At 70.2% G+C, this 57,671-nt stretch carries 44 protein-coding genes (1 of these 44 running past the window's edge); 31 read left to right on the top strand and 13 right to left on the bottom strand.

The annotated features are described in order from the left end of the window. The 10 genes from P2L57_RS34890 to P2L57_RS34935 form a co-directional block, all read left to right on the top strand. The coding region (locus P2L57_RS34890; RefSeq protein WP_275821630.1) for an ATP-binding protein at positions 1-2,002 on the top strand (2,002 nt) is incomplete at its 5' end. Positions 2,003-2,038: 36 nt separating this feature from the next. Further along, positions 2,039-3,592, top strand: coding sequence for a PucR family transcriptional regulator (locus tag P2L57_RS34895; RefSeq protein ID WP_275821631.1), 1,554 nt, complete (start codon positions 2,039-2,041; stop codon positions 3,590-3,592). A 140-nt stretch (positions 3,593-3,732) separates the two neighbouring features. Further along, positions 3,733-5,190, top strand: coding sequence for an aldehyde dehydrogenase family protein (locus tag P2L57_RS34900; protein ID WP_275821633.1), 1,458 nt, complete (start codon positions 3,733-3,735; stop codon positions 5,188-5,190). Between the two features lie 255 nt (positions 5,191-5,445). Beyond that, positions 5,446-7,383: an acyl-CoA dehydrogenase family protein gene (locus P2L57_RS34905; protein ID WP_275821635.1), complete on the top strand. Its 1,938-nt coding sequence runs from the start codon at positions 5,446-5,448 to the stop codon at positions 7,381-7,383. 61 nt (positions 7,384-7,444) lie between these two features. After that, on the top strand, positions 7,445-8,710 hold the full coding sequence (gene dxr, locus P2L57_RS34910; protein WP_275821637.1) for a 1-deoxy-D-xylulose-5-phosphate reductoisomerase: 1,266 nt from the start codon (positions 7,445-7,447) through the stop codon (positions 8,708-8,710). Continuing rightward, the gene (locus P2L57_RS34915; RefSeq protein WP_275821639.1) at positions 8,707-10,017 is read left to right on the top strand and encodes a M50 family metallopeptidase; all 1,311 of its coding nucleotides are present in this window, start codon (positions 8,707-8,709) and stop codon (positions 10,015-10,017) included. Before dxr ends, P2L57_RS34915 begins: the two co-directional genes overlap by 4 nt. A 186-nt stretch (positions 10,018-10,203) precedes the next feature. After that, positions 10,204-11,358, top strand: a complete 1,155-nt coding sequence (ispG, locus tag P2L57_RS34920; protein ID WP_275821641.1) for a flavodoxin-dependent (E)-4-hydroxy-3-methylbut-2-enyl-diphosphate synthase — start codon at positions 10,204-10,206, stop codon at positions 11,356-11,358. Positions 11,359-11,530: 172 nt separating this feature from the next. Continuing rightward, a complete protein-coding gene (locus P2L57_RS34925) occupies positions 11,531-12,376 on the top strand; it encodes a GNAT family N-acetyltransferase (protein ID WP_275821643.1) in 846 nt (281 codons plus the stop codon). A 29-nt stretch (positions 12,377-12,405) separates the two neighbouring features. Next, positions 12,406-12,939, top strand: coding sequence for a GNAT family N-acetyltransferase (locus tag P2L57_RS34930; RefSeq protein WP_275821645.1), 534 nt, complete (start codon positions 12,406-12,408; stop codon positions 12,937-12,939). Between the two features lie 119 nt (positions 12,940-13,058). After that, the gene (locus P2L57_RS34935) at positions 13,059-14,732 is read left to right on the top strand and encodes a proline--tRNA ligase (RefSeq protein WP_275821647.1); all 1,674 of its coding nucleotides are present in this window, start codon (positions 13,059-13,061) and stop codon (positions 14,730-14,732) included. Between the two features lie 7 nt (positions 14,733-14,739). Here the strand turns inward: P2L57_RS34935 and P2L57_RS34940 are convergent, their stop codons facing one another. The 3 genes from P2L57_RS34940 to P2L57_RS34950 are packed head-to-tail and all read right to left on the bottom strand — an operon-like array spanning position 14,740 to position 16,738. Then, the gene (locus P2L57_RS34940; RefSeq protein ID WP_275821649.1) at positions 14,740-15,666 is read right to left on the bottom strand and encodes an aminoglycoside phosphotransferase family protein; all 927 of its coding nucleotides are present in this window, start codon (positions 15,664-15,666) and stop codon (positions 14,740-14,742) included. A gap of 47 nt (positions 15,667-15,713) precedes the next feature. Next, the gene (locus P2L57_RS34945; protein ID WP_275821651.1) at positions 15,714-16,196 is read right to left on the bottom strand and encodes a DUF4439 domain-containing protein; all 483 of its coding nucleotides are present in this window, start codon (positions 16,194-16,196) and stop codon (positions 15,714-15,716) included. Positions 16,197-16,234: 38 nt separating this feature from the next. Beyond that, entirely contained in the window at positions 16,235-16,738 is a 504-nt protein-coding gene (locus P2L57_RS34950) for a hypothetical protein (RefSeq protein ID WP_275821653.1), read from the bottom strand. A gap of 222 nt (positions 16,739-16,960) precedes the next feature. Between P2L57_RS34950 and rimP the strand changes: the two genes are divergently transcribed. From rimP to P2L57_RS34995, 9 genes are all read left to right on the top strand, one after another. Further along, entirely contained in the window at positions 16,961-17,524 is a 564-nt protein-coding gene (gene rimP / locus P2L57_RS34955; protein WP_275821655.1) for a ribosome maturation factor RimP, read from the top strand. A 2-nt stretch (positions 17,525-17,526) separates the two neighbouring features. Continuing rightward, complete coding sequence (gene nusA, locus P2L57_RS34960; RefSeq protein WP_275821657.1) at positions 17,527-18,531, top strand: transcription termination factor NusA; 1,005 nt, start codon at positions 17,527-17,529, stop codon at positions 18,529-18,531. A gap of 85 nt (positions 18,532-18,616) precedes the next feature. Continuing rightward, complete coding sequence (locus P2L57_RS34965) at positions 18,617-18,904, top strand: YlxR family protein (RefSeq protein WP_275821659.1); 288 nt, start codon at positions 18,617-18,619, stop codon at positions 18,902-18,904. 163 nt (positions 18,905-19,067) lie between these two features. After that, entirely contained in the window at positions 19,068-22,133 is a 3,066-nt protein-coding gene (gene infB / locus P2L57_RS34970) for a translation initiation factor IF-2 (RefSeq protein WP_275821661.1), read from the top strand. A 179-nt stretch (positions 22,134-22,312) separates the two neighbouring features. Further along, complete coding sequence (locus P2L57_RS34975; protein ID WP_275821663.1) at positions 22,313-22,606, top strand: DUF503 domain-containing protein; 294 nt, start codon at positions 22,313-22,315, stop codon at positions 22,604-22,606. Positions 22,607-22,651: 45 nt separating this feature from the next. Beyond that, positions 22,652-23,098 (top strand): 30S ribosome-binding factor RbfA, encoded by a 447-nt coding sequence (gene rbfA, locus P2L57_RS34980; RefSeq protein WP_275821665.1) that lies wholly within the window; start codon positions 22,652-22,654, stop codon positions 23,096-23,098. Continuing rightward, positions 23,095-24,006 carry a tRNA pseudouridine(55) synthase TruB gene (gene truB, locus P2L57_RS34985; protein ID WP_275821667.1) on the top strand — a complete coding sequence of 304 codons (912 nt, stop codon included), beginning with the start codon at positions 23,095-23,097 and terminating at the stop codon, positions 24,004-24,006. The genes rbfA and truB overlap by 4 nt, the downstream gene beginning before the upstream one ends. A 406-nt stretch (positions 24,007-24,412) precedes the next feature. After that, a complete protein-coding gene (locus P2L57_RS34990; protein ID WP_275821669.1) occupies positions 24,413-27,871 on the top strand; it encodes a S1 family serine peptidase in 3,459 nt (1,152 codons plus the stop codon). A gap of 177 nt (positions 27,872-28,048) precedes the next feature. After that, complete coding sequence (locus P2L57_RS34995; protein ID WP_275821671.1) at positions 28,049-28,990, top strand: bifunctional riboflavin kinase/FAD synthetase; 942 nt, start codon at positions 28,049-28,051, stop codon at positions 28,988-28,990. 66 nt (positions 28,991-29,056) lie between these two features. Here the strand turns inward: P2L57_RS34995 and P2L57_RS35000 are convergent, their stop codons facing one another. The 3 genes from P2L57_RS35000 to eccE all read right to left on the bottom strand — a co-directional run bounded on the left by P2L57_RS35000 (position 29,057) and on the right by eccE (position 34,246). After that, positions 29,057-31,825, bottom strand: coding sequence for an SCO5717 family growth-regulating ATPase (locus P2L57_RS35000; RefSeq protein ID WP_275821673.1), 2,769 nt, complete (start codon positions 31,823-31,825; stop codon positions 29,057-29,059). A gap of 295 nt (positions 31,826-32,120) precedes the next feature. Then, positions 32,121-32,900, bottom strand: coding sequence for a hypothetical protein (locus P2L57_RS35005; protein WP_275821675.1), 780 nt, complete (start codon positions 32,898-32,900; stop codon positions 32,121-32,123). Continuing rightward, positions 32,900-34,246 (bottom strand): type VII secretion protein EccE, encoded by a 1,347-nt coding sequence (gene eccE, locus P2L57_RS35010; RefSeq protein WP_275821677.1) that lies wholly within the window; start codon positions 34,244-34,246, stop codon positions 32,900-32,902. The genes P2L57_RS35005 and eccE overlap by 1 nt, the downstream gene beginning before the upstream one ends. Before the next feature lie 275 nt (positions 34,247-34,521). On the opposite strand from eccE, the gene eccB reads away from it, so the two are divergent. Further along, a complete protein-coding gene (gene eccB, locus P2L57_RS35015) occupies positions 34,522-36,105 on the top strand; it encodes a type VII secretion protein EccB (protein WP_275821679.1) in 1,584 nt (527 codons plus the stop codon). Continuing rightward, positions 36,105-37,331, top strand: a complete 1,227-nt coding sequence (gene mycP / locus P2L57_RS35020) for a type VII secretion-associated serine protease mycosin (protein ID WP_303657033.1) — start codon at positions 36,105-36,107, stop codon at positions 37,329-37,331. The genes eccB and mycP overlap by 1 nt, the downstream gene beginning before the upstream one ends. 27 nt (positions 37,332-37,358) lie before the next feature. Here mycP and P2L57_RS35025 read toward each other — a convergent pair whose 3' ends face one another. Both P2L57_RS35025 and P2L57_RS35030 read right to left on the bottom strand, forming a co-directional pair. Beyond that, a complete protein-coding gene (locus P2L57_RS35025) occupies positions 37,359-38,495 on the bottom strand; it encodes a DUF8017 domain-containing protein (protein ID WP_275821683.1) in 1,137 nt (378 codons plus the stop codon). A 66-nt stretch (positions 38,496-38,561) separates the two neighbouring features. Beyond that, the gene (locus P2L57_RS35030; RefSeq protein WP_372516057.1) at positions 38,562-40,181 is read right to left on the bottom strand and encodes a beta-N-acetylhexosaminidase; all 1,620 of its coding nucleotides are present in this window, start codon (positions 40,179-40,181) and stop codon (positions 38,562-38,564) included. Positions 40,182-40,762: 581 nt separating this feature from the next. Here P2L57_RS35030 and P2L57_RS41280 point away from each other — a divergent pair. The 7 genes from P2L57_RS41280 (at position 40,763) to P2L57_RS35060 (ending at position 46,116) form a co-directional block, all read left to right on the top strand. Next, complete coding sequence (locus tag P2L57_RS41280; protein WP_504987676.1) at positions 40,763-41,011, top strand: DUF8017 domain-containing protein; 249 nt, start codon at positions 40,763-40,765, stop codon at positions 41,009-41,011. A gap of 369 nt (positions 41,012-41,380) precedes the next feature. Further along, positions 41,381-41,842, top strand: a complete 462-nt coding sequence (locus P2L57_RS35035) for a PQQ-binding-like beta-propeller repeat protein (RefSeq protein WP_275821685.1) — start codon at positions 41,381-41,383, stop codon at positions 41,840-41,842. A 306-nt stretch (positions 41,843-42,148) separates the two neighbouring features. After that, positions 42,149-42,577: a DUF2563 family protein gene (locus P2L57_RS35040; protein ID WP_275821687.1), complete on the top strand. Its 429-nt coding sequence runs from the start codon at positions 42,149-42,151 to the stop codon at positions 42,575-42,577. Positions 42,578-42,591: 14 nt separating this feature from the next. Beyond that, entirely contained in the window at positions 42,592-44,019 is a 1,428-nt protein-coding gene (locus P2L57_RS35045; protein WP_275821689.1) for a WXG100 family type VII secretion target, read from the top strand. Positions 44,020-44,222: 203 nt separating this feature from the next. Continuing rightward, complete coding sequence (locus P2L57_RS35050) at positions 44,223-45,254, top strand: S8 family serine peptidase (protein ID WP_275821717.1); 1,032 nt, start codon at positions 44,223-44,225, stop codon at positions 45,252-45,254. A gap of 154 nt (positions 45,255-45,408) precedes the next feature. Continuing rightward, entirely contained in the window at positions 45,409-45,741 is a 333-nt protein-coding gene (locus P2L57_RS35055; protein WP_275821691.1) for a WXG100 family type VII secretion target, read from the top strand. A 78-nt stretch (positions 45,742-45,819) separates the two neighbouring features. Then, positions 45,820-46,116, top strand: coding sequence for a WXG100 family type VII secretion target (locus tag P2L57_RS35060; RefSeq protein WP_275821693.1), 297 nt, complete (start codon positions 45,820-45,822; stop codon positions 46,114-46,116). 78 nt (positions 46,117-46,194) lie between these two features. Here P2L57_RS35060 and P2L57_RS35065 read toward each other — a convergent pair whose 3' ends face one another. From P2L57_RS35065 to eccCa, 5 genes are all read right to left on the bottom strand, one after another. Continuing rightward, entirely contained in the window at positions 46,195-47,337 is a 1,143-nt protein-coding gene (locus tag P2L57_RS35065; protein ID WP_275821695.1) for a hypothetical protein, read from the bottom strand. 19 nt (positions 47,338-47,356) lie between these two features. Then, a complete protein-coding gene (locus P2L57_RS35070; RefSeq protein ID WP_275821697.1) occupies positions 47,357-48,634 on the bottom strand; it encodes a DUF6571 family protein in 1,278 nt (425 codons plus the stop codon). Further along, positions 48,585-49,601, bottom strand: a complete 1,017-nt coding sequence (locus P2L57_RS35075; RefSeq protein WP_275821699.1) for a hypothetical protein — start codon at positions 49,599-49,601, stop codon at positions 48,585-48,587. Before P2L57_RS35075 ends, P2L57_RS35070 begins: the two co-directional genes overlap by 50 nt. Positions 49,602-49,609: 8 nt before the next feature. Next, positions 49,610-49,999 carry a hypothetical protein gene (locus tag P2L57_RS35080; RefSeq protein WP_275821701.1) on the bottom strand — a complete coding sequence of 130 codons (390 nt, stop codon included), beginning with the start codon at positions 49,997-49,999 and terminating at the stop codon, positions 49,610-49,612. 89 nt (positions 50,000-50,088) lie between these two features. After that, positions 50,089-54,042 (bottom strand): type VII secretion protein EccCa, encoded by a 3,954-nt coding sequence (eccCa, locus tag P2L57_RS35085; protein WP_275821718.1) that lies wholly within the window; start codon positions 54,040-54,042, stop codon positions 50,089-50,091. Between the two features lie 167 nt (positions 54,043-54,209). Between eccCa and eccD the strand changes: the two genes are divergently transcribed. The 3 genes from eccD to P2L57_RS35100 form a co-directional block, all read left to right on the top strand. After that, positions 54,210-55,652: a type VII secretion integral membrane protein EccD gene (gene eccD, locus P2L57_RS35090; RefSeq protein WP_275821703.1), complete on the top strand. Its 1,443-nt coding sequence runs from the start codon at positions 54,210-54,212 to the stop codon at positions 55,650-55,652. A 120-nt stretch (positions 55,653-55,772) separates the two neighbouring features. Then, complete coding sequence (gene rpsO / locus P2L57_RS35095) at positions 55,773-56,060, top strand: 30S ribosomal protein S15 (protein ID WP_275821705.1); 288 nt, start codon at positions 55,773-55,775, stop codon at positions 56,058-56,060. Positions 56,061-56,451: 391 nt separating this feature from the next. After that, on the top strand, positions 56,452-57,671 hold the 5' portion of the coding sequence (locus P2L57_RS35100) for a polyribonucleotide nucleotidyltransferase (protein ID WP_275821707.1). The gene runs 1,003 nt beyond the window's last position; only the first 1,220 of its 2,223 coding nucleotides appear in the window; the start codon lies at positions 56,452-56,454; its stop codon lies beyond the right edge, outside the window.

Raw genomic sequence — 57,671 nt, forward strand, 5'->3', positions numbered from 1 at the left:
GCCCACCCGCCCCTTCGAGGCCTGGCTGCGCACCCCGCGGCACGCCGACGCGCCGGGCATCTACGCGTTCGGGCACGTGCCGCGCCCGCCGGAGGAACCGGACCGGGTGCCAAACCGGAAGCTGATCGGGGGGGCGGTGCTTTCGGCGTTGTGCGGGATGTTGGTGTGGTCGCTGTGCGCGGACGGCTATATCTCGTTCTGGTTCTGGCCGTATCTGTGGATCACGCCCGAGGCCTGGCGTGTTGCCCGCCCTGGCGACCAACTTGTGGCGTTCAGCGTTACGTCACGCCTCTACTACGTCTTCTGCGCCGCCATCCTGATCGCCGTCTGCGGCCGCTTCGGCAACTGGATGGAAGTCCTCCGCCGCTTCGTCCTCACCCCCCTCGCCCGGCCGCGCCCCGAGGAGGCCGCCGCGCCGCCCGCGCCCGAGGCGGATCCGGTCGGGTGGCCGGAGTTGCGGGACGCCGGGCAGCCCGCGGTCGCCGAGCGGCTTGCCGCCGAGGCGCGGGAGGGGCGGCTGAACGACGTCGACTACATCCGGCTGCACCGCGCCTGGCGGTCCGTGCAGGCCGACTCCTCGCGGCTGCACGCCTACACCGACGCGGTGCTGCGGCACGGGGCCGCCGCGTGCGTACACCCTTCGGGTGCGCGCGATCTGCCCACCCGGGCCGCGCGGCACGACCTGTACACCGCGCAGGTACGCATCGGCGCGGCCGTCGACGCGCAGCGCAATCCGTACCGCTACCGCGGCGCGGGGATCGCACTCGACCCCGCGCTGCTGGGCACCTCGCTGCTGGCCGTCGGGCCGCCCGGGTCGGGCAAGACCCGGCGGGTGGTGCGGCCGGTCGTCGAGTCGCTGTGCCTGCAGGCGCTGGCCGGGACCGCGGCGGTGGTGGCGGTCGGCGCGGCGGGCGCCGACCTCGGGCCGGTGGACGCCTTCGACGTGGTGATCGCGATCGGCGACCCGGCGTCCGCATACGACCTGGACCTGTACGGCGGTACCGCTGACCCCGACGAGGCGGCGGGCATGCTCGCGGCCGCGATGCTGGACGGCTTCGAGGGCCCGGAGGCCGATCCGCGCCGCGCGGCGACCGCGCTCGGCCAGCTCCTCGGCCCGTACCGCGCCGCCCACGGCCGCTTCCCGGCCGTCCCCGAGCTGCGCGAGCTGCTGGACGGCAACGCGGCCGCGCTGGCCGCGCTCCGCGAGGCGCTGGACGATGCGGGCGAGCACGCCTGGGCGCGGGGACTCGCCGCCAGGGAACGGCAGTCGGGCCGCCCCGGCGACATCGGCGCGCTGCTCGCCGACCGGATCGCGCTGCTCGACCGGCCCGCCTTCGCCGGGTTCTTCGATGTCACCGGCCGCACCCGCCCGTTCTCGCTGAACTCGCTGGAGCACCCGCTGCGGGTCCGTATCGACCTTCCGGAACGCGGTCACGCCGAGGCGTCCCGGATGCTCACCCGGCTGCTGCTCGCGCAGTTCATCGCGGCCGCCACCGCCCGTACCGACCGTTCGCTGTTCGCCTGTCTGGTTCTGGACGACGCGGCGCACACCGTGACCGCCGAAGCGGTGCGCGGCCTGCAGCGGCTGCGGTCGGCGCATGCGGGTGCGGTGCTGGCGCTGCGCGGCCTGGACGATGTGCCCGAGGCGCTGCGCGCCGCGCTGCTCGGGGCGGCCGGGTGCAAGGTCGCGCTGTCCGGGATGAACACCTGGGACGGCAAGCGGTTCGCCGAGGCGTGGGGCACCACCTGGGTCGAGGAGAGCGATGTGACCCGCACCCCCGACTACTCCGGCGGCATCCTCAAGCGGACGGTGCGTGGCATTCGGCGCCTGTTCACCGGCGAGGCCGCGACCACCGAATCCGTCACCGTGCGCCGGGTCGAACGGGAGCGCTGGTCCGCCTCCGATCTGGCCAACCAGGTACCGCCCGGCCATGCGGTCGCCTCGCTGACCTCGGTCGCCGGGGAGAGCTCGCCGCCGGTGCTGGTCAATCTGTGGGGGTGAGCCATCGCACGGAGGTGAGGCAGAATCAGTAGCGCCATGCCACCCACCCTCGCCTCCCTGCTGCGCACCTCCGCGCTCAAGCTCACCGTCCTGGCCGGAGGCGACCGGCTGGACGCCGCCGTGCGCTGGGTGCACACCAGCGAACTGGACGATCCCACCCCGTATCTGGAGGGCGGCGAACTGCTGCTCACCACCGGGCTGAAGCTCGGCACCGATGCCGACGCGCTGCGGGAGTACGTCTACCGGCTGGCGGACGCCGGGGTGGTGGGCCTTGGCTTCGGAGTCGGGCTCGGCCATGACTCCGTACCGGAACCGCTGGTCAGCGCCGCCGAAGAGCGTGGGCTGCCGCTGCTGCGGGTGCCCCGCCCGACCCCGTTCATCGCGATCAGCAAGGCGGTCTCGGCCGCGATCGCGGCCGACCAGTACAAGGCGGTCACCGCCGGCCTTGAGGCGCAGCGCGAGCTGACCCGGGCCGCGCTCGCCCCGGACGGCACCGGCGCACTGCTGTCCCGGCTCGCCGCGCACCTCGACGGCTGGGCGGCGCTGTACGACGCGTCCGGTGCGGTGGTCGCCGCCTCGCCGGACTGGGCCGGGCGCCGGGCCGCACGGTTGGGCGGCGAGATCGAACGGCTGCGGGCCCGGCCCGCTCCGGCCAGCGCCGCGGTCGCGGGACCGGGCGGGGCGGACGACCGGGTGGAGATCCAGTCGCTGGGCACCGGCCGCCACCCGCGCGGTTTCCTGGCCGTGGGCACCGCCGAGCGGCTCGACACCTCGGCCCGCTATGTGGTCCATGCCGCGGTCGCCCTGCTCACCTTGTCCCTGGAGCAGTCCCGTACCTTGCAGGACGCCGAGCGGCGGTTCGGCGCGGCGCTGTTGCGGATGCTGCTGGCCGGCGAGACCGGCCATGCCCGTACCGTCGCGGGCCGCCGCTACGGCACGTTGCTGGAGCGGCCGGTACGCGTGCTGATCGCGGAGGCCGCGCGCCGCCCGGACAAGGGGGAGCACGGTGACCCGGCGGTCGCCCTGGCGCTGCTGGCCGAGCAGGCGGAGGCGGCGGGCGCCCGCTCGGCCGAACCGCTGCTCGCCTCGCTGGACGGGCCGCGGCTGACCGTGCTGGCCGCCGACGGGGGCGGGGTGCTGGCGGCCTGCGCCGAACACGTCGAGGCCGCCGAGGTGCTGGCCGCCGGGCTGTCGGCGGCGGCGCCGGCCGATGAGGTACCCGCCGCGGGCAGCCAGGCGGAGCGGGCGCTGGCCGTGGCGCACCGCCGGTCCCGGGCGCTGGTGGAGCATGACGAGGTCGGTGCCGGATCGATTCTTCCGCTGCTCGGCGATGACGCGGTCAAGGCGTTCGCCGAGGGTCTGCTGCGGCCGCTGCGCGACCATGACGCCACCTCGCGCGGCGATCTGGTCAAGTCGCTGCGCGCCTGGCTGTCCCGGCACGGGCAGTGGGACGCCGCGGCGGCCGACCTCGGGGTGCACCGGCACACCCTGCGCTACCGGATGCGGCGGGTCGAGGAGATCCTCGGGCGGTCGCTCGACGACCCCGACGTCCGCATGGAGCTGTGGCTGGCGCTGAAGTCCGAGGGATGACGGCCGCCGCCTGACGATTCGGCGCATCGCCGCGGGGACGTAGTACGCGGTGGACAAACGCCATCCGGGCCCGGCCCGCCTACCGTGGTCCCACTGACGTACCTGATGCACCACCACCACGGGAAAGGCGGGGATCCGCTGTGACTTCCACCCGCGATGCCGTCCACGCGTTCTGGATCGCCGGGCGCCGGGCCACCGGCGAGGACGCCTTCGATGTCACCCATCCCTGGGACGGCGCCGTCGTCGGCACGGTGAGTGTCCCCACCGATGCCCAGGTGGAAGAGGCGGTCGCGGCCGCCGAGTCGGTGGCGGCCGAGTTCGCGGCCACCCCCGCCCACGTACGGAGCGCGGCCCTCGACCATGTGGCCAAGCGGCTCGCCGAGCGCACCGAGGAGATAGCGCGGCTGATCACCGCGGAGAACGGCAAGCCGATCAAGTGGGCGCGCGGTGAGGTCGGCCGGGCGATCTCGGTGTTCCGCTGGGCCGCCGAGGAGGCCCGCCGCTTCAACAGCGGTGACGCCCAGCGTCTGGACACCGACCCGGGCGGCGTCGGACGGCTGGCCCTGACCCGCCGCTTCCCGCGCGGTACGGTCCTGGGCATCGCGCCGTTCAACTTCCCGCTGAACCTGGTGGCGCACAAGGTCGCCCCGGCCATCGCGGTCGGCGCCCCGATCATCCTCAAGCCCGCCCCCGCCACCCCGCTGTCCGCCCTGGTGCTGGGCGAGATCCTGGCCGAGACCGGGCTGCCCGCCGGTTCGTGGAGCGTGCTGCCGGTCGCCAACGACCGGATGCCCGCGCTGGTCCAGGACGAGCGGCTGCCGGTGATCTCCTTCACCGGTTCGGACACGGTCGGCTTCCAGATCCAGCAGTCGGTGCCGCACAAGCACGTCACCCTCGAACTCGGTGGCAACGCGGCGGCCGTGGTGCTCGCCGACTACTCCTCCGACGCCGACCTGGAGTGGGCGGCCACCCGGATCGCCACCTTCGCCAACTACCAGGCGGGCCAGTCCTGCATCTCGGTGCAGCGGGTGATCGCCGACGCCTCGGTGTACGACCGGCTGGTGGAGAAGGTCGTCGCCAAGGTCGAGGCCCAGGTCACCGGCGACCCGTCGGACGACGCCACCGACGTCGGTCCGCTGGTCAGCGAGGACGCCGCCAAGCGGGTGGAGTCCTGGGTCGCGGACGCGATCGGCAAGGGCGCCAAGCTGGTCACCGGCGGTGTGCGCGAGGGCGCCTCGTACGCCCCGACCGTGCTCGCGGACCTGCCCGCCGACGCGATCCTGGCCACCGCCGAGGTCTTCGGGCCGGTGCTCAGCCTGCACAAGGTGGACGGCACCGACGAGGCGTTCGCCGCCGTCAACGACTCGAAGTTCGGCCTCCAGGCGGGTGTGTTCACCCATGACGTCCAGACGGCCTTCCGCGCCCACCGTGAGCTGGAGGTCGGCGGCGTGATCATCGGCGACGCGCCCTCGTACCGCGCCGACCAGATGCCGTACGGCGGCGTCAAGGCCTCCGGCACCGGGCGCGAGGGTGTCGCCTACGCGATGGCCGACTACACCTACGAGCGTGTCCTGGTCCTCACCGGCCTGGACCTGTAAGCCACTTCCCCGAGGAGGAGGGCGCTCTGTGCGGGAGCGCCCTCCTCCCCCCTTTTATGGGTTCGTTGTTCTCGCCTCGAACAGGGGCCAGGGGTCTCTTTGGAGTGCGCACCGGGATGGTCTGTTTCCGGGCGTCGTCCGGGTTGTGCACGGGGGCTGGTGCTGTTCCTATTAATTGGGTAGATACGCATCAGTAGCAACCGGCCGGTAACCGGCCGTGACCGCTGTCACCGACCCGCGGCGAGGTGAGCCCTCATGACCGCACCATCCGCCCCACGCCAAGTCTCCGAGCGTGAAGCCCGGCAGGTCGCCGAAGCGGCCCGGGAGCAGGACTGGCGCAAGCCCAGCTTCGCCAAGGAGTTGTTCCTCGGCCGGTTCCGGCTCGACCTCATCCACCCGCACCCCACCGGGTCGGCGGATGACATCGAGCGGGGGGAGGAGTTCCTGGCCAAGCTCAAGGACTTCCTGGAGACCAAAGTCGACGGCGCCCGCATCGAGCGCGAGGCGCAGATTCCCGACGAGGTCATCGACGGGCTCAAGCAACTCGGCGCCCTCGGCATGAAGATCGACGTCGCCTACGGCGGCCTCGGGCTGAGCCAGGTCTACTACAACAAGGCCCTCGCGCTGACCGGCACCGCGAGCCCGGCCATAGGGGCGCTGCTCTCCGCGCACCAGTCGATCGGCGTACCGCAGCCGTTGAAGCTCTTCGGTACGAAGGAGCAGAAGGAGACCTTCCTGCCGCGCTGCGCCCGGACCGACATCTCCGCGTTCCTGCTGACCGAACCGGACGTCGGCTCCGACCCGGCCCGGTTGGCCACCGCCGCCGTGCCGGACGGGGACGACTACGTCCTCGACGGCGTGAAGCTGTGGACCACCAACGGCGTGGTCGCCGACCTGCTCGTGGTGATGGCCCGGGTACCGAAGTCGGACGGGCACAAGGGCGGCATCACGGCCTTCGTGGTGGAGGCGGACAGCCCCGGTGTCACCGTGGAGAACCGCAACGCCTTCATGGGCCTGCGCGGCATCGAGAACGGTGTCACCCGCCTCCACCAGGTGCGGGTGCCCGCGGCCAACCGCATCGGTCCTGAGGGCGCGGGTCTGAAGATCGCGTTGACCACGCTCAACACCGGACGGCTCTCGCTGCCCGCCGCCTGCGCGGGCGCCGGGAAGTGGTGCCTGAAGATCGCCCGGGAGTGGTCGGCCGCCCGGGTGCAGTGGGGCAAGTCGATCGCCGAGCACGAGGCGGTCGGTTCGAAGATGGCCTTCATCGCGGCCACCAGCTTCGCGCTCGAAGCCGTCCTCGACCTGTCCAGCCAGATGGCGGACGAGGACCGCAACGACATCCGGATCGAGGCCGCACTCGCCAAGCTCTACGGCAGTGAGATGGCCTGGCTGATGGCCGATGAGCTGGTCCAGATCCGCGGCGGCCGCGGCTACGAGACCGCCGCCTCCCTCGCCGCCCGCGGCGAACGGGCCGTTCCCGCCGAGCAGATGCTGCGTGATCTGCGGATCAACCGGATCTTCGAGGGTTCCACCGAGATCATGCATCTGCTCATCGCCCGCGAGGCGGTCGACGCCCATCTGTCGGTGGCGGGCGACCTCATCGACCCCGAGAAGAGCCTGTCGCAGAAGGCGAAGGCAGGGGCGAAGGCGGGTGGCTTCTACGCCCGCTGGCTGCCCAAGCTCATGACCGGTGCGGGTCAACTACCGGTCTCCTACGGGGAGTTCCACCCCTCGGGCCATTCTGATCTGGCGGTCCACCTGCGCTATGTCGAGCGCACGGCGCGCCGTCTGGCCCGGTCCACCTTCTACGCGATGTCGCGCTGGCAGGGCCGGATGGAGACCAAGCAGGGCTTCCTCGGGCGCGTTGTCGACATCGGTGCGGAACTGTTCGCCATGAGCGCGGCGTGTGTACGGGCCGAGATGCTCAGGGCGCGCGACGAGCACGGCAAGGAGGCCTATCAACTCGCCGACGCCTTCTGCCGCCAGGCCCGGATCCGTATCGAAGAACACTTCGACCGGTTGTGGACCAACACCGACACCGTCGACCGCCGGCTGGTCAAGGCGATCATGAGCGGTGCCTACACCTGGCTGGAGGAGGGCATCGTCGACCCGTCGGGCGACGCCCCCTGGATCGCGGACGCCACCCCGGGCCCGTCCGTGCGGGACAACGTCCACCGGCCCATCCGCTGACCGCACACCGGTGGCCGCATCCCCTGTCAGAACCGTCACGGGATGCGGCCACAATGGGGGCATGACCGAGAGCCCCGCACCCCTCGCCGACCCGCATCTGCTCTACCGGCCGGATACCGGCAGCCCCGGCGCCCCGCGTGATGTCGTCATCCTCGGGTCGACCGGATCGATCGGCACCCAGGCGATCGACGTGGTGCTGCGCAACCCGGAACGCTTCCGGGTGGTCGCCCTGTCCGCCGCGGGCGGCCGGGTCCGGCTGCTCGCCGAGCAGGCGCACTCCCTGCGGGTACGCGCCGTGGCGGTGGCCGACGAGAAGGCGGTGCCCGCACTGCGCGAGGCGCTGTCCGCGTACTACCCGGCGGGCGAGGCCCAGCCGGAGATCCTCGCCGGTCCGGACGCGGCCTCCGACCTCGCGCGCATGGAATGCCACTCGGTACTGAACGGCATCACCGGATCCATCGGCCTCGCCCCGACGCTGGCCGCCCTGGAGGCGGGCCGGGTGCTGATCCTCGCCAACAAGGAGTCGCTGATCGTCGGCGGGCCGCTGGTGACGGCGCTCGCCAAGCCCGGACAGATCGTGCCGGTGGACTCCGAGCACTCGGCGCTGTTCCAGGCGCTGATGGGCGGTACCCGCGGCGAGGTGCGCAAGCTGGTCGTCACCGCGTCCGGCGGTCCCTTCCGCGGCCGGGCCAGGGCCGAGCTGGCCGATGTGACCCCGCGGGACGCGCTGGCGCACCCCACCTGGGACATGGGCCCGGTCGTCACCATCAACTCGGCGACCCTGGTCAACAAGGGCCTGGAGGTCATCGAGGCACATCTGCTGTACGACATTCCGTTCGACCGGATTGAGGTCGTGGTCCATCCGCAGTCGTATATCCACTCGATGGTGGAATTCATCGACGGCTCCACACTGGCCCAGGCGAGTCCGCCCGACATGCGGATGCCCATCGCGCTGGGGCTGGGCTGGCCGGAGCGGGTACCGGACGCCGCGCCCGCGTTCGACTGGTCCAAGGCGATGAACTGGGAGTTCTCGCCACTGGACGACGAGGCCTTTCCCGCCGTGGCTTTGGCCCGGCAGGTGGGTAGCCTCGGGGGCACCGCACCCGCGGTGTTCAACGCGGCCAACGAGGAGTGCGTTGACGCCTTCCTCGCCGGTCGGCTGCCGTTCACCGGGATCGTGGACACCGTCGCCGAGATCGTCGAGGAACATGGCACGCCCGTCCCGGGAACTTCCCTTACCGTGGCGGACGTCCTCGGAGCGGAGGCGTGGGCACGGGCCCGCGCCCGTGAACTGGCAGCGAAGGCGACAGCGGAGGCCCGCGTATGACCACACTGATGACGGTCCTCGGCATAGTCGTCTTCGCGGTCGGCCTGCTGATCTCCATCGCCTGGCACGAGCTCGGCCATCTGTCCACGGCCAAGCTCTTCGGCATCCGGGTGCCGCAGTACATGGTGGGGTTCGGCCCGACGATCTTCTCCCGCAAGAAGGGCGAGACCGAGTACGGGATCAAGGCGGTCCCGCTGGGCGGCTACATCCGCATGATCGGGATGTTCCCGCCCGGTGAGGACGGGAAGATCGTGGCCCGGTCCAGCTCGCCGTGGCGCGGCATGATCGAGGACGCGCGCTCGGCGGCCTTCGAGGAACTGCAGCCCGGCGACGAGACCCGGCTGTTCTACACGCGCAAGCCGTGGAAGCGCGTGATCGTCATGTTCGCCGGTCCGTTCATGAACCTGATCCTCGCCGTCGCGCTGTTCCTCGGTGTCCTGATGGGCTTCGGCATCAACTCGCAGACCACGACGGTCAGTACGGTGTCGGACTGTGTGATCTCCCAGTCCGCCGCCAGCAAGGGCAAGGCCACCTGCGCGGCCGCCGACCCGGCTTCCCCGGCGAAGAAGGCGGGGCTGAAGGCGGGTGACCGGATCACCGCCTTCAACGGCCGCCCGGTCGACAACTGGTCCATCTTGCAGGCCGACATCCGCCAGACCACCGGTCCGGCCGACATCACGGTGCTGCGCGGCGGGCAGAGCGTGCAGCTGCACGCCGACCTGATCAAGAACCAGGTCGCCAAGACCGACGGGCACGGCGGATACGTCGACGGCCAGTACGTGACCGCCGGGTTCCTCGGCTTCACCCCGGCCCAGGGCATCGTCAAACAGTCGTTCGGCGAGTCCGTGAACCGGATGGGCGACATGGTGACCACCGCCACCAAGTCGCTGGTGGACCTGCCGCAGCGGATCCCCGGCCTGTGGCGGGCCGCCTTCGAGGGCGCGCCGCGCCAGCCCGACTCGCCCATGGGGGTGGTCGGCGCGGCACGGGTCGGCGGCGACGTGTTCTCGCTGAACATTCCGCCGGAGCAGCGGATCGCGACCATGCTGATGCTGGTCGCGGGCTTCAACCTGTCGCTGTTCCTGTTCAACATGCTGCCGCTGCTGCCGCTGGACGGCGGCCACATCGCGGGCGCGCTGTGGGAGGCGCTGAAGCGGAATCTGGCCAGGGCCTTCCGGCGCCCGGACCCCGGTCCGTTCGACGTCGCGAAGATGATGCCGGTGGCGTATGTGGTGGCCGGTCTCTTCCTGTCATTCACCGTGCTGGTTCTGATCGCAGATGTGGTCAATCCGGTCAAGATCACCTGATATCGATCAAACACTGCCTAAGGGTGAACCGGTCGGGCGCCATGGGTGTCCGGCCGGTGCCATGTTCGCGCGAGGCCCTGGCGGATGTGCCCGGCGTCTATGCCGTGCCGTAACCTCGGTAGCCGAAGCCCGCCCACACCGGGACTCACCACGCCCGCACTTCCGAACCCTGGGGATGCACAGCACATGGCCGCGATTTCACTCGGTATGCCGTCGGTTCCGTCTTTGCTCGCCGAACGGCGCAAGAGCCGCCAGATCCAGGTGGGGTCGGTGGCGGTGGGTGGCGACGCACCGGTGTCGGTGCAGTCGATGACGACGACCGTGACGGCGGACATCGGTGCGACGTTGCAGCAGATCGCCGAGTTGACGGCGGCGGGTTGTCAGATCGTGCGGGTGGCCTGTCCGTCGCAGGATGACGCGGACGCGTTGCCGGTGATCGCGAAGAAGTCGCAGATTCCGGTGATCGCGGATATTCATTTCCAGCCGAAGTATGTGTTCGCGGCGATTGATGCCGGGTGTGCCGCGGTGCGGGTGAATCCGGGGAACATCCGGCAGTTCGATGACAAGGTCAAGGAGATCGCGAAGGCGGCGTCGGGTGCGGGGGTGCCGATCCGTATCGGGGTGAACGCGGGGTCGTTGGATCGGCGGTTGCTGGAGAGGTACGGCAGGGCGACTCCGGAGGCGTTGGTGGAGTCGGCGTTGTGGGAGTGCTCGTTGTTCGAGGAGCACGGGTTCCGGGACATCAAGATCTCGGTGAAGCACAACGATCCGGTGGTGATGGTCAACGCGTACCGGTTGCTGGCGGCCAGGTGTGACTATCCGTTGCATCTGGGTGTGACGGAGGCGGGTCCGGCGTTCCAGGGGACGATCAAGTCGGCGGTGGCGTTTGGTGCGTTGCTGGCGGAGGGGATCGGGGACACGATCCGGGTGTCGTTGTCGGCGCCTCCGGCGGAGGAGGTCAAGGTCGGCATTCAGATTCTGGAGTCGTTGAATCTGCGGCAGCGGCGGTTGGAGATCGTGTCGTGTCCGTCGTGTGGTCGGGCGCAGGTGGATGTGTACAAGTTGGCGGACCAGGTCACGGCGGGTCTTGAGGGCATGGAGGTGCCGTTGCGGGTCGCGGTGATGGGGTGTGTGGTCAATGGTCCGGGTGAGGCGCGTGAGGCGGATCTCGGGGTGGCCTCGGGTAATGGCAAGGGGCAGATCTTTGTGAAGGGTGAGGTGATCAAGACGGTTCCGGAGTCGAAGATCGTCGAGACCCTGATCGAGGAGGCGATGAAGATCGCCGAGCAGATGGAGGCCGACGGCGTAGCCTCCGGCGAGCCCGCCGTCACCGTCTCCTGACCGCGACGCCGACCTGCGCGCACGCCGCTCGGGCCGACCCCGGCCGCGTCCTCGGTGACGCGGCCGACCGCGCTCCCACGGGAGTGCCCGCACGCGCGCGCACCATCGGAACCGCACGGTACAGTGCGGAGATCAGCAGCCCACTGCGGGCCCGTACTGGCGAGGCGCCCACGTGTTGACGACGACCACCACCAAGGTCCTGGAACCCGCCGAGCTCGATGCCGCGCTGGCCGTTCTGGACCGGGAACCGGTCGCCAACGCCTTCGTCGCCGCCCGCGTCCGTATCGCCGGGCTTGACCCGTGGCGGCTCGGCGGCGAGATGTGGGGCTGGTACAGCGGCGGACGGCTGGAATCGCTCTGCTACGCCGGGGCCAACCTGGTGCCGATCTGCGCGGGCCCGGAAGCGGTGCGCGCCTTCGCCGAACGGGCCCGGCGCAGCGGCCGCCGCTGCTCGTCCATCGTCGGCCCGGCCGAGTCCACCGCCGAACTGTGGTCACTGCTGGAACCCAGCTGGGGACCGGCGCGTGAGGTCCGTGCCCACCAGCCGCTGATGGTCACCCGCTCGCTGCCCGTGGACGTGCCCCCCGACCCCCTGGTGCGGCGCGTCCGCCGCGACGAGCTGGACATGATCATGCCCGCCTGCGTCGACATGTTCACCGAGGAGGTCGGCGTCTCCCCGCTGGCGGGCGACGGCGGGCTGCTCTACCAGGCCCGGGTCGCCGAACTCGTCACCTCCGGGCGGTCGTTCGCCCGCATCGAGGACGGCCGGGTGGTGTTCAAGGCGGAGATCGGCGCGGTCACCCAGCACGCCTGCCAGATCCAGGGCGTCTGGGTGGCGCCGGAGTACCGCGGCCGCGGCCTGTCCGAAACCGGTATGTCGGCGGTGCTGCACTGCGCGCTGCGCGATGTCGCCCCCGTCGCCAGCCTCTACGTCAACGACTTCAACACCGCGGCCCGGGCCTCCTACCGCCGCGTCGGCTTCACCGAGGTCGGCTCCTTCATGAGCGTGTTGTTTTGAGCACGCGCCGGAGCCACTACGCTCCGGTCATGGACGACGTCGCGGTGGGGCCGCTTGATCTGGTGAGCAGGGTTGACGACGCGCTCGCGGTGCAGGCACTGGCCTTCGGGCTCACCGACGACGAGATCACGGTCCGCCGCCAGATCGTGCTGCGCCATCTCACTCTGCCCGGGGTGCGGGCGCTCGGCGCGACCACGTCCGCCGACCGCCTGGTGGGCTTCGTCTACGGGATGCCCAACGACCGCGCGCACTGGTGGTCCACGGTCGTGGAACCGTATCTGCGCCGCAACGGCCACGACGACTGGCTCGACGACTCGTTCGTCATCGTGGAACTGCACGTCCTGCCCGCCTACCAGGGCATCGGCATCGGCCGCCGGCTCATCACGGACATCACCGACCCGGTCCCGCAGCCGCGCAGCATACTGTCGGCGCTGGACCTGGACAGCCCGGCCCGACGCTTCTACCGCGGCCTCGGCTACCAGGATCTGGCGCACCCGGTGCACTTCCCCAGCGCCAGGACCCCGTACACGGTGATGGGCGCGCCGCTGCCGCTGCGCCGGTAATCGGGTACGGCGCCACCGGTGCCGCCCAGTATTGTCGGGCGGGGGCTGACTGCCCCGGGGAGACGCCGCGTCGCGGCATACTGAAATCGCCTGTACGGAGAGCCGCCATGGTCATGCGCATGTCCCGAATGCTCCTCAAGACACTGCGCGACGCCCCGGCCGACGCCGAGACCGCCAGCCACAAGCTTCTGGTGCGCGCCGGATATGTGCGCCGCACCTCGGCGGGAGTGTGGACCTGGCTGCCGCTCGGCAAGCGGGTGCTGGACAACGTCTCCCGGGTGGTGCGCGAGGAGATGGACGCCATCGGCGGCCAGGAGGTGCTGCTCCCGGCGCTGCTGCCGCGCGAGCCCTACGAGACCACCGGCCGCGCGGACGAGTACGGCGACCTGCTGTTCCAGCTCAAGGACCGCAAGGGCGCGGAGTACGTGCTCGGCCCCACCCACGAGGAGATCTTCACTCAGGTGGTGAAGGACCAGGCCACGTCCTACAAGGACCTGCCGGTGATCCTCTACCAGATCCAGACCAAGTACCGGGACGAGGCCAGGCCGCGCTCCGGCGTGCTGCGCGGCCGTGAGTTCCAGATGAAGGACGCCTACTCCTTCGACACCGACGACGAGGGCCTCGCCGAGTCCTACCGGCTGCACCGTGAGGCCTACATCCGGATCTTCGAACGGCTCGGCTTCGACTACCGGATCGTCTCCGCCGTCTCCGGCGCCATGGGCGGTTCGGCGTCCGAGGAGTTCCTCGCCCCGGCGGTCGCGGGTGAGGACACCTTCGTGGACTGCCCGAAGTGCGACTACGCGGCCAACACCGAAGCGGTCACCGCCGTCGTACCGCCCGTCGCCGCGGTCGAGCACCCACCGGTCGAGGAACTGGACACGCCCGACACCCCGACCATCGAGACGCTCGCCGCACACCTGGGCGTGCCCGCCTCCGCGACGCTGAAGAACCTGCTGGTCAAGGTCGACGGTGAGATCACAGCGATCGGCGTGCCCGGCGACCGCGAGGTGGACCTCGGCAAGCTCGCCGAGCATCTGGCGCCCGCCGCCGTGGAGTTGGTGACGGCGGAGGACTTCGAGGGACGGCCCGAACTCGTCCGCGGCTACATCGGACCGCAGGACCGCACCTTCCCGTACCTCGCCGACCCGCGGGTCGCGCCGGGCACCGCGTGGATCACCGGCGCCAACAAGCCGGGGCGGCACGCCCGCAACGTCGTGTGCGGCCGGGACTTCCAGGTCGACCGCTATCTGGACGTGGTCGTCGTCGAGCCGGGCGACCCGTGCCCGAAGTGCGGTACGGGCCTGGAGATCGGGCGGGCCATCGAGATCGGCCACATCTTCCAGCTCGGCCGCAAGTACACCGACGCCTTCACGCTGGACGTGCTCGGCAAGGAGGGCAAGCCGGTCCGGGTCACCATGGGCAGCTACGGCATCGGCGTCTCGCGCGCGGTGGCGGCGCTCGCCGAGCAGACCGCGGACGAGCAGGGGCTGTGCTGGCCGCGCGAGGTGGCACCGGCCGATGTGCACATCGTCGCCGCGGGCAAGACCACGCAGACCGAGCTGGCCCTGGAACTGGCCGACCGGCTGCACGCCGCCGGTGTCCGGGTACTGGTCGACGACCGGGCGGGGGTCTCTCCCGGGGTGAAGTTCACCGACGCCGAACTGATCGGTGTGCCCACCATCCTGGTGGCGGGCCGCCGGGCCGCCGAAGGCGTCGTCGAGTTGAAGGACCGCCGCACCGGCGAGCGCGAAGAGGTGTCCGTCGACGAGGCGTTGGCCCGGCTGACCGGCTGAGGCCGTCCTACAGCCAGCTGGCGAACTCCAACAGCAGCTCGCCGTCCTCCCGGTCACCGACCGACAGGCTCCACATGCCCGCCTCGACGGCGCGGAAGAACGACCAGTCCCGCAGCCGGTCCCGGTCGACGTCCAGCGCGTCGGCCAGCCTGCCCAGCCGCCGGCGGGCCGCGGACTGTGCCGCGGGCGCCGCCACCAGGGTCTCCAGGCGGTCCCGTACCAGCCGGGCCAGGTCGTATCCGGGGTCGCCGACCAGCGGCTTCGGGTCGATGGCGAGCCAGGGGAGCCGGTCGGCGGCGAGCACGTTGCCGTGGTGGAAGTCGCCGTGCAGCAGCACCGGTTGGGGCGGATCGGCGAGCAGCCGGTCGCGCAGCTCCAGTGCCTCGTCGACCAGTGGGCGCACCTCGGCGGCCCACGGCTGCTCGCGGCGTTCACGCAACTGGTCGGCGAGGTGCGCGGTGTAGTCGGCGACCGAGGTGAACGAGTGGTCCGCGGCGGGCGGCACCCACAGCCTGCGCAGCACCCCGGCGGCCTCCAGCATCGCCTTGGCGTCCGGCAGCGACCGCAGGGAGATGTCCGTGTGCAGCCGCTCCAGCAGCAGCGCGCCCTGCTCGGCGTCGGCGCGCAGCAGCCGTACGGCGCCTCGGCCGTCCCAGTGGGCGAGGGCGGCGTGCTCCTGTGCGGTCTCGGCGGTGATCAGGCCCAGCTTGAGCGCCGCGGGCGTGCCGTCGGCCTGCCGGACCAGTACCACCATGCTGATGTTGCCGCCGGGCTGCTGGACCCGCTCAGGCGTCAACTCCCAGCGTTCCAGGTACTCCTGGAGCCGCGCCGGGAGTTCGGCCAGCCACGCGCGGCCCGCCTCGCCCTCCCATGCGGTCAGCACCCGGACCAGGCGCTCGGGTGGCTCCAGCGGTACGTGCGGGGCCGAGGCCATGGGTGACGCATCCTTCCGGGCAACAGTGGTCAGCGGGGAGCAGGGGTTCACAGCGAGTCGGACGACGGAGTGGCGGACCCGGACGAAGTCGCGCCGGCGGCCCGCTCCGGCAGCCCCGGGAAGGCTACGCCGCTGCCCCGCCACCGCACGGCGCGCACCGCCGCCGCACGCAGCGCGGCCGTCGCGTCCCGCCGTACGTCGTCGTGCCCGGCCCGCACCAGGTCCGCGTAGGCACCGGCGACCCGGTCCTCCAGGACCGCGGCCAGCCGTACGGCGGCGGCCGGGTCGGTCACCGGGAACGGCAGTGCGTAGCCGGCGTCCGCGGGCACCGGATCGGTACCGAGGTCGTGGACGGTACGGGCGAGCGCGTCGCGGTGCGCGCGGTGCGCGTCATAGGCGGCCCGGGCGTCCGCGCGGTGTGCGTCGTCCACCCGGGCGCCGACCACCCCGTAGCCGTAGACGGCGGCGTGCTCGGCGGCGAGCGCGGCCTGCACGGCAGCCAGTTCGCCACCGGGGGACGGGGTGGTCATCGGGCCCTCCTCGAAGCGGTCGGGGCGCAGCCGGTCATTCAGCCACCGCCGCCCTGCAGCAGCACGACATGGCAGGCCCCGGCCGCCGCGACCGAGGCGAGCAGCCGGGCGAGCTGTGGCGGGGCGTCCTGCAGCGCCGAGGTCCGGGCGTCGGCGGTGCGGCGCTCGGCGTCGGCCAGCGCGGCCAGCGCGGCGCTCTGGTCGGCGGGCACCGCGGCGCTGGACGCGGAGGCCGTCGGGGCCACCGAGCCGGACGCCGCGCCCGACGGTGTGAACGCCGCGATATGCAGGGCGACTTGGGCCCGTAGCGGGCGCAGCCGGTCGGCGAGGGCCGGGTGCGCGGCGGCGGTGGCGTCGTAGCGGCCGAGCAGCGCGGTGCTGTCGAGGGCGGCCCGGGCGCTCAGCCGCGCCGACGGGTCGGCGGCGTCGCCGCGCGAGGAACCGCCCGAGCACCCGGTCAGTGCCGTGACCGCGATCGGCAGGGCCAGCCCGCCGGTGAGGACGGCCCGTCTACGCGGACCGCCGGGGGTCTGCGTGGTCATTGGGAGCGGCACGTTCCTCTTCCTGACGGAATGGTGGCGGAAACCCCGGCACTGTCCTGGCGGATCAAGGTCCTGGGCAGGCCAGAGCCTACCCGTGGCAGCGAAGGGGGCGGCGTGCACCCGTCAGGCTCCGCCGAATCGTCAGTCGGGTGCCGGAAACGATAGGCTCATGGCGACACGCGACGAACCCACAACAGCACACGCGGCCGAGGAGTCACCCGGATGAGCACCACCCAGACCGACAGGCTGCGAGAGATGCTGGAGCCGCTGGCGTCTGCGGCGGGTCTTGAGCTGGAAGAGGTCGCGGTCACCCCGGCGGGCAAGCGGCGCATGCTGCGGGTCGTCGTCGACTCCGACGAGGGCGTGCAGCTGGACGCGGTGGCGGAACTGAGCCGCGAGGTCTCCGCGGTGCTCGACGCGTCGGACGTGATGGGCGGAGCCCCGTACGTCCTGGAGGTCACCTCGCCCGGCACCGACCGGCCGCTGACCGAACCCCGCCACTTCGTACGCAACACCGGCCGCCTCATCAAGGCGCAGCTGGCCGAGGGCGGCGAGCTGGTCGCCCGCATCATCGGGGTGGACGACGAGGGGCTGGACCTGGAGGTGCCGGGGGTCAAGGGCCGCAAGCCCACCGCCCGCCGCCTCGCCTTCGCGGAGATCGCCAAGGCCCGGGTCGAGGTCGAGTTCAGCCACAAGGCTCCCACCGATTCCCCCCACCCGGACGACGACGCGGACGGCGACACGGACCCGGTCGCCGGCAACGACGAGAGCACTGAGGAGGCGTAGCCGTGGACATCGACATGAGTGCCCTGCGGGGACTGGTACGGGAGAAGGAGATCTCGTTCGACCTGCTGGTCGAGGCCATCGAGTCGGCCCTCCTCATCGCCTACCACCGCGAGCCCGGAAGCCACCGCGACGCGCGGGTGGAGCTGGACCGCAAGACCGGTCATGTGACCGTCTGGGCGAAGGAAGCCGCCTCGGAGGTTCCGGAGGGCGAGGCGCCGCGCGAGTTCGACGACACACCGACGGGTTTCGGCCGAATCGCGGCGACCACCGCCAAGCAGGTCATCCTGCAGCGGCTGCGGGACGCCGAGGAGGAGATCACCTTCGGCGAGTACGCCGGACGTGAGGGCGACATCGTCGCGGGGGTGGTGCAGCAGGGGAACGACCCGCGCAACATCCTCGTCGACATCGGCAAGCTGGAGGCCATCCTGCCCCCGCAGGAGCAGGTCCCCGGCGAGGAGTACAAGCACGGCACGCGGATGCGCGCCTATGTCGTGCGGGTGGTGAAGGGTGTGCGCGGTCCGTCCGTCACGCTCTCACGCACCCACCCGAACCTGGTGAAGAAGCTGTTCGCGCTGGAGGTCCCGGAGATCGCCGACGGCTCGGTCGAGATCGAGGCGATCGCCCGCGAGGCGGGTCACCGCACCAAGATCGCGGTGCGTTCCACCCGGCAGGGGCTCAACGCCAAGGGCGCCTGCATCGGCCCGATGGGCAGCCGGGTGCGCGCGGTGATGGCCGAGCTGAACGGCGAGAAGATCGACATCGTCGACTGGTCGGACGACCCGGCACAGATGGTGGCGAACGCGCTGTCACCCGCTCGGGTGAGCAAGGTCGAGGTGGTGGATCTCGCCAGTCGCTCGGCGCGGGTGACCGTCCCCGACTACCAGCTGTCGCTGGCGATCGGCAAGGAGGGCCAGAACGCCCGCCTCGCCGCCCGGCTCACCGGCTGGCGGATCGACATCCGGCCGGACACCGAGGCGGAACCGCAGAACGCGCAAGCACAGCAGTGAGCGGGCGGTAAGCGCGCCGTAACGAACAGCCGAGCGCAAACCGACCCGAAGGGGTGAGGTTGGCGCGGGGAGGTAGACTTAAGCAGTGTCTGGCCGGACGCGTGCCCGAGCATGCCCTGAGCGAACCTGCATGGGTTGCCGGAAGCGGGCGGCCAAGAACGATCTGCTGCGCATCGCGGTGATCGAGGATGAGTGTGTCCTTGATCCACGCGGTACGCTGCCCGGCCGGGGTGCTTATCTGCACCCCGACATGGCGTGTTACGACCTGGCGGTTCGCCGCCGGGCGTTTCCCCGGGCCTTTCGGAGCCGGGGGCCGCTCGGTACGGCGGAACTGCAACGGTCCATGGAACACGCGACAGGCAACGCCGCGTAGCACAGCGCGGTACGGAACAGAGAACGGCACGGGTATCCGTGCGGTCAGGTACGAGTCGGAAGTAGGTCGAGATTGCGATGAGCACTCGATGAGTACGCGATGAGTACGCCCATGAAGTAGCGACGGTCCGGCGGACGACCACCCCGGACCTAGAAGGAGCGAAGTGGCTAAGGTCCGGGTATACGAACTCGCCAAGGAGTTCGGAGTTGAGAGCAAGGTCGTCATGGCCAAGCTCCAAGAACTTGGCGAATTCGTCCGTTCGGCGTCGTCGACGATCGAGGCGCCGGTTGTTCGTAAGCTGACTGATGCGCTGCAGCAGGGGAACGGCGGCGGCGCCGGGTCCTCCGCCAAGCCTTCGGCGCCGCGCAAGCAGGCGCCCGCCAAGCCGGCCGCGCCCAGCGCCGGCACCCCGGCTCGTCCCGCCGCCCCCAAGCCCTCCGGTGCGCCCGCGCCGAAGCCTGCTGCTGCGGCGCCCTCTCCGGCTGCCCCGGCGCAGCCCGGCCCGCGTCCCGCTCCCGGTCCGCGTCCCGGCCCGAAGCCCGCTCCGGCGCAGCCCGCGCCCGCGGCCGAGTTCTCGTCTCCGGCCGCCGCGGCGCCGTCGCCCGCCCCCGCGGAGCGTCCCGCCCCGCGTCCCGGTGCGACGCCCGGCCCGCGTCCGAGCCAGCGCCCCGGTCCGCGTGACGGTGGCCCCGGTCGTGGCGAGCGCGCCGAGCGCGGTCCGCGTCCCGGCGGTCACGGTGGCGAGCGCGCCCCGCGTCCGGGCGGTGCCCGTCCGGCCGGTCCGCGTCCCGGTAACAACCCGTTCACCTCGTCCGGTAGCACCGGCATGCCGCGTCCGCAGGCGCCCGGTGCCCCGCGTCCGGGCGGTCCGCGTCCCGGCGGTCCGGGTGCGCCCGGTGGTCCGCGTCCGCAGGGCGCGCCGCGTCCCGGTGGCGCCCAGGGCGGTCCCCGTCCCACGCCGGGCGGCATGCCGCGTCCCGGCGGTGGCCAGGGCGGTCCCGGTGGTCCGCGTCCCAACCCGGGCATGATGCCGCAGCGTCCCGCCGCGGGCCCGCGTCCGGGGCCGGGCGGCGGTGGCCGTGGCCCCGGTGGCGGCGGTCGTCCCGGCGGTGGCGGCGGCGCTCGTCCCGGCTTCGCCGGTCGTCCGGCGGGTCCGGGCGGCGGCGGTCGTCCCGGCGGTGGTGGCGGCGGCGGTTTCGCCGGTCGTCCCGGTGGTGGCGGTCCCGGCGGCGGTGGCGGCGGCTTCGGCGGTCGTCCCGGCTTCGGCGGTCGTCCCGGTGGTCCGGGTGGCCGTGGCGGTACGCAGGGTGCCTTCGGCCGTGGTCCGGGCGGTCGCCCGGCGCGTGGCCGCAAGTCGAAGCGTCAGCGGCGCCAGGAGTACGAGGCCATGCAGGCCCCGTCCGTGGGCGGTGTGATGCTGCCTCGCGGCAACGGCCAGTCGGTCCGGCTGTCGCGCGGTGCCTCGCTCACCGACTTCGCGGAGAAGATCAACGCCAACCCGGCGTCGCTCGTCCAGGTGATGCTGAACCTCGGCGAGATGGTCACCGCGACGCAGTCCGTCTCCGACGAGACGCTGCAGTTGCTCGCCGACGAGATGAACTACATCGTCGAGATCGTCAGCCCGGAGGAGGAGGACCGCGAGCTTCTCGAGTCCTTCGACATCGAGTTCGGTGAGGACGAGGGCGGCGAGGAGGCACTCGTCGCGCGTCCGCCGGTGGTGACCGTCATGGGTCACGTCGACCACGGTAAGACCCGGTTGCTGGACGCGATCCGCAAGACCAACGTGGTCGCGGGCGAGGCCGGCGGTATCACCCAGCACATCGGTGCGTACCAGGTCGCGACCGAGGTCAACGGCGACGACCGCAAGATCACCTTCATCGACACCCCGGGTCACGAGGCGTTCACCGCCATGCGTGCCCGCGGTGCGAAGTCGACCGACATCGCGATCCTGGTGGTCGCGGCCAACGACGGCGTGATGCCGCAGACCGTCGAGGCGCTCAACCACGCCAAGGCGGCCGACGTGCCGATCGTCGTCGCGGTCAACAAGATCGACGTCGAGGGCGCGGACCCGACCAAGGTGCGCGGTCAGCTGACCGAGTACGGCCTGGTGGCCGAGGAGTACGGCGGCGACACCATGTTCGTCGACATCTCCGCCAAGCAGGGTCTGCACATCGACGACCTGCTGGAGGCCGTGGTCCTCACCGCGGACGCCTCGCTCGACCTGCGGGCCAACCCGGAGCAGGACGCGCAGGGCATCGCGATCGAGGCGCACCTCGACCGTGGCCGCGGCGCCGTGGCCACCGTGCTGGTCCAGCGCGGCACCCTGCGGGTCGGCGACACCATGGTGGTCGGCGACGCGTACGGCCGTGTCCGGGCGATGCTCGACGACACCGGCAACAACGTGGAAGAGGCCGGTCCGTCGGCCCCGGTCCTGGTACTCGGTCTGACCAACGTGCCGGGCGCGGGTGACAACTTCCTGGTCGTCGACGAGGACCGCACCGCGCGGCAGATCGCCGAGAAGCGCGCCGCCCGCGAGCGGAACGCGGCGTTCGCCAAGTCCCGCCGCCGGGTCAGCCTGGAGGACCTGGACAAGGTGCTCAAGGCCGGCGAGGTGCAGCAGCTCAACCTCATCATCAAGGGCGACGCGTCCGGTTCGGTCGAGGCCCTGGAGTCCTCGCTGCTGCAGCTGGACGTCGGCGACGACGTCGACCTGCGCATCCTGCACCGCGGTGTGGGTGCGGTCACCGAGACCGACGTCTCGCTGGCTGCGGGCTCCGACGCCATCATCATCGGCTTCAACGTGCGGGCCGAGGGCCGCGCCACGTCGCTGGCCGAGCGCGAGGGCGTCGACGTCCGGTACTACTCGGTCATCTACCAGGTGATCGAGGAGATCGAGGCGGCGCTGAAGGGCATGCTCAAGCCGGAGTACGAGGAGGTCGAGCTCGGCACCGCGGAGATCCGCGAGGTCTTCCGTTCGTCCAAGCTCGGCAACATCGCCGGTGTGCTCATCCGCTCCGGCGAGGTCCGGCGCAACACCAAGGCCCGCCTCGTCCGCGACGGCAAGGTCATCGCGGAGAACCTCACCATCGAGGGCCTGCGCCGCTTCAAGGACGACGTCACCGAGATCCGTGAGGGTTACGAGGGCGGTATCAACCTCGGCAACTACAACGACATCAAGGTCGACGACGTCATCGCGACGTACGAGATGCGCGAGAAGCCGCGCGGCTGAACCGTGCGGTGATGCCAGCCCCGGCGTAGCCCGGTCCATCAGGAACGGTGGTCGGGCGAGGGGCTGGCCGGTCGGGGCCGGTCGACGGGAGATAATCCGTCGATCGGCCCCGGCCGTTGCCGGTACTGTTGTGATGACTGTTCACACGAGGCCTCACAGGTCGGCTTGACCTGCTGCCCATGTATGTAGGGACGTTGTCCTTCGACCTGCTTCTCGGCGACGTACGGTCGCTGAAGGAGAAGCGCTCCATCGTTCGTCCCATCGTGGCCGAGCTGCAACGCCGCTACGGCGTCAGCGTCGCCGAGGTCGGTGACCAGGACCTCTACCGCAGGGCCGAGATCGGCATCGCGATGGTGTCCGGGGACCTCGGGCACGTCAAGGACGTACTGGACCAGTGCGAGCGCTGGATGGCCGCCCGGCCCGAGGTGGACCTGCTGTCCGCTCGGGAGCGGATCCATGGCGAAGACGACTGAATCCGAAGTCAGAAGACCGAAGAGAAGACAGAGAGAAGATTACGCATGACCGACACCGCGCGGGCGCGCAAGCTGGCGGACCGCATCCGGGTCGTGGTCGCCGAGACGCTGCAGCGACGGATCAAGGATCCGCGGCTGGGCTATGTGACGATCACGGACACCCGGGTCACCGGTGACCTGCGGGAGGCGACCGTCTTCTACACGGTCTTCGGTGACGAAGAGGAGCGGACCGCGTCCGCCGCGGCGCTGGAGAGCGCCAAGGGCGTGCTGCGCTCCGAGGTCGGCCGCCAGACCGGCGTACGGTTCACCCCGACCCTCACCTTCGTCCTCGACGCGGTCCCGGACACCGCCCGGACCATCGACGACCTGCTCGCCAAGGCCCGCGCCGCCGACGCCCAGGTCCGCGAGACGGCCGCGGGCAAGGGGTATGCGGGTGACGCGGACCCGTACCGCAAGCCGGCGGAGCACGACGAGGAGTCGGACGAAGCGTGAGCCGAGCGGGTAGAAGGGGCATCGGGCCCGACGGGTTGGTCATCGTGGACAAGCCCGCCGGGCTCACCTCGCATACGGTCGTCTCCCGTGTGCGCCGCTTCGCCGGAACCCGGCGGGTCGGTCACGCGGGCACCCTCGACCCGATGGCGACCGGTGTGCTGGTGATCGGCGTGGAGAAGGCGACCCGGCTGCTCGGGCACCTGGCGCTCACCACCAAGACGTACCAGGCGACCATCCGGCTCGGCCAGTCGACGGTGACCGACGACGCGGAGGGCGAGGTGGCGGCGACCGCGTCGGCGGCGCACATCGCCCGCGACGCGTTGGACGACGGCATCGCCAAGCTCACCGGCGACATCCTCCAGGTGCCGTCCAAGGTCAGCGCGATCAAGGTCGACGGGAAGCGCTCGTACCGGCGGGTTCTCGACGGCGAGGACGTCGAACTGGCGGCGCGGCCGGTCACCGTCTCGTCCTTCACCGTCCATGACGTACGGGAGGCGGTGGCCGCCGACGGTACCCCGCTGCTCGACGTCGAGGTGACCGTCGAGTGCTCCTCGGGGACCTACATCCGGGCGCTCGCCCGGGACCTCGGCGCGGATCTGGGCACCGGCGGGCATCTGACGGCGCTGCGCCGCACCCGCGTCGGCCCGTACGGCGTCGATCAGGCCCACACCCTGGACGAGTTGGAGGAGTCGTTCGCCGTGCTGCCGATCGGGCAGGCCGCGGCGGAGGCGTTCCCGCGCTGGGACGTCAGCGCCGAGCAGGCCCGTCAACTGATCAACGGCGTACGGCAGAAGGCCCCCGGGCTCGGCGCCGGACCCATCGCGGTCTTCGGCCCCGAGGACCGGCTCATCGCCCTGGTCGAGGAGCGGCGCGGCGAGACCAAGATCCTCGCGGGGTTCGTCTCGTAACTCCCGCGCGGACCAACTCCCGCGCGGACCAACTCCCGCGCGGCCCAACTCCCGTAGGGGCCAACTCCCATACGGATCAGCTCCGTACGGGCCGACCCGCCCACGGATCGACTACCCGTACGGCCCAACTCCCGTACGGACGGCGCACCGTGGAGTGCGGGCCGTGGTAGCCGCCCCGGCCCGCACTCAACGATTCCCCTCCGATCCTCTCTTATCCCCTCCGAGCTGCGGATTCACCCCAACGGGCAGGCGCTCGGAGTGAATCCCGTGGTGTGCGGGGGCGCTTTCGCCGCGCGCCCTGTCGTGGCGATCACCACACGCCTACCGTCGACGAGGGAGCGTTCGGCGAGGGGGCTTTCGGCGAGGGAGCGTTCGGCGAGGGAGCGTTCGGCGGGGAGGTATGTGCATGGCGCTTGGGGTCCCCCCTGCCATGGGTCAGGGGAAGGCCGATCCGGACGAGTCACTGGTGAGACTCTGCGATCTGGCCGGCCGGCCACGCGGCACCGGGTTTCTCATCGACACCGGCGGCACACTGCTGACCAGCCATGAAGCCGTCGACGGGCTGCGCCGCCTGGTGCTGCACGCACCGGGCGAGCAGACCTGCCTGGTCGAGGCCGAGGCCATCACCGCCCTGCCGGAGCAGGGCCTGGCCCTGGTCGCCACCGAAGGACTCGTCGTACCACCGCTGCCGGTCGCCGAGACCGGCCCCGCCGACCCCGACGGCTGGGTGCGGCTGCACGCCGAGAACTGGGTGCACGCGGCCGTCGTCGGCACCGTGCCCGCCACCTATACCGCCACCGACCGCTTCCACCTGCTGGGGCAGGTCTACGAGCTCGTCACGGGCACCCCCGACGCGCTGCGCAACGGGCCGCTGGTCTCCGGCAGCCCGTTGGTCGACACCAGGACCGGCGCGGTGCTCGGCGTGGTGGCCACCGCCGTACACGCCGCGCACGCCGCGCCCGGGTTCGCCGTCCCGCTGCGCGCCGAAGGTCCGCTGGCCGAACCGCTGGCCCGCAACGCCGCCACCGTGCCCGCCTACGGAGCCCATCTGAACCTCGCCGGTGCGCTGCAGCTCACCGCGACCTCGGTCGGTTCCGCGGGCGCGGGACAGCCCCGGGACCGGCGCGAACCGGAGCACAGACCGGCTGTCGAGAGCGAACTGCGGACCTTCCTCGACGCCACCGACGAGCGGGGGCCGCTGGTGCTCGGCCTGGTCGGCGACCCGGGCTGCGGACGCACCACCGAACTGGGCGCGCTCGCCGCCCGCCGTGCCCGGGGCGCGCGCCCGGCCCCGACCGTATGGCTGCGCGGGGCCGAACTGCGGCCTGGTGACGGCGGGTTGAAGGAGGCGGTGGAACGGGCGCTGCGGGCGGCCGGGCGGATCATCGACGCCTCGGGCGGGGTGGGGGAGGCCGGACAGGCGGAGGGCGTGACGCCGGACGCCGTGGCGCATCTGGCGCGGGCCGCCGGTCGCCCGCTACTGGTACTCCTGGACGCGCCCGAGGAGATGCCGTCGGTTCTGGCGCGGGCGCTGCCCGACTGGACGGCGGGCACCACGAGTTGGCTGCGGGCCGCCGGAGTACGGCTGGTGGTGGCGTGCCGCCCGGAGTACTGGGAGCGGGCCGGTGCGCTGTTCCCCGCCGAACTGCTGTACCGCCCCGGGTCATCGGCCACCCCGCCGGGCGGCCCGGCGCGGGCGCTGCCCGCCTGCGTACGGCTTGGCGACCTCACACCAGGCCAGGCCGAGCAGGCGCGCGAGCGGTACGGGATCCCGGAGGAGGCGATCGACCCGGCCGACGCCGCGCACCCCCTGGCGTTGCGCCTGCTGGCCGAGGTCCGCGCGGCCAACCCCGGGGTGGCGGGGGCACCGGACCGGTCCGCCATCTTCGCCGCCTACCTCGATCTGGTGTGCCTGCGGATCGCCGTACGGCTCGCGGTGGCCGGTTCCGAGCAGGTCGTCGGTACGGCCTTGCGCCGGCTGGCCGCCCGGGTGGCCGGACAGGTGCATGAGGCGGCGCGGCAGTGCTTGGGCCCGGGACAGGGCGAGTTGGACCGCGAGACCTTCGAGGAGATCTTCCCGTGGCGCAGCGGCTGGGCGTCCGCGGTGCTCACCGAAGGACTCCTGGTGCCCGCGGGGGCCGGGTACCGGTTCGCGCACGAGGAGTTCGCGGACTGGCTGCAGGCCGGGCACCTCGACCTGGACGCCGCGCTGCACGCCCTGGTCTACCGGTGGCACACGGCGCCGCGCGGCCGGCGAGAGGCCCCGGTACGGCTGCCGTCGCGCCCGTTGACGACGGTGCGGACCGGCACGCACGACGACCGCGTCCCACCGCCACCGCCCGCGCCCTCCGTCGCCCCCACGCAGCCGCCGCACGCCCTGCCGGTGCCGCGCCACCGCATCGGCCCGGTCGTACAGGCACTGTTGCTGGCCGGGCGGCGGGACGGAATGGACGAACTCGCCCACCGGCTGGACGACTTGGTCGGCGCCCTGGACGCGGGTGCGGTGGAGCCGACCCGGCTGGTCCCCGAGGACGGGCCGCCCGCTTACCAGGACGGCCACGTGGACGACGTCGACGGCGAGGACGACGAGCGGCGCGCGGACGCCGCGTGGTGGGCGGCGCATCTGCTCGGCGAGGTGCTGCTGCGCGTCCCCGACGGCGAGCCGTTCCGCGATGTGCTGCGACGGCTGGCGGAACGGATCACCGTACGTTCACTGCAACGCGGTGGGTTCACCTCGCCGACCGGGCCCCGGCTTCCGGCCGGACTGGCCGAATTCGGCCCCTGGTTCTGGTTGCGACTGCCACTGGGCACCGAGGACAGGCTGGACCTGCTGCGGCTGCTGCTGCCGGCGGACGGGCCGCCCCCGGAGAAGGGCTGCGCGGCGGGGGAGGACCGGTTCCTGACCGCGGCCGGTGAACTGCTCTGCGCCGACACGGATGTCGCGCTGCCGCTCATTTGCGGCTGGTTCGAGGACGACCGGCCGCTGCCGGCCGCCCCCGGCCCGCAGCTCAACCCCACGGTGGCCTCCGCCGCACAGGCGCTGCTGCACACCCACCGGCACCGGGCGATCGACGGCCTCACCGAAGTGCTGGTCGCGGCCGCCCATCCGCGCGCCGACGAACTCCTCGCCGCGCTCGCCGAGGACGAACCCTCGGCGCTGTGCCGCGCCGTGGACCGCTGGGCGCACGACGACCGTCCGGAACGCCATGTCGCGGCCGCCGCCTACGGATTGCGCGCGGCCGCCCATGTCACGTCCGAGGCAGACCGCCAACTGCTGCGCTACGCGGCGCTCACCCTGCTCGACCGCAGCGACGACTGCTCCCTGCACGGCGCGGCACTCGCCCTGCTGGTACGGGACCCGGTGACGCGCAACCGCCATCTGGACCGGGCGCTGGCCCGCTTCACGGCCGGGGATCCGTACATTCCGGCGGCCGTGCTGGGCGCCGCGCTGGCCACCCACCCCGAGCCGGTGCTGGCCGCCTTCCAGGCGCGGCTGCGCGAGCCGGGACCGCGCGCGGCCGAGGTCCTGGCGGAGCTCGCCCGGGTCACCACCCCGGCGCTGGCCCGCCGGGCGGCCACGCTCGTACGCGGCTACGCGGAGCACTGCCCGGAAGGCGCCCGCGATGTGGCCGACTACCTCGATCTGCGCCTGGAACAGGGTCCCGGCGCCCGTGCGGTCCTCTTCCCGCTCGCGGTGGGGCTGCTGCGCGATCCTCGCGCGGAAGTACGCAGAGCGCTCGCCCCGGTACTGACGGCAACCGGATCGGAGGTTTCCCAACCGCTGCGCAGAGAACTCCTGGAAGTCCTGCTGGAAGGCGAACGCGACGCGGCGGTCCTGGACGCCGTACGCCGCGGCGGTGGCTGACGCCGAGAGCTTCCGTGCGGGGCGCAAGGGGCGGGTGGACGGGAAAACGACCCCGAAGCCCACCCAGGCAGGGCGGAAAACTCCCGGTACCAGAACCCGAACCCACAGCCAGCGCGGCGACATGGCACTCTTGGACCCGGCACACTGGAAACTTGGTTCGGGCGAGGAGCGGTCACTGTGGAGCGCTGGCGGGGCTTGGAGGACGTTCCCGAGGGGTGGGGGCGCAGCGTCGTCACCATCGGCTCGTATGACGGCGTCCACCGCGGGCACCAGCTGATCATCGGGCGCGCGGTCGAGCGCGCACGGGAGCTCGGCGTTCGCTCGGTCGTGGTCACCTTCGACCCGCATCCCAGCGAGGTCGTACGGCCCGGCAGCCATCCGCCCCTGCTGGCGGCGCACCACCGCCGCGCCGAGCTGATGGCGGAGTTGGGGGTCGACGCGCTGCTGATCCTCCCGTTCACCACGGAGTTCTCCCAGCTGTCGCCGGGCGACTTCGTACGGACGGTGCTGGTCGAGGCGCTGGGCGCCAAGCTCGTCGTGGAGGGCCCGAACTTCCGCTTCGGCCACAAGGCGGCCGGCGACGTGGAGTACCTCTCGGCGCTCGGGCTGACGCACGACTACCAGGTCGAGGTCGTCGACCTCTACGTCAGCGGTGCGGCGGGCGACGGCGAGCCGTTCTCCTCCACGTTGGCCCGCCGACTGGTCGCGCAGGGCGATGTCACCGGTGCGATGGAGGTCCTCGGGCGTCCGCACCGCGTCGAGGGCGTGGTGGTGCGGGGCGCGCAGCGGGGCCGCGAGCTGGGCTACCCCACGGCCAACGTGGAGACCCTGCCGCACTCGGCGATTCCCGCCGACGGTGTCTACGCCGGGTGGCTGGTGGTCGAGGGCGAGTCGATGCCCGCTGCCATCTCGGTGGGCACCAACCCGACCTTCGACGGCACCCAGCGGACGGTGGAGGCCTATGCCATCGACCGCGTGGGTCTTGATCTGTACGGGCTGCACGTGGCCGTCGACTTCTTCGCGTTCCTGCGCGGACAGGAGAAGTTCGACTCGATCGACGCCCTGCTGGAGCGGATGGCGATCGATGTGAAGCGGGCACGGGAACTCGTGGAGGCCTAGGCCCGCTCACCGAATCACCGCATGGGGAAGGGCCCGGACGAATCGTCCGGGCCCTTCCCCATGTGCTCACTGCTGCTGCGGAGGCGGCGGATAGCCGTACCCAGGCTGCGGCTGCTGCTGCGGCCAGCCGGGAGGCGCGGGCTCGCCGCCCGGTCCGGTCGGCTGGCCCGGTGCGGGCGGCGGCGGACCGGCGGGGCTCGGCGCGGACTGGGCCTGCGTCTGCGACGGAGGATGCTGCGGCCAGCCCTGCGGTGCGCCCGGAGGGGCGTACGGGGCCTGCTGCGGCTGCCCGTCGTACCCGGCACCGGCCGGCGGGTAGTAGTAGGGCTGCTGCTGACCCGGGATCGGCGGGGCCATCTGCGGAGGCTGCCCGCCGCCTTCCCCCTGCGTCCACAGACCCTGCGCCTGCTGGGCGCGGGCGAAGTCCTCCGCGACCATCGCCGCCAGGTTGAAGTACGCCTCGCGGGTCTTCGGTCGCATCATGTCGAGGTCCACCTCGGCGCCCGCCGCCAGGTGCTCGTCGAACGGGACGACGACCACGCCGCGGCACCGTGTCTCGAAGTGGGACACGATGTCCTCAACCTTGATCATCTTTCCGGTCTCGCGGACCCCGGAGATCACGGTGATGCTGCGCTGCACCAGGTCCGCGTAGCCGTGCGCGGAAAGCCAGTCGAGCGTGGTGCTCGCGCTGCTGGCGCCGTCGACGGACGGGGTGGAGATGATGATCAACTGCTCGGCGAGGTCGAGCACACCGCGCATCGCGCTGTAGAGCAGACCGGTGCCCGAATCGGTGAGGATGATCGGGTACTGCCTGCCGAGGACATCGATGGCCCGGCGGTAGTCCTCGTCGTTGAACGTGGTCGACACGGCCGGGTCCACGTCGTTGGCGATGATCTCCAGACCGGACGGCGCCTGCGAGGTGAACCGGCGGATGTCCATGTAGCTGTGCAGATGCGGAATGTGCTGCACCAGGTCGCGAATGGTCGCACCGGTCTCGCGGCGCACCCGGCGGCCGAGCGTTCCGGCGTCGGGGTTGGCGTCGATGGCGAGGATCTTGTCCTGGCGCTCCGAGGCGAGGGTGGAGCCGAGCGCGGTGGTGGTCGTGGTCTTGCCGACACCGCCCTTCAGACTGATCACCGCGATCCGGTAGCAGGACAGGACCGGCGTACGGATCAGTTCCAGCTTCCGCTGCCGCTCGGCCTCGGCCGCCTTGCCGCCGATCCGGAACGGGGACCGGCCCGGGATGTTGCCACCGGGCTTCTTGGCCTTGGGCTGGTTGCGCAGCAGGCGGTCGGAGGACAGCTCCACCGCGGCGGTGTAACCGAGCGGCGCGCCGCCGACGGTGCGCTGCCGCTGGTCCGGGGTGACCGCGGGCCAGCCGCCGGTACGCGGGTCGACGGGCGGCCCGGGCTGGACTGCCAGCTGCTCGGGGTGAGCGGGCGGCAGCGGCGCACCCTCGTGCGGATAGCCGTAACCGGGCTGCGGCTGCGGCGGTGTGCCCTGCTGGTTCGGCAGCGGAAAACCGTAAGAGGACTGCGGCGCCCCCGAGTTGGGGGCGTTCGGGGTCGGGGGCGGGGGGAAACCGGGCCCGGGCTGCTGGGGTCCTGGCTGCTGGGGTCCTGGCTGCTGGGGTCCTGGCTGCTGGGGTCCGGGCTGCTGGGGTCCGGGCGGGGGCAGCGGCGCACCCTGGCTCGCGGACGCGTCGTAGTACTGCACGGGCGGCGGCAGCGGCGCCCCCGTCGCCGGGTGCGGCGGGCTCACCGCGTTCGGCCCGTTCGGCCCGTCCGGCGTGTTCGGGGCGGGCGGCTGCGGGAAGCCCTGCTGGGGACCGGGCGGCGGTGGCGTGACAGCGGGTCCGGGCTGCTGCGGGCCGGGCGGTGGGAGTACCACGGCCGGCCCGGGCGGCTGGGGTGCCTGGAACTGCGGCGGCAGCGGCGGCACGGCGTTCTGCGGCGGGGTCTGCGGCGGCGGCACCTGGGACCAGGGGGAGTTGGTCGCGGGCGGCTGCGGCGCGGGCGGTGCCCATGGCTGTGCGCCGACTGGTCCGGCCGTGTCGCCCGGTGATGCGATGGGCGCCGTGGGTACGGGAGTTGGGGCCGCTGTGGACTGCGGCGCCGGCGGCTGGGGTGCGGGGACGGCGTCACGCGGTTCGTCGGTGGCCGAAGCGGTGTCAGCGGTATCAGCGGTGTCAGTGGGCGCCGCGTCGCCGTCCGCAGGCTCGCCCTTCGGGGACGCGGAGATGGCGTCAGACTCCGGAAGTGCATCCTCCGGTTTGCTGTCCGAAGCTTCCGGATCGGCGTCCTGAGCGGCCTTCACGCCCTTTGTCGTGGAGAGGGCCGAGAAACGCATGGTGGACTCGCTGCGAATGGCACCGCGCAACGGCTCGTCCTTCGCGCTCGCCTCGGCGGGAGCGCCGCCCGTCCCCGTGGAGCTGTCCGCCGGTCCGCCGTGTGTGCCGGGCGCCGCCGTGGCATCGGTGCTCGGCGCCAGGCCCGTGAGGCCGGGCTCGGCGCCGCCACCGCCAACTGCCGTACCGCTGCTGGGCGCGGACCAGCCGGACCCGCCCGGGGTGCCGGTGCGCTGCTCGCTGCCGGGCGGTGGCACGGCGCCGGTGGCGGACGGCGACACGGTGTCGGGCGCGGGAGTGGCGGGCGGCCGCGGTGCCGACGGCGCCGCAGTCGACGGCGCCGGGGCCGTGGACGGCGCCGGGGAGCCGCTCTCCTCGCTGTTCGTCATGTACCAGGCGGGCGGCGTGTAGTCGATGGTGAACTCGCCTGTGTGGTCGGCGTCGGTCGACCGCCCGTCGCCGCGGTTCTCGTCCCGATCGCTGCTCACTGTGCCTCCTGGATTGCTGTCATGCTCGCGAACGGCATGTCGTACGCGGGGGTGTGCGGCACCTGTGGGGTGAACGTGGCGCAGGCTCGCGCCATCGATGATTCCTCCCCGTACCGCGGCAGCCCATCCGTCCCTTGTCTGCGGTCCCCTCGGTCTCAGGGGGCCACGGAGGCTGATTCGGGATACCTGCCCTCATGTGCTCCTGCCGCTCTGGAGGACAGCCTAATCATCCGGTGCCCCTCCATGTCAGGCCCGCCCCCGCAGCCCGTGGTGCACCGGCCACCCGCCCCCGGCGTCAGTCCACCCGGCGGGGCGAGCCCAGCAGCCCGGTCTCGGCATCCGTGGGCTGCGTCATCACGAACTGCCGGTGCGTACGTGTGCACCACAGCGCGAAGTTGTCACCGAGCCCGGACAGCGCGCCGACATCCGCCGCGGGCAGCGCCATGACACGGCCGATCAGCTCGGCCTCGTCGGGCGAGACCCGCTGCACCCCGACGAGCGTGGCGCTCTCCAGGAACCGCGGCGCGGTCGGCCCCAGATACGGCAGCAGCGTCAGCACCGACTGCCACGGGGCCGCCGCCACCCGGCCGCGCGGCGGCCGGATCCCCGCGTCCCGTACCACCAGCACCGGACTGCCCACCGACGGTCCCTGCGGCGGCACCCGTCCCACGTCGTGGATCGTCATGCACTGCTGACCGCCGCCGGCCGCCTGCGCCAACGGCGCCCAGACATGGGGCCGTCCGGTCTCCACCGCGATCCGGGCCCCGGTGGCGGCCGCCCGCAGCGCGATCAACTGGGCCGTCCACAGGCCACCGACCAGCACGACCTCCAACGGCGTCGGCCGGTTGAGGCCGAGCACCGCGGGCCGGTTCTGCGCGTCGACGCCGATGACCACACCGTCGTCACCGACCGGCAGACCGACCGCCGCCAGCTGTCCGGAGGACAGTACGTGCCGCGGACGGCGCGGCCCGAGCAGGCCGAAGCCCAACCGCGGCCGCCCGCTGCGCCGTTCGCGCTCCCCGGCCGACGGCGCGCCAACGGCCGTGGACGAATCGGGCATCACCGATGAGGACATCAGCGAGCACCTCCCAACGGCAAAGTGGCCAGCACACCCGGCAACTGCTCGCGGTCCAACCGCACCAGATCGATCTTCACACCACGCGCGGCGCGTTCCAACTGCCGCCGGGTCGCGGTGAGTTCGGTGTCGCTTCGGCCGGTCACCCGTACATGTCCGGAAAGCGCGGGCGCGTCTCCCGTACCCCGGCTCGCGGTCAGACTGAACGTGGACGCCAGCGCGGGCATCGAGGTGAGCAGCGCCACCAGGTTCGGCGCCGGTGTTCCGCCCGGGCCCAACTGCGGCCAGCGGCCTATCCAGTACGTGGTGTGCCAGCGGTCGTCGCAGCGCCAGGCCCGAGCCGTCTCCGCCGTGCGGCGCGGCGGCGAGTCCGACCGGCCCGCCTGCGCGTTGGCCAGCGGATTGACACAACTCGACGTGGCGATCGCGGCGATCAGCCCGGCCTCGTCCAACAGCGTGGCCTCGAAGCCCGCACCGGCCAGCCTGCTCGCCAACTGGTCGGCGGCGCGCAGCAGGGCGCGCTGCGCCCCGGCTATCCCGCCACCGCGCGCCCGTACCGCTTCGGGGCACAGCTCCGGGTCGAGCTTGAGCGCGACCCAGGTCAGCCGGACCGCCGGAGCCCCGGACTGCGCCTGCAACGGCGCGTAGCTGCGCGCGGCGACCGCCTGCTCCGGCAGATGCGGCGCCGGGGCGGGCTGGGTGTGCTGCACGACCTGGACCGACTCCAGCCGTATGCCGTCCACGTCAAGCGCCCCGTACAGCAGGTCCAGCGGCAGCGGACGGGCGGTGCGCAGCGGACGCAGCGGTGCGTCGGCGGCCTGTACCTGCAGTACGGCGGTGAGGAACGTGCCGTCGCCGACCATGCCCACCGCACGCCGCCCCCGGGCGGTGTAGGTGTAGGTCCGCAGGCTCGGATCGCATTCGAGGGCGGGTGTGAACCCCGGGTCGGTGCCACTCGGCACCGGCTCACCGGCCCGTCGCCTGCGGGCCCGCAGCGCCATGGCGGCGGCCAGCCACTCCGGGGCGGGCCGCCGGTGTCTGCGCACCACCGCGAGCATCACCAGGGCCGCGGCGACCACACCCGCGGGCACCAGCAGCAGCGGATCGGTGACCCAGGCCGCCAGCAGCACCGCGGCCGCCACCTCGATCAGTACCAACTGCTGCACCCCGATCGGGCCGATGCGGCCCGACTTCGGATGCGGACGCAGCACCGCACCGGACTGCGGCCCCCCACCGGACGGCCGCTCTCCGCCGGGGCGCGGCGTGCCGGCCGCGTGTGCCGCACCGCCCGACCGCGCACCGGAGGGCGCCTGCCCTCTCGTACGCGTCGTGGTCGCGCTGGCCATCCCCGTCGCCCCCTTGTCCCACTCTTGTGGTGAATGCCCGGCTCACGTCCGGTGGTTGACGTACAGTCCGCCCCACCCGCACGACCGGTACCGATCGTCACCCGGCATAGTAGAGGGCCAGTCCGACGAGCGCGGGCGCCCGCCCCTGCCTGTGGATAACCGGGGTGCACAGCCGACGAGGACCGTCGACCGCACCGCGACCGCGGCGGGAAGAGTGCGGAAGGCCGCGTACACCGATCAGATCGCAGCGATCACCGGGGGAGAAGTAAGAGCCGATGGCTTCACGGCGGGACGAGCTCAACGCCTACACCTTTGCCAGGAAGCGGACCTTGGCGGCGTTCCTCCAGCCGTCACCCGCGGGTTCCGAGGAGGGCGCACCGCGGCCGCTGCGCGCCCTCGCGCCGAGCCTGGTCGTCGCGGCCCTGCTGCTCGCGGGATTCGGCGCCTGGGGCCTGATCAAGCCCGGCGCACCGCAGGGCTGGGACGACCCTGGCGCCAAGGTCCTCGTCGGCAGCGATTCCACCACCCGCTACGTGGTGCTGAAGACCGACGGCAAGGCGGAACTCCACCCGGTACTCAACCTGGCCTCCGCCAAACTCCTCCTCGATCCGCAGAAGTTCGGGGTGCTCAAGATCCAGGAGTCGGTGCTCGACAACGGCAAGCTCCCGCACGGCCCCACCCTGGGCATCCCCTACGCCCCCGACCGCCTGCCCAGCAGCGCCGACGCCGGAACCGCCAAGCTGTGGGCGGTGTGCGAGCGGCCCGGCCAGGGCACGGGAGACGTCCAGAAGGCCGCCTTCGTGCTCGCCGGCCGGGACGCGTCCAAGGTCGACGGCGCCGGGCGGTTGAGCGGTGACCAGGGGCTGTTCGTCCAGGGCCCCGACGGCGTCCAGTACCTGGTCGACCCCGACGGCACCAAGTACCCCATCGGCAACGCCAACTGGAAGAGCGCGGGCAGGACCGGGCAGGACGCCCAGAAGCTGCTGGTGCGGATCCTGTTCGGCGGTGACAAGACACCGCAGTTGGTCACCGATGACTGGCTGGCCACCTTCAACCCGGGCAGGCCGGTGGAGTTTCCGCAGGCGGACGGCTTGGGCGGAGCAGCCAATGTGCCCGGCCTCAACCCGCAGCTGAACAAGGTCGGCATGGTGCTGATCGCCCCCAGCGGTACCGGCTCCCAGAAGTACGTCGTGCTGGCCAACAAGGTGGCCCGGGTCTCCGACCTGGTCGCCAAGCTGCTGCTCAACATGCCGGGCGTCACATCGATGTACCCGGGCTCGGACCACGTACCGGCGCCGCAGCAGGTCGCCGCCCAGGACTTCACCCCCGACGACACGCCCTTCTACGCCGACAGGGGATGGCCGCAGCAGCCGCCGCAGCAGGTGAACGACGGAAGCTCCGCCGCGTCGTGCAGCGTCTACCGCGGCTCGGTGAACGGCAACAACCAGCCCCAGGTGAGCGTGTGGACGGGCCGGCACTTCCCGGCGACCGTCGTCGACGGCGGCACCAGCGCCTATGTGACCCCGGGCTCCGGCCTGCTCTACCGGCAGACCGTCGGCGGCTCGACGGACACCGGCAGCGTCTTCCTGGTCACCGACACCGGCCTGCGCTATGCCGTGCAGTCGAACAATGACAGCAACTCCCACAAGTCGAACATCGGCGCCGATCCCTCCGCCTCCGCCGACCCCCAGAGCTCAGGACAGAGCTCCGACCAGAGCCAGCAGCAGGCCGCCCAGGCTCAGGTGCGGCTCGGGTACGGGCAGGTGCAGCCGGTTCCGGTTCCGCAGGCGTGGTCGGCCTTCCTGCCCGCCGGGCCGACGCTGGACACCAACGACGCAGCCCAGCCGCAGGGTTCGTGATGCACGCGCCTCAAACCTCCCGTCTCGCGCGGTCCGTGGCCGCGTCCACCGCGGCCTGCACACTGGCCCTCACCCCCTGCCTGGTACCGGTGGAGCACCCGGTACGGGCACACCTGGCCCTCGACGACAACGGCGAATGCACCTTCCCGGCGCAGCCGATAGCGAGCGTCCCCTGGTCGCTCCAGCGGGTGATGCTCGACCAGCTGTGGCAGAACAGCCGGGGCAAGGGCGTCGGCGTCGCCGTCATCGACACCGGTGTCGACGCCCGTAACCCGCAGCTCAAGGACGCCGTCGACAAGCACGACGGCTTCGACCTGATCGACAACAAGGGCGACGGCACCAACGACACCGTGGGCCATGGCACCAAGGTGGCGGGCATCATCGCGGCCCGCCCGGCCGCGGGTACCGGATTCGTCGGTCTGGCGCCGCAGGCCACCATCCTCCCGGTGCGCCAGAACGACGACCAGGGGAAAGGCACCGCCGCCACGCTCGCCGAGGCCATCCGCAAGTCGGTGGCCGCGGGCGCCAAGGTCATCAACATCTCGCAGGACACCACGGGTGTCCTGGGCCCCGACTCGCAGTTGGCGCAGGCCGTCCAGTACGCCCTGGACCAGGACGTCGTCGTGGTCGCGGCCGCGGGCAACAACGGCTCGGGCGGTCAGCAGCACTCCACGTACCCGGCCGCGTTCAAGGGCGTCCTGGCCGTCGGTGCCTCCGACCGCAACAACGAACGCGCCGACTTCTCGCAGTCCGGCCCCTTCGTCGGGGTCGCGGCGCCCGGCGTCGGCATGGTCTCCACCGTGCCGATCGGCGGGCAGTGCGTCGACGAGGGCACGAGTTTCGCGGCGCCCTATGTCGCGGCCGTCGCCGCGCTCATCCGCGCCAAGCACCACGACTGGCACGAACAGCAGGTCGTCGCCCAGATCGAGCAGACCGCGGAACGCGTGGACCCCGGGCACAACAACTTCATCGGGTGGGGAGTGGTCGACCCGGTGCGCGCCCTCACCGACGACGCCAAGCCGATTGACCAGCCGGCGCCGGACAAGGGCCTCAGCAAGAGCGGCGCCCGGATACAGCCCGCCGCGCTCACCCTGGGCGAGACCCCGCAGCAGCGCGCTGAGCGCACCGCGACCTACGCCCTGGGCGGCGCGGCCCTGTTGGTCGCGGTGATCGCGGGCGGCGCCGTGGTCGTAAGGGACGCCAGGCGCCGCCGTACGACCACATGAGGCGCCGCCTCAGCCGGTCACTGGTGCTCAGCTGGCGCCGGCCGGCCGTACGGTGCCCATGATCTTGTCGATCTCGGCCGAAGTCAGCGCGTTGGGCACGCCCTGGTCCGCGTAAATGATCCACAGCCCGATCGTGCCGTCCTTGAGGCGCATCGCGATGGAGCGCGCGGTGGCGGTCGCGGGGACGCAGGGACTCGGCTGGTAGATGCCGGTGACGGTAGCGGTCGCGGTGTAGCCGTCGATGCCGTTGTGCTTCCACGGTGTGGGCGTGCTGACCGACACCTTGGGCTTGTGGCCGTCGGCGCCACCGTAGGCGGCGAAGCCCCAGTTACCGGCCGCGATCTTGGCGTCGTCCTGGAGGGTGCCGCCCTTGGCGCCCTGGGAGCCGATGGTGGCCAGCTGGCCCTTGCCCGCGGCGATCGGACCGCTCTGGTTGCCCGCCGAGGCGCAGCCGCCCTCGCGGTAGTCCGAGGTGCCGGTCATGCCGACCATCGGCTGACCGTTCTTGTCGGTGTAAACGATCTCCAGGTCCGGCTTGGCGACCTTCCAGTTCTCGGACTGGGGCGGGACGTCGTAGCTGAAGCCGTGCCGCTGCCAGGTCTGCGTCTGCCAGCCCGCGATCATCGGCTTCGCGTCCGATCCGTTCCCCGTGGTGTTGGGGCCGTCCTGGGTCGGCGTGGGCGCCGTCTGCGACGGCGCGGAGGCGCTTGACGACGCCTTCGCCTGTTGCGTCTTCTTCCCGCCGCCCAGCAGGGCGAACGCCCCGCCGCCGATCACCGCGAGCGCGACAACGGCGCCGACGACGGTGAGCAGCGTCTTGCGGTTGCGCGCGGGCTGCGGCTGCGGCTCCTGCGGTGCCGGGGGCTGCTGGCCGGGGTACGACCCGAAGTGGTTCTGCGGTGCGGTGGCGTGCGTTGGGAACCCGGCGGGCGGCGGGGGCGGGCCCTGGAGTGCCTGCGTGGGCTGGCTGTGCGGTGACTGGGCCTGCGGAGGCGGTGCGGGCTGCGGGGCTTGCGGAGGCGGCCCCGGGGGGCCTTGCGGCGGTATCTGCGGCATCTCGCCAGTGGGCGTCCAGGTGGGCGCCGGCCCGAATCCCTGCTGCGGCGGTTGCCGCGCGGGCTGCTGTGGTTGCTGCGGATCGTTGGGGTTCTGCGGCCAAGACATGGCCGATACCCTACGTGCCGACCGTCGCCGCCCGGTCGGTGAGCGGCGACAGAACGGAAACAGCAGCTACCCGGCCGCAGGCCAGGGGACTTGCGGAGAGCGGTAGTAGTCGATGCCCAGGGCGTCCCAGCGCGGCCCCTGCGCGGCCAACCGCACCTTGAACGCGTCCCAGTCGTGCAACGCGGCCGGTGACCAGCCGAGTTCAGCGATCGCCGGCAGCCGCGGGAAGGCCATATACCCGATGTGGTCGTTTGTCGAGATGGTTTCCGACCACAGTGGTGCCTCGACGCCCAGTACGGCCGATGCCGGCGCCCCGCGGAGGAACGTCGCCGGATCCCAGGAGTACGCGTCCTTGACCTCTGTATATCCGGCCCAGCTCAACCCCAGTTTGGTGGAGGGGTTGTACTTCATGTCCAGGTAGGTGTGGTTGGCGGGCGACATCACCAGCCTCGTCCCCGCCTTGGCCGCGGCCACCACACTCTGCTCGGTACCGGCCGTGCCCCAGTACTGCGCGACCGCCCCCGCGATGGGATGGGCGTTGGCGATCTCGTGCCAAGCCAGCACGGTCTTCCGGTACTTGGCGACGATCGGCTGTACCCGGTCCATGAAGGCCGTGTAGTCGGCGGCACTGGTGGAGTGTGCTTCATCGCCCCCGATGTGCAGATACGGACCAGGGGTGAGCGCCGCGAGCTCCCGCAGCACATCGTCGATGAAACGGTACGTCACGGCTTTCTGCACACACAGGGAGCTGAACCCGACGTTCGTTCCGGTGTACAGCGGGGGAGCGGCCCCGTTGCAGTTGAGCGGCGCGTACGAGGCGAGTGCGGCGTTGGTGTGCGCGGGCATGTCGATTTCCGGAACGACCGTCAGATAGCGGCTGGCCGCATAGTGCACGATCTGCTCGTACTGCGCCTTCGTGTAGTACCCGCCAGGCCCGCCGCCGACCTCGGTCGAGCCACCGTAGGCGGCCAGCCGCGGCCACGACGAGATGGCGATCCGCCACCCCTGGTCGTCGGACAGGTGCAGATGCAGGTAGTTGATCTTGTAGAGCGCGAGTTGGTCGACGTACCGCTCGACCTGGGCGACGGTGAAGAAGTGCCGCGAGACATCGAGCATCGCGCCACGGTAGGAGTACCGCGGCGTATCGGTGACCGTCCCGCCGGAGACGGTCCAGGGGCCGGGCTGCCGCGTCCGCTCCTCCACGGCGGCGGGCAGCAGCTGCCGCAGCGTCTGCACGCCGTGGAACAGGCCCGAGGGCTGCTTGGCGGTGATGGCCACGCCATGGTTGGTGACGTCCAGCCGGTAGCCCTCGTCGCCCAGCGCCGTGCCGTGGCCGCTGAGGGCCAGCACAATCCCACCCTCATCGCCCGCCGTCAGGGGCCGTACGGGTAGCGCATACCCCGTGGAGGGCCGCAGCAGCCCGGCCAGATACCGCCCGACCCGCACCGCCTCCGGCGACCCTTCCGGCACCCGGATGACGGTGTACCCGCCGATCGTGTACGACCCGCCACTCTCGTGCACGGCCGCTGGCGCGGGCACCACTTGCGACAAGGGTGGCGGGGCGGTGTCCCTGGGCGCCGCCGAGGCGGTCCCGGCGGTGACGCCCACCACTAAGAGCAACGCACCCAACAAACACGGCAACCGCCACACGACCACCCTGGAACCCCGAGCACTGCGTCGTCTCACGAACGATCCCTCCGCCGAGGGCCGAAGCCCAACCGACACCTGCGACCGAAATCCGATAAAGCGACCAAATGCGCTTCCTGGGTACCGCGTGGCTGATGCCCCGTCAAGAACTTCGCGAGTCGGGCAGACGTGTCTTGCTCAGGTGCACGTCAGGGAGCCCCGGGCTGGCCGTAGCGGTGAGGCAGTCAGTCGTAGGGTTTGTGATCACGTGGCCTAGCGAACAACAGTCCAAGGGGCCGGGTACTCCACCTGCACTGCTCCCGCAGGGACCGCCGTCGAACATTCCCCAGCCACCCGTATCAGGGCAACCGGCTGCTCTCGGACCGTCGCAGCCGCGCCATCCCGCGCAAGGGTCGGAAGTCCCGCAGTGTCAATGGCAGGGGTTCGGGGAAGCTCCTCCCCAGTGGGAGCCCGCCGCCACGCCCGCCGTTCCAGAGCGGCGCTCGTGCAGGCACTTCACCGCCCTTGTCGCTGCCACCACTGTTCTTGCCCTGGCCGCCACAGGCGTGGCCGTCGCCTTCGCACTGCGCGATGGCCACGGCAAGCCGAAGGCCGCCCAGTCCTCTTCGGCCGCTCCCTCGATGACAGCGACCAGCCAACCCGGGGAAGGCGGTCCCCGTGGTACGACGAAAATTCAGCCGGTGGTACCGGGCTGGCAGGTCGTGCTGAACGGCGACCTGAACGTCGCCTGCGACGTACCGAAAGACTGGACGGTCTTGGGCGAAGGTCGGGACCTCGCTGTCCACAACGAAATGGGCTTTCCGGTCAGCTCGACGGAGCGGCCACCTACAAGCAGTACTGCTCCACAGACGCAGTACGTCCCTGGCTAGGGCCAGCCGCTTCCGGTCCCGGCCGGACAGAATCCGTACGCTCAGCCCAGGCCGTACGGACAGCTTCCGCCGTACGTTTCTCCTGGGCGCCCACCAACTCAGCCGACACCCCAGCAGAATTGGGTCGTTAACCCCTACAACCAGCAGTAGCCGCCCCACTCGGCCGTGCCCGGTGCGCGGCCGGGCAAGCGGCTGGCGGGCGGCAAGCTCGCCGCAATGGTCGCGGGGTCGTCCCGGCCTTTTTGGTGACCGACGCTGGTGCGTGGTCCCTGAATTCGGGCGGCAACGGCCCGAAATCCAAGCCGGCCGACCGATTCGGCCACCGCCGGTCCCTCGACGGACAACGGTGACAACGCACGGCACAACGCCGTGGGGAAGGTCGTGTGGACCCAGTCCGCGCAGTTGCTCCCGGAAGATGCCGACATCATCTCAGTGCCGGGCATGTGGTTCAGTGGCGACGATGTCTTCAAACGCATCTTGGATGGTGCGATCGCCTGTAACCTCACGACCGGTCGGCAGCACTGGAAGGTGCCCACACCGTCGACCAACCCATGTGAAGCCGCCGACAACATCGTGAACAACAAGGTCGCGGTGGAGTACGGGAAGCTCTGCGACGGCATCGTGATCGTCGATGCGCCAACCGGCAGGGTGGCACGGAAGAAGCAGTGGGCCACTTCGTTGGATGACACTTCGATCAGCGTGGATGTGGCGATGAGCGGTGATGCGGTCGTCATGACCACGGAGGGGACAACACCGGCGTTCTATGTCAGCATCGGGAAGGAGTTGTGGCGGGTGCGCTGCGCGGCACCGTCGTCGGCTGCGCGCAGGTAGAGGCGGGCTGGCACAACAACACGCTGGTGATGGGCGAGAGCTCGATATTCCCCAGCCAATCTGGCCAGTACCTGATCGGTGCCCTGCACCGATCAGTTCTCTGGCGGCTCCATCCCTGAAGAAGCTCAAGCCAGGCGTGGCGTGACAGTGGGGCGGCACCGATCACAGGACGAACCTGCCATTGGGCGACAAACCGGACCGTGTTGGTTGGCTCAAGTCCCCACCGGAGCTACTCAGTTGGGGCTGTCAGTGACACTCGATAGAGTGGTAGCCAGATTTAAAGGTGCTGTAAGGGGGAGGGGCATCGTGGCTGGGTCGAACAACGGCAGTCCGAACGTCGGACGGGCTCCCGATGCGCTGTTGACCATCCAGAAGCGCATCAATGACCTGCTGACCAAACTGGAGCAGTCCGCGGCCTCGCACACCAAGCTCGGCGGCCAGACGGTCTCGCGAGGGTCGTACGGCGGGAAGTTCGCCGAGGCCGATGACCTGCACGCGCTGTACGACAACGTGCACAGCCAGTTGGTCACCCTGTCGCAGACGTTCAGTGACCAGCTCGAAGCCTTGGGTATCGCCGTCCAGATCTCCGACCGCGGCTACGACAGCATTGATCAGGAGCAGGCAGACCGGTTGCGCGAGATCCAGAAGCGGACGGCGCAGTACTACCAGGCGCCGAAACCGAGTGGAACGGCTGCCCAGCCGGCTGATGGTCATGGCAAGTCGGTCACTGGGTAAGACTGGGGAGTCACATGGCTGAGTCCAAGTATGACGACGCGAAGGCGGGGCAAAGCGACGTCTTCGAGTGCTACGCGATGCAGAGCCACGACTTCGAGGGCATGTCCGTTAAGGACCTGCGTGCACTGGTCGAGAGCGGCAACGCGGCCGACATCACCACTGTGGGCCACGCCCTTCTGGACGCGCACGGTGAGATCACCGACATCGCGAACCAACTCAAGGGCTACGTGGCAAAGGTGGATTGGCAAGGCGAAGGGGCCTCCGCGTTCCAGGACTGGGGAAACCAGTTCGCGAACCAGAGCCTGAAACTGGCTCACGTCGCGTACGTGGCGGGCGACCACATGAGTGCCGCCGGGTATGCCCTCGGCCAGGCGCAGAGCGCGATGCAGGGTCTGCACCCCGACGCCAAGCCGAACTCCGCGGACCACAATGAGGCCATCACCCAGGTGGGCAAGGTGGCCTCGACGTATGTGACGGCGAGGGAGGTGATCAAGGGGGAGCAGATGCCGAACTTCCAGCCATTGCCGACAATATCTAGCTGGAAAGATGACTCGTTCCTCAGCGGCCGACCTTACGGTTTATCCAATGCGACTTCCAATGCTGGCAGTTCGGATGCTGGCTCGTACGGGGGAGTGACGCCGAAGAACGAGCGCACGGATGGTTTCGCAGGCGGAACGGCCTCGCCACATGGCATATCGACGGCAACTCACATTCCCGGAGTGCCGGCGGGCGATACCGCTGCACATACGTCGCTGGATTCAAGGGCGCCGGTTGCTACTGTGCCGCCAACCGTGAGTCATGGCGTGGAGAGGCCCAAGGGCCCATCCACCACTCAGCCGGGTGGAATGCCGGTGCCTCCGCCGCTTGGTGGTCCCGGTCTCGGCCTGGGTACTGTGCCCCCGCGTGGCCCGATCGGCCTGAATGGTAGACCTACGAACGTCGGCGGTCTGGGCGAATATCGTCCGCCGACGCTCGGGAAAGTGCCGAACGAACCTGGTGGCGATGGAATCGTGGGTGGTATCCCCAGCCGGAGCGGCGCATCAATGTCCTCTCCCCGTATGCCCCGGGCGACTGTCATCGGCGGAGAAGGGGAGCCCACGGCACCGCGTGGCTCGATGTTCCGAGGGCCGATGGCATCGGGCGCGAGTGAGGGTGGCGGCGGCCTCAGCCCGAGAGGCCCAATGGGGCCGGGGCGTCGGTTGGCCTCCGAGCTGGGCGGTGTGGTGAGCGAGGTGCGCGGGTCAGGCTCGGGTGCACGCGAGTTCACGCCGGGCGGATCTGGGCTGGTGCGCGAAGGTCAGGGAGCCGGGATGGTGCCTTCCGCTGGAGTCAGGTCGGCGAGCGGTCGACGTACGTCCACAGCTCGTCCCGACTACCTCGAAGAAGACGAAGAGACGTGGGACGTGAGCCGACAGGACGTCGTGCCGGGCGTCATCAACTAGGCCGAACGGAACCCATAGGACCAGGTGGAGGCAGCGGCGCAATGCGGACGTTGACCGGTAGTACGACACGGCGTCGGCTTGCGCCATTGCTCGTGGCTTTCAGCGCTTGTGTCGGGCTATCCGGCGGCATGGCTCCGGGAGCTTCTGCTGCTGATGATGCGCGCTCTCACGAGTGGTATCTGGACGTCATGCAGGCGGACAGCATGTGGAAGGTGAGTTCGGGACAAGGAGTGACGGTCGCTGTTATTGACACTGGGGTAGCCCCTTCGGCCCCTGAGCTACAGGGACAACTCGTGCCCGGCGAAGACCTCAACGACGGGAGGGCCGGTGAGACCAGCGACCGCGACGGCCATGGCACGGAGATGGCGGCCTTGATCGCTGGAACAGGTGCCGATGGCGGAATCCAGGGACTCGCCCCTCGCGCCAAGATTCTTCCCTTGAGGTACAAGGAGGGTGTCCCCGTGCTGGAGACCGCACCCGGGGGAATCCGGTACGCGGTGGATCACGGTGCCCGCATCATCAACATGTCCTTCGGGAATGAACTGCCCACTGTGACCCCCGAGATGCGAGCGGCCGTTGACTATGCCAACCGCAAAGGCGTGTTGATGTTTGCCTCCTCGGGGAACGTAGGAGACAAGGACAATGCGATCACGCCCCCGGCGTCGATGGCAGGCGTCGTAGCCGTAGGTGCCGTGGACAAGAGCCTCACGGTTACCAAGTGGTCCAACCACGGGCCGGAACTCGCTCTCGCAGCGCCAGGGGATGACATTCCGATGCGGTGCGCCAATGGCGAAGGCTACTGCCCCAGTGGAGGCACCAGTCAGGCAACCGCCCTCGCTTCCGCCTCCGCTGCCCTCGTCTGGTCCGCCCACCCGGACTGGACCGGCAACCAGGTGCTGCGTGCCCTGATCGAGACGGCTGGCAAGCCGACGGCTGGCAAGGTGCCGAGCGAGTACGTCGGGTATGGATTGGTGCGTCCCCGGATGGTCCTCCTAGAGCACCAGGGTGAGCCTGGCCCGGCCAATGTCTACCCGCTACCGAACGGCCCGACTTCGGGGTCGCCCTCTCCGGCGCCCTCGAAGTCCGGACAGGCCCCGTCGGCGGCATCGCAGCACGGGGAAGCCGCAGCCGCTGGAACGAGTGGCAACACAACATTGTGGGCCCTGCTCGGCCTCGGCGTGGTGGTTGTCGTGGGTGGTGTGGCGACGTTCGTCGTGCGACGCAGGTCGGTCTAACTTGCCCCGGCTATAGACGCGTTGGGATTGTCGTGTCCACCTACTAGAGTGACGCGAGAGGCTATGGACGCGCGCACTTCCGCACGTGTGTCAGATCGGCGCGAGCTGCACATGGCGGCCCGCAAAGTCCGAAAAATCATGGGGGAGGCAATTAATGACCCAGCAGCAACTCAGCTACGCTGAGATTCACAGGCTTGAGAACGACATTCAGACCACCACCGAGTCGATGACGAGCCAGCTGCACAAGCTGGCCGATATGCTCGCTCAGCTTCAGGCGGACTGGAAGGGCCTTGGCGCCGACGCGTTCACCAAGGCGCAGCGGGACCTGAACGACGACCACAACGCATTGCGGAAGTCCCTTGAGGTCATCAACCAGGCTGTGCACGACACCAAGGTCGGCAGCCACAGCAATGACCAGCAGGTGTTGGACGACTTCAAGCACGTTGATGTGTCCGGGGACTTGAGGAGCGGCATCGCCGGTTACTAGGCAGCTCGGGTCTGGTGACCCGAGCTGCGACGAACGCCGAATCCACATCCCAACAACACTTCCACATCAGGGGGCGTGATGTCCGACATCGATCTCAAGGTTCACTACTCGTCGCTGCAGGAGGCTTCTGCCACCCTCAGGAACGCGGCGAAGGATCTGGCCGACCAGCTTGACAACCTGCGGCACAGGGTGGAGGCCGTGTCCCAGACCTGGGACGGCGAGGCCCAGCAGGCCTTTGTGCAGGCCGACACCGTGTGGCGGCAGCGGACCCAGCACATCCAGACGGTCTTGGGTGACGTCGCGGACCGCTTGGACCGCGCACACGCCAGCTACCACGCGACTGACAAGAAGGCGTCGAGCTACTTCCACGCCTGAGGTCGTCAGTACATACGTAGGGGGTGGGGCCGGTGAACGGCCTTACCCCCTAAGGCTTTTCCGTCGACACTCGCGACGCTAAGGGAGGTCAGGCTTTGTGCATCCGTGGCGCTTCGCAGACGCTGTTGCGAAGTCATGAAGCAGTGAGTCTTCGAAAGACGGATCCGGTTTGTTGACCAGGAAGCCGCCGGTTGCCTTTTGCGCCGCGGCAAGAGTGTAAGAGGCCTGGCTGAGATCGCCGGGGCACTGTGCACTACCCCAGGCCCATCCACCGGTGTTCCAACTGCCGGATGGCCGCCCCATCGTCGAGTAACCAGCACTGTCGCCCAAGTAGTGTGCGAACGGGCCGTACAGAGCTGTTAGCCGGTAGAGCGTGGAACCCGAGGAATCATTGAGGAAACAGTCTTCCACTGGCGTGTTCGGGTCGTTCGGTGCTTCGAAGACCGCTGTCATGCCCAGTCGCTGGGCCTGCGTGGCGTGGGAAACCGCGGCTTCGCAGGTTCCCTGAGCCTGGGCAACCGAACGAGGCGAATTCTGCGGTGCTGCAGCGATGTTGCTGACGGTGTCCCCCAACTTTGCAGTACATCCGAACGTTTTGGCCGCACGGGCGGCGATATCGGTTGTGGTCTGGGCAAACTGTGCACGCTTTCCCGGACTGTCGAACGGAGTGCCCGATGTGTTCCCCATTTCGACGCTCACCATAAGGCTTTGCGTAGCCTTGTTCGAGCAGCCGAGCAGCACCGCCGCCTGAGCCGGATCACCGAATACCACGGAGCCTTGCCATCCTTGGCCTACCGGAACTGCTTGAGCGGCTTGAGCGGCCACATTTTCATGATGCAGGTAAGCTGGTGCTTTCGTGGCCTCCGATCCCCAATGCACATTCACGTACATGCGCGGATTCCCGTCGGGCCCGTCCACTGCACAGGCCGCCAAGCGTCCTTGGCCGTCATCTGAATAGACGTGCAGGCCGTCTGTCGCTTGGATTCGGTCCACCGTCATTGTGGAGCGTAGCTCCGAATATGGCAGCACCCCGTGACAGGCGTTGCTCAGGGAGCGCCTGTCGGCCCACTGTCCGTATCCGCCACCTAGGTAGAACACACCGCCTGCGGCGATCAGGACGATGATTACCACCGCGCTGATCCAGGCCGGCTTTCGGTAAAGCCATGCGTTGCGTGGGCCCTTGGACGCCGAGAGCTCGGGGGATGCCTCTTCGTTGCTCATGTGTACGGCCTTACGTCGCTTACTTTGTCCTGCGGAGGTAGCCGAACGCCTGGTCCCTCGCTGTGTCGTGAGAGTCCAGGCCGGCGTGTTGTAGGGATTCGATCATGGTGTCGCTCGACTGCATTCCATGGGTCGTGCCCCACGCCGAGACGAGGCGGTCCACCTGTTGCTGACCGATGCTGTAGTTCTTGATGTTGGCGTCTCCGGCCTGACGGCTGGCTTCGCTTATCGCCTCCTTCGACCAGTCGTAGGTGGCCATGTCGGTTATCCGGTTGATCGGATCGAGGGAGGGCATCTTGAAGGGGTCCTTTCCTTCCCCGCCAGGAGTGTCCGGTACTTCAGGTGCGGTGAAGTCCACGACCTTTGGAAGGTAGGTGGTGAGAGCGCTGACGCTGGAGTTGATTCCATGGGCCGTATCGCGCGCCCATTGCTGTGCCGCGTCCCTCTTGTCCAGAACGACATCGGCTCGTACCGCGTCGTAGGCCCCGAACGCCGAGGCGGCGTTCTGGACCGGTACTTGCCAGTTGGAATTCCCCGGACCAGGGTCCTTGGGCATCTGTGCCAACGTCGCCGCCGAGTAGACCTTCTCCGCGTTGAAGAGATCGGTGTACGCGCTCGGATCGTCCGCGACTCCGCGCATCAGGTGGACGAGGCTGTAGTCCTTCACGGACATATGCACCCCATGGGCGTCGCTCCAGACGCCGTCATGGGTCTGGTAGGGCCCTACGCGTGACAACACGTTGTGGGTGTCGGCAACGTAGTTCGCGAGCACGTCAGCCACCGGCCGTCGCAGATTGGCGGTGAGTTTGTTGGCGTTGCCGTCCTTGTCCAAGATGGAGATCATGTCGTGCGTAACTCGCGCCTGGGCAACCGTGTGGTCATCGCCGATGTGTGCCTGTCCATCCGGCACGTGACCCGTGGCCGCCGCTTCGAGAGCCGCCCCGAAGCCGCTTCGGTTGTTCGGATCCTCCACGTAGGTGAGCTGTTGCAGGTTTGGGTTCCCCACGGGCCCGGTCCACTTCATACCGAGCTTCCAGTCACGGTCGTGCAGCAGGTACTGCAGGTGGTCGTTGCTCCCGTCCGCACCGGGATCGAGGAAGGCGGTTGCTGTTTTGGGGTCCTTGCTAATGATGCCGAGCAGCCCGTCAAGCGGGTCCTTGGCCCCCCACTTCGGGAGTGTGTTCAGCTGCGGATCCAGTGGCGTCGCCCATATGGTGTGGTCCTTTTTCTCGGCGGCGATGATGTCGTCACCGAGATCGGTGAGGAACGGCTGGGGGTACCCCTGGCCGTCCGCCATCAAGGACACCAGCGACTGGTACCCGAGGATGCTTTCCTTGTTGTGGCCGTCGACCGGCTTCGTTCCGCAGTGCTGCAACTGCCGACGAAAGTCCTTGAAGAACTTGCTGTTCGGATCCTGGGTGGCTGAGGCCAGCGAAGTGGCGAGATCCTGTGTTGAAGAATCCCTTCTTGTCGTTGGCGTCGGTGTGGTCGCCGTACGCGAGATCGTTCAGCCGGTTCGAGAGCAGGAGGGTCTTCTCGGCCCCGAGGGTCGACAGCAGGTTCTGACTGAAGTCCGTGTCGTGCGAGTTGGCGCGCATGAGCTTCTGGAAGTCCTGCATGTCATCGCTGGACAGCTTGCCGTCGGAGTCCAGTCTCAGGGCGAGCTGCGCGGCCTGGTGGGCCTCGTCGCGTTCCAGGTCGCTGTCGGCGTTGGCGTTGAATACGGCGCCGTTGAGGTTGAGTGGCTGGTAGTTGGAGGCGTCCCAGAGTGCGAGCTTGATGCCGTAGTCCGCGTCGTTGACGGCTTGGACGGCGTCAGCGACGCGGCGGGTCCACTGGCCTTCCACGTCGTGGAGGTCGGGGTCGTGCGCGATGGAGTTCTGCTCGTGCGCCGGCACCTTGCTGTAGTCGAACGAGGCGATGCCGTTGTCGTCCACCTTCATGCCTGCGTGCTCGGCGTCCGAGACGACCTTCTTGACGCTGCCCTGGAGTTCGCTGAGCTTGCTCTCCGCCTGGCGCAGCAGCGAGGCGACGGCCGTGGCCTCCTTCTTGCCGGCGTTGATGTCGGCGAGGGTCTTGATCGACATCGGGACGGACGCCTGCTGGCTGAGACCTGACCAACTGCCGTCGACACCGATGCTCTGTACCTTGTTCTTGTACGTGGTCGCCATGGTGTCGAACTTGCCTGCCATCTCGTCCCACTTCTTGGCGGCATCGGTGAGCTTCGACAGGTCAGCGCTGATGACCTGTTGGTACGTGGGCACGGTTCCCCCTAGTAGTCCGACAGCTTCGAGGTGGGGTCGGGGTTGAGGACCAACGGTGGGTACTGGGCCTGCGGCGACAGCGGTATCCGCGGTTGTATGGAGAACTGGCCGGAAGTGTCACCGTCGTTGCCCACGAACAGCGTGTTGGTGTTGCCCAGAGCCGTCTGCTCCCCCAGGAGGCGGTTGCGCAGGGCGGTCACCTGCTGACCCCACTCGGTCAGCGCGTCCTTGAGCCCTGTCCCGGTGTCCCACCCCTTCAACGTGTCGACGGCGTCGTGCGTGGAGTTGTCCGCCCAACTGCCGTCTGTCTTGAGGTCCTGTTCCAGGCCGTTCAGCGCCGAAACGGCGTCCTTCTTGCTCTGCGGACTTGACTTCAAGTCCCCCTTGTCGCCGGGCATCCCGGTCCCCCTCCTGGTGGCAGACGATCAATCGACGCTAGCAAACGGCGCTGACCATCGCACTGCCGCGATGATCAGCGCCGTGGCGGCTACTGCTCGGGTACGAAGCCCAGTTGGACCAGTGGTGTGCCGCGCTTGCGCGAGACGTAGAAGCCGCGGCCGGTCGGCATCGGGCGTGGGCGGACGTTGGCCAGGATCTCCCCTTCGCCCGGGTCGCCGGACAGGACGACGCCCTGAGCGCCGAGTTCCTTGAGGCGTTGCATGAACGGCTCGTACATCGAGCGGCTCGCGCCCGCGGAACTACGGGCGACGATGAAGCGGATGCCGACGTCCCGGGCGAACGGAAGGTTCTCCACCAGGACCGACATCGGGTTGCTCGGCCCGGTGGAGACGAGCTCGTAGTCGTCGATGATGACGAAGAACTGTGGCCCCTGCCACCAGCTGCGGTCGCGCAGCTGCTGGGGTGTGACGTCCGGTTTGGGGGCTCGCCGCTGCATCAAGGCGTTGAGCTCGTTCATGTGGAGTTCGAGCGAGGTCGCCATGGGGGCGTATTCGAGCAGGTGGCTTTCGGGAAGGGCGCCCAATAGCGAACGCCGATAGTCGCCCGCGACGATAAGTGCCTCTTGCGGCGTGTACCGCTCGGAGATTTGCTTGGCGATGAGCCGTAGCAGGGAGGTCTTTCCCGATTCGCTGTCTCCGAAGACCACGAACAGCGGGTCGGTTTCGAAGTCGACGAAGACCGGAGCGAGGTTGTTCTCGTCCAGGCCGATGGCGATGCCCTGCTCGGGGAACTCGAATCCCTTTGGCAGGTCGCCGGCCGGGAGTATGCGCGGCAGCAGCCGGACCTTCGGTGCGTGCGACCCCGGCCATGCGCCGTCGACGGCGCGGACCATGGCCGCTGTGGCGTCCGACAGGTCGTCCACGGTGCTGGATCCGTCGATCCGCGGTAGTGCACCCATGAAGTGCAGCTTCTCGGGAATCTGACCGCGACCGGCGACCCCCGCCGGAACATTCGCGGCGACCTTGCGGTCGAACTCCGAGTCCAGCGCGTCGCCAAGGCGGAGTTCGAGCCGGTTGAGCAGATGGTCCTTGAGCGCGGGCCGAACCTCCATATACCGGGAGGCGCTGATGACCACATGGATGCCGTATCCGAGGCCACGTTGGGCGATGTCCGTCACCACCGGCTCGTACATCTCGTAGTCCTGCTTGAAGGCGCCCCACCCGTCGACGACGAGGAAGACATCGCCCCAACTCTCCTCGGGGAGCTCTCTGGCAGCGCGACGGCGACGATACGTGGTGATCGAGTCGATGCCCTGGGAGCGGAAGAACTCCTCCCTGCGCCCCAGGATTCCGGCGACCTCGGCCACCGTACGGCGCACCTTCTCCGGGTCCAGGCGCGAAGCGGTGCCGCCGACATGTGGCAGGTCGGCGATGGAACTCATTCCACCACCACCGAAGTCCAGCCCGTAGAACTGCACTTCGTGCGAAGTGTGGGTGAGCGCGAAGGCACTGATGAGCGTGCGCAGCAACGTCGACTTGCCGGACTGCGGGCCACCGACGACCAGCATATGGCCGGCTGCCCCGGAGAAGTCCCGGTAGAGGGTGTCACGCCGCTGCTCGAACGGCTTGTCCACGACGCCGAGCGGAATGACCAGGCCCCCCGGGCGCGGGTAGTCCCGAGCCGTCAGCCCACGGCCTTCCACCGGTGCCAGCGAGGGAAGCAGTTCGTCAAGCGTGGGTGCCTTGTCCAGTGGTGGCAGCCAGACCTGATGGGCGGGCGCGCCTTGCCCTTCGAGCCGCTGCACTATCACGTCGAGAACGGTGTCGGTCAGCGAGGAGTCGTCCTCGTGCCGCGGTGCCAGGGAGGCACCGGGTTCGGGCATCGCGTAGGTCACGGGGACGGGCGCCGCCGTGAACAGCACCGGGCGCTTCTCCACCGGCAGGGATTCGGTACCGGAATAGGTGACGCCCGAACGGTAGGCGCCGGAGACGTAGGCCGCCTTGAAGCGCACCATCTCGTCCGTACCGAACTTCAGATATCCCGAACCCGGAAGCGACGGCAGGTGGTAGGCGTCCGGCACGCCCAGCGCCGCCCGGGATTCCGCCGCTGAGAACGTGCGCAGACCTATGCGGTACGACAGGTAGGTGTCAAGACCACGCAGCCGCCCCTCTTCCAGACGCTGGGAAGCGAGCAGCAGATGCACACCGAGCGAGCGGCCGATCCGGCCGATCTGGATGAACATGTCGATGAAGTCCGGCTTTGCGGTGAGGAGTTCGCTGAACTCGTCGATCACCAACACCAAGGACGCCAGCGGTTCCAGTGGAGCGCCCGCCGCCCGGGTCTTCTCGTAGTCGTGGATGTTCGCGTAGTTGCCCGCCGCGCGCAGCAACTCCTGACGGCGCTGGAGCTCACCGGTGATCGAGTCCCGCATGCGGTCGACCAGCGTCAGGTCGTCCGCCAGGTTCGTGATGACCGCGGCGACATGCGGCAGTTCGGACATCCCGGCGAACGTCGCGCCGCCCTTGAAGTCGGCGAGCACGAAGTTCAGCGTCTCGGAGGAGTGCGTGACGGCAAGGCCGAGTACCAGCGTGCGCAGGAGCTCCGACTTGCCGGAACCGGTGGCGCCGACGCACAGGCCGTGCGGGCCCATGCCCTCCTGCGCGGCCTCCTTGAGGTCGAGCATCACCGGCTGGCCGTCCTGGCCCACGCCGATCGGAACCCGCAGCCGCTCATGCTGCGAGCGCGGACGCCATGTCCGTGCGGCGTCCACCAAGGCGGCGTTGCCGAGCCCGAGCAGATCGGTGAACTCCAGGTTGGTGAGGAGGGGCTCCTCACCATCCCCGCTGCCCACCCGAAGCGGTGCGAGTTGCCGGGCCAGGGCCGTAGCCTCGGTGTCGGTGAGCGCGTCCGGTCGCCCCTCGTACACGATGCCGTCGGCTGTCTCGGTGCGCAGCTGACCGGGCTGCACGATCACCGACAAGGCACCGCTCGGCTCGTACAGATCACCGGCCACCACCTCGATGACGGTGACGCCCTGTAGTCCTTCTGGCGAGGCGATCACCGACTCGGGCGGCACCGTGGCGTTGTCCACGACGATCACCACATGCGGCTGGTCGAGGAGGAGTTCACCATTGCGGTGGAACCGCGGCCGACCTTCCAGGTGCTTGGAGAGCAGTTCCTCCAGCTCGCTCAGGTCATCGGAGAACAACCGCCGCGTCCCCGCCCCGTCCAGTGATCCCGGGAGCTGGGTGTGCGGGAGCCACTTCGTCCACTCCCATTCGGAGGCGGCGCCGCGGCCTGCCACCACCGCGATCACCAGGTCCTCCGGGGAGTGGAGTGCGGCGAGTTGGGCGAGCATCGCGCGGGCGTTGCCGTAGACCGACTCCGGGGTGCCGGAGACGGTCAGGTGGTAGAAGGAGCGCAGGCTGACCGCCATCGGCAGGCCGTCCAGTGCGCCGTGTGCGGACAGGAACTGGCGCATCGCCGCCGAGGTCAGCGGTTCCAGTTCGTCCACCGGTGCGGTCGTCGGGGCGACCAGCGGGCTGGCGAGCTGCTGGGGGCCCACACCGATGCGTACCTGGGCGAAGTCCTCGTCGTTGATGCGGCGTTCCCACACCCGCTTGCCCTCGGCGACCAGCGACCACAACTGGTCGGGGGAGGGGTGCAGATGGAACTGGGCCGCGCGCTGGGCCGCCGCCGTCCTGCGTACCTGCTTGCGCACCTGGGCCAGGTACTTGAAGTAGTCACGGCGGGCCTGCGACATCTGCCCGCTGGGGCCCTGGCGCATCCTGACGGCCTGCGCGATGGCCATCGCGCCTGTGGAGGCGACCATCAGGCCGCCCATGACCTTCATGAACGCCTGCTGCCCCGGCATGAAGAAGAAAGCGGCCGACGACGCCATTCCGAGCATCGGCAGCAGGGCCATCATCATGCCCTGGTCCTGGCCCCGAGGCAGCTCCGGAGGGGTCTCCAACCGCACTTCCTCGGTCGGGACCTCGGGCGGTACCGCCCTGGGCGGGCGCTTGACGACGACCACGCTCACCGATGCATCAATCCTCAATGCGGAGACGATAGTTCCGCACCGGCGCCCCCGTGGCGACGGCCTCCCTCCGCGCGACGGCCGATCCTACTGGGCATGCCAACTCACCGTCCCGATAGGGTGACCACCCGCAACCGCCGCACCGTACGCACGCTAGGGGGAACCGCGAGGTGAGCACGACCGCAGGGACCGGCTTCTGCCGGGTCACCGTCGTCGCACCCGATAGCCGCATCGATGTCGCCCTTCCGGAGGACATCGCGCTCGCCGACGTCTACCCCGAGATCCTGCGGCTGTCAGGCCAGTCGCAGCCGGACGGCGCGCCCACCGGCTGGCATCTCGTACGGCGCGACGGCACCGTCCTGGACGGCGCCCGCTCGCTCGCCGGGCAACGCGTCCTGGACGGAGAACTGCTCTCCCTGCGGCCGTTCGCCGCATCGCTGCCGCCCGCGGTCTACGACGACGTGGTGGACGCCGTCGCCTCCGCCGTCACCCGTGACCGGCGCCGCTGGAGCGACGACCTGATGCACGCGGCCGGGCTGGTCGGCGGCGTACTGCTGCTGGCCCTGATGGGCTTCGTCCTGTGGTTCGCCGACCCGGTCCGGCACGACATGCACAGCCTGCCCGGCATCATCGCGGGCGCGGCCGGGGTGCTGCTGACCGCGCTGTCGGCGGTGCGCGCCCGGGTCTACGACGACCGCGCCTCGGCCGTCGCGCTCGGCCTCGCCGCGCTGCCGCTGCTGCTGATCGCGGGATCCGGCATCATCGCCGCCGACCCAGGACACGGGCAGGGACGGCTGCAGTTCCTGCTCGGCTGTGTCACGGTGCTCGTGGCGTCAGCGCTGCTCATCGCGTTCACCCCGCAAGGTGATGCCCCGTTCGTGGCGGCCGCGTTCGTATCCGCCGTCGGCACGCTCGCCACCTTCACCGAGATCCTCACCGAGGCGTCCGCCACCAACACCGCCGCCGTGTGCGCGGTCGCGGCGATCGCGATCACCGCGTTCCTGCCCGCACTGTCCGCCCGCTTCGCCCGGCTGCCCATCGGCTACACCGCACCGCGCGGCGAGGGCTCCGAGACCCGGGACGAACCGGTCGACGAGGAGAAGATCGCCGCACGGGCCCGCCGCGGGCACGAGATGCTGCTCGGACTGGTCGGCGGCTGCTCCGCCGTGGTGGTGGGCTGCGCCGCGGTGCTCGGCTTCTCGCACTCCGCCTGGGCGCAGCTGCTCGCCCTGGCCACCGGAACAGCCACGCTGCTGCGCGCCCGGCTGTTCCGCTACACCGCGCAGGTGGCCTGCCTGCTGGTCGCCGGGATCGCGGCGATCTGCCTGCTGGTGCTCGGCCTGTCCCTCAACCCGCCGGTGAGCATGATCCGTGACCTGCTCACCGGCGACAGCGCCCAGGTCGACATCCGCACCATGTGGCTGGCCGCCAGCGTCGCAGCGGGCGCGGCCCTGCTCACCGCGATCGCCCTGATCGTCCCGAAGAAGGGCGTCTCCCCGTTCTGGGGTCGACTGCTCGACCTGGTGGAGGGCGCGGTCCTGCTCTCCCTCGTACCGCTGTGCCTGGCCGTGCTGAACGTCTACTCGGCGGCCCGCGGGATGACCTCCGGGTAGCGGCTGGTACTCTGGGTGACCGCTGCATGCTCACATGCGGCCAGTCCGCCGAGTCATCGAAGAGCCATCTGTGCAGAAGACCAGGGGCACTCGCGGGCAACGAACACTCAAGGAGCACGTGTGCCGCTCGACGCCGCCACAAAGAAGCAGATCATCGCCGATTTCGGTTCCTCGGAGAGCGACACCGGCTCCCCCGAGGTCCAGGTCGCGATGCTGACCCGTCGCATCTCGGACCTGACCGAGCACCTGAAGACCCACAAGCACGACCACCACTCCCGCCGTGGTCTGCTGCTGCTCGTCGGCCAGCGCCGTCGCCTGCTGCAGTACCTGGCGAAGAAGGACATCACGCGCTTCCGCGCCCTCGTCGAGCGCCTCGGCATCCGCCGCGGTGCGGCGGGCGCCAAGTAGGACGCCGTGAAGGGAGCGGTTCCCAGCCTGGGGGCCGCTCCCTTTGCCGTATGTGTGACTCCGCCGCGCATGTGGTCGGACCGCAAGCTTTGTAGGCTGGCTCCGGTACCACTTCACGACGACAAGTTCACACCGAAGACAACTTCACACGAGAGAAGCTTCGGATAGAGGCTTCAGAAGAAGGAGGAGCGCCCGCGCCAGCCGACCGCCGAGTCGGTGCCAGAGGCGCCGGTCCTCGGTAGTGGCCCCCGGGTGGCGCGCCTACGGCGACACCCCGGTGGCTTCGATCGAAGACCGGCCCGGCCGGGACCGTGGGTCGGCACGTGCGGCGCTCCACCGCAGAGGGTCCCCGGGCCGTGGCCAGGGGGCAGACACGAGGAGAATCCCCATAGTGGAGAACGAGACCCACTACGCCGAGGCCGTCATCGACAACGGTTCCTTCGGCACCCGTACCATCCGCTTCGAGACGGGCCGCCTCGCCCGCCAGGCCGCCGGCTCCGCCGTCGCGTACCTGGACGACGAGACCATGGTCCTGTCGGCCACCACCGCATCGAAGCACCCCAAGGACCAGCTCGACTTCTTCCCGCTGACGGTGGACGTCGAGGAGCGGATGTACGCGGCCGGGCGGATCCCCGGCTCGTTCTTCCGCCGTGAGGGCCGCCCCTCCGAGGACGCCATCCTCACCTGCCGGCTGATCGACCGCCCGCTGCGCCCGTCCTTCCAGAAGGGCCTGCGCAACGAGATCCAGGTCGTCGCCACGATCATGGCGCTCAACCCGGACCACCTGTACGACGTGGTCGCGATCAACGCCGCGTCCGCCTCGACGCAGCTCGCCGGGCTGCCCTTCTCCGGTCCGATCGGCGGCGTGCGCGTCGCGCTGATCGGCGGCCAGTGGGTGGGCTTCCCGACCCACAGCGAGCTCGAGGAGGCCGTCTTCGACATGGTCGTCGCGGGCCGCACCCTCGAGGACGGCGACGTCGCGATCATGATGGTCGAGGCTGAGGCCACCGACAAGACCATCAAGCTGGTCGAGGGCGGCGCCGAGGCGCCGACCGAGGAGGTCGTGGCCGCCGGTCTCGAGGCCGCCAAGCCGTTCATCAAGGCGCTGTGCAAGGCCCAGTCGGACCTCGCCGCCAAGGCCGCCAAGCCCACCGCCGAGTTCCCGATCTACCTCGACTACCAGGACGACGTCCTGGAGGCGCTGACCGAGGCGGTCCGGGACGAGCTGGCCCAGGCGCTGACCATCGCCGGCAAGCAGGCCCGCGAGGCCGAGCTGGACCGGGTCAAGGCGTTGGCCGCCGAGAAGCTGCTGCCGCAGTTCGAGGGGCGCGAGAAGGAGATCTCCGCCGCCTACCGCGCGCTGACCAAGAAGCTGGTCCGCGAGCGCGTCATCAAGGACAAGATCCGCATCGACGGCCGCGGTGTCACCGACATCCGCACCCTGTCCGCCGAGGTCGAGGTCGTGCCCCGGGTGCACGGTTCGGCGCTGTTCGAGCGCGGCGAGACCCAGATCCTGGGCATCTCGACGCTGAACATGCTCCGCATGGAGCAGCAGCTGGACACGCTGGCGCCCGAGACGCGCAAGCGCTACATGCACAACTACAACTTCCC

Source organism: Streptantibioticus ferralitis (assembly GCF_029223525.1).
In the GTDB taxonomy this organism is placed as follows: Bacteria; Actinomycetota; Actinomycetes; order Streptomycetales; family Streptomycetaceae; genus Streptantibioticus_A; species Streptantibioticus_A ferralitis.

Bases quoted from the DNA above. Each gene is read 5' to 3' on its own strand.
- P2L57_RS35080 (WP_275821701.1), bottom strand. From the start codon at position 49,999: ATGCCCGGCGACAAGGGGGACTTGAAGTCAAGTCCGCAGAGCAAGAAG.
- P2L57_RS34895 (WP_275821631.1), top strand. From the start codon at position 2,039: ATGCCACCCACCCTCGCCTCCCTGCTGCGCACCTCCGCGCTCAAGCTC.
- P2L57_RS34975 (WP_275821663.1), top strand. From the start codon at position 22,313: ATGTATGTAGGGACGTTGTCCTTCGACCTGCTTCTCGGCGACGTACGG.
- P2L57_RS34915 (WP_275821639.1), top strand. From the start codon at position 8,707: ATGACCACACTGATGACGGTCCTCGGCATAGTCGTCTTCGCGGTCGGC.
- P2L57_RS34990 (WP_275821669.1), top strand. From the start codon at position 24,413: ATGGCGCTTGGGGTCCCCCCTGCCATGGGTCAGGGGAAGGCCGATCCG.
- P2L57_RS34905 (WP_275821635.1), top strand. From the start codon at position 5,446: ATGACCGCACCATCCGCCCCACGCCAAGTCTCCGAGCGTGAAGCCCGG.
- P2L57_RS35070 (WP_275821697.1), bottom strand. From the start codon at position 48,634: ATGGCGGACGGCCAGGGGTACCCCCAGCCGTTCCTCACCGATCTCGGT.
- eccE (WP_275821677.1), bottom strand. From the start codon at position 34,246: ATGGCCAGCGCGACCACGACGCGTACGAGAGGGCAGGCGCCCTCCGGT.
- P2L57_RS34930 (WP_275821645.1), top strand. From the start codon at position 12,406: ATGGACGACGTCGCGGTGGGGCCGCTTGATCTGGTGAGCAGGGTTGAC.
- P2L57_RS34945 (WP_275821651.1), bottom strand. From the start codon at position 16,196: ATGACCACCCCGTCCCCCGGTGGCGAACTGGCTGCCGTGCAGGCCGCG.
- dxr (WP_275821637.1), top strand. From the start codon at position 7,445: ATGACCGAGAGCCCCGCACCCCTCGCCGACCCGCATCTGCTCTACCGG.
- P2L57_RS35055 (WP_275821691.1), top strand. From the start codon at position 45,409: ATGACCCAGCAGCAACTCAGCTACGCTGAGATTCACAGGCTTGAGAAC.
- eccB (WP_275821679.1), top strand. From the start codon at position 34,522: ATGGCTTCACGGCGGGACGAGCTCAACGCCTACACCTTTGCCAGGAAG.
- P2L57_RS34950 (WP_275821653.1), bottom strand. From the start codon at position 16,738: ATGACCACGCAGACCCCCGGCGGTCCGCGTAGACGGGCCGTCCTCACC.
- P2L57_RS41280 (WP_504987676.1), top strand. From the start codon at position 40,763: ATGACAGCGACCAGCCAACCCGGGGAAGGCGGTCCCCGTGGTACGACG.
- P2L57_RS35045 (WP_275821689.1), top strand. From the start codon at position 42,592: ATGGCTGAGTCCAAGTATGACGACGCGAAGGCGGGGCAAAGCGACGTC.
- P2L57_RS35005 (WP_275821675.1), bottom strand. From the start codon at position 32,900: ATGTCCTCATCGGTGATGCCCGATTCGTCCACGGCCGTTGGCGCGCCG.
- P2L57_RS34940 (WP_275821649.1), bottom strand. From the start codon at position 15,666: ATGGCCTCGGCCCCGCACGTACCGCTGGAGCCACCCGAGCGCCTGGTC.
- ispG (WP_275821641.1), top strand. From the start codon at position 10,204: ATGGCCGCGATTTCACTCGGTATGCCGTCGGTTCCGTCTTTGCTCGCC.
- rbfA (WP_275821665.1), top strand. From the start codon at position 22,652: ATGACCGACACCGCGCGGGCGCGCAAGCTGGCGGACCGCATCCGGGTC.
- P2L57_RS35065 (WP_275821695.1), bottom strand. From the start codon at position 47,337: ATGAGCAACGAAGAGGCATCCCCCGAGCTCTCGGCGTCCAAGGGCCCA.
- mycP (WP_303657033.1), top strand. From the start codon at position 36,105: ATGCACGCGCCTCAAACCTCCCGTCTCGCGCGGTCCGTGGCCGCGTCC.
- P2L57_RS35060 (WP_275821693.1), top strand. From the start codon at position 45,820: ATGTCCGACATCGATCTCAAGGTTCACTACTCGTCGCTGCAGGAGGCT.
- P2L57_RS35025 (WP_275821683.1), bottom strand. From the start codon at position 38,495: ATGTCTTGGCCGCAGAACCCCAACGATCCGCAGCAACCACAGCAGCCC.
- P2L57_RS34935 (WP_275821647.1), top strand. From the start codon at position 13,059: ATGTCCCGAATGCTCCTCAAGACACTGCGCGACGCCCCGGCCGACGCC.
- rimP (WP_275821655.1), top strand. From the start codon at position 16,961: ATGAGCACCACCCAGACCGACAGGCTGCGAGAGATGCTGGAGCCGCTG.
- P2L57_RS35050 (WP_275821717.1), top strand. From the start codon at position 44,223: ATGTGGAAGGTGAGTTCGGGACAAGGAGTGACGGTCGCTGTTATTGAC.